The sequence below is a fragment of the Caballeronia glebae genome (assembly GCF_001545035.1).
Classification (GTDB): domain Bacteria; phylum Pseudomonadota; class Gammaproteobacteria; order Burkholderiales; family Burkholderiaceae; genus Caballeronia; species Caballeronia glebae.
The window spans coordinates 55,285-103,870 of the sequence record NZ_FCOJ02000023.1; the positions used below are offsets into that span (position 1 = coordinate 55,285).

A 48,586-nucleotide genomic window follows, 5' to 3' on the forward strand; every position below is an offset into this window, starting at 1 on the left:
TGTGATCGCGCCGAGCGGCTAAGCCCGTCACGAGGCCCGCGCGACTCGACAAAGCGGGCGGTTTGCCCTTAAGCTGCCGCACGAACAAATTGCATCGAACTGGAAGGAAACAGAGTTGCAGGAAGGGCACGCGAACGCGAACATTTTTTTCGTCGGACTCATGGGTGCGGGTAAAACCACCGTGGGCCGTGCGGTTGCGCGCCGTCTGCAGCGCTCCTTCATCGACTCGGATCATGAGATCGAGGTGCGCACGGGCGCCCGCATCCCGGTGATATGGGAGCTGGAGGGCGAAACGGGTTTCCGCCAGCGCGAGGCGAACGTCATCGACGAGCTGTCGCAGCGAAACGGGATCGTGCTCGCGACGGGCGGCGGCGCGGTGCTGCGGCCCGAGAATCGCGAACATCTGAAGAATCGCGGCATCGTCATCTATCTGCGCGCCAATCCGCACGATCTCTGGCAGCGCACGCGACGCGACAAGAATCGCCCGCTGCTGCAGACTGAAGATCCGCGCGGCAAGCTCGAAACACTCTTCAAGGCGCGCGATCCGCTGTACCACGAATGCGCGCATTTCGTCGTGGAAACGGGGCGTCCGACCGTGAACGCGCTCGTCAATATGGTCCTGATGCAACTGGAGGTCGCCGGCGTCGTCAAACCGGCTTAAGTCAAATGTCCGCCATGATTACCGTCAACGTAGAACTGGGCGAGCGCGCCTATCCCATTCATATCGGTGCGGGGCTGATCGGCCGCACGGAACTTTTCGCGCCGCATATCAAGGGCGCGTCCGTGGCGATCGTCACGAACTCGACCGTCGATCCGCTCTACGGCGACGCGTTGCGCGCGGCGCTCGCACCGCTCGGCAAGAACGTGACGACCGTCGTTCTGCCGGACGGCGAGGCGCACAAGAACTGGGAAACGCTCAACAAGATCTTCGACGCGCTTCTCACCGGGCGCGCCGACCGCAAGACCACGCTGATCGCGCTCGGCGGCGGTGTCGTCGGCGACATGACGGGTTTCGCCGCCGCGTGCTACATGCGCGGCGTGCCGTTCATTCAGGTGCCGACCACGCTGCTTTCGCAAGTGGATTCGTCGGTGGGCGGCAAGACGGGCATCAATCATCCGCTCGGCAAGAACATGATCGGCGCGTTCTATCAACCGCAAGCGGTCATCGCGGACATCGGCGCGTTGCGCACGCTGCCGGAGCGCGAACTGGCGGCGGGCATCGCGGAAGTCATCAAGACGGCCGCCATCAAGGACGCTGAATTCTTCGACTGGATCGAAAGCAACATCGACGCGCTGAATCGCCGCGACGACGCGGCGCTCGCGCATGCGGTGAAGCGTTCGTGCGAGATCAAGGCGTCGGTGGTCGCGTCGGACGAGCGCGAAGGCGGCCAGCGCGCGATTCTCAATTTCGGCCACACTTTCGGCCATGCGATCGAAGCCGGTCTCGGCTACGGCGAATGGCTGCACGGCGAAGCGGTCGGTTGCGGCATGGTGATGGCGGCGGATCTTTCCGTGCGCCTCGGCAAGCTCGACGAAGCCGCGCGCCAGCGTCTCGTGCGCGTGATCGAGGCGGCAAAGCTGCCGGTCACGGCGCCTAAGCTCGGCGACGACCGCTACGTCGATCTGATGAAGGTCGACAAGAAGGCCGAAGCCGGTGAAATCAAATTCATTCTGCTGACCCGCTTCGGCGCGACCGAGATCACGAGCGCGCCCGATCAGACCGTGCGCGCGACGCTCGCAGCGAGCATCTGATCCGCGCGAGCGGCGGCTAGAATCACGACGAAGCGGAGCAGCCGTGAGCGACAAAGAACATCAACTTCCGCCGGGCGGGTCGTCGACGCTCGCGCTCGAAGCGCATCTTGCGCCGTATGCCGCGCACGCGTTGCAATCGCGCGGACGGCGCTTCACCGAAGCGCCGCCTGCGGCGCGCACCGAGTTTCAGCGCGATCGCGACCGCATCGTGCATTCGACCGCGTTTCGCCGGCTCGAATACAAGACGCAGGTCTTCGTCAATCACGAAGGCGACCTGTTTCGCACGCGGCTCACGCATAGTCTCGAAGTCGCGCAGATCGCGCGTTCCGTCGCGCGTAATCTGCGGCTCAACGAGGATCTCGTCGAGGCCATCTCGCTCGCGCACGATCTCGGCCATACGCCGTTCGGCCACGCCGGACAGGACGCGCTGCACGACTGCATGCGCGATCACGGCGGCTTCGAACACAATCTGCAAAGCCTCGCGGTGGTCGATCAACTCGAAGAGCACTACGGCGCGTTCAACGGCCTGAATCTGTGCTTCGAGACGCGCGAAGGCATTCTCAAGCATTGCTCGCGCGAAAATGCGCGCAAGCTCGGCGATCTCGGCGAGCGGTTTCTCACGGGCAAGCAGCCTTCGCTCGAAGCGCAGATCGCCAACGTCGCCGATGAAATCGCTTACAACAATCACGATGTCGACGACGGCCTGCGCTCCGGTCTCATCTCGCTCGAACAGCTTTCCGAAGTGAGCGTTTGGCACACACATTTCGATGCGGCGCGCGCGGAGTTTCCGGACATCGAAGGGCGCAGGCTCATTCACGAAACCGTGCGCCGCATCATCAACACGTTGATCGTCGATCTGATCGAGGCAACGAGCCGCAATCTCGAACGCGTGGCGCCGCAATCGCTCGACGATGTGCGCAACGCGCCGGCGCTCGTCGCGCATAGCGACGAAGTCGCGGCACAGGCGGCGCAGCTCAAGCGCTTCCTGTTCAAGAACCTCTACCGGCACTATCGCGTGATGCGCATGGCCAACAAGGCGAAGCGCGTCGTGACGGGCCTTTTCGAAGCCTTCACCGACGATCCGCGTCTCTTGCCGCCCGCTTACCAGGCGCGCGGGCCGGTGACGGAGGAGTCGGCGAACGACGCGCCTTCGCCGAGCCACGACAGTTCGCAGGCGCGGCTCATCGCGCATTACATCGCCGGGATGACGGACCGCTATGCATTGAAGGAGTATCAACGACTGTTTGTCATCGACAACAACTAATATCGCGCGTTTCCAAGCGCGAAATCCTCAGACGGAGACTCATCGATGAGCTGTAAGCCCTTGTTCCGCACGATCTCGACCGCGGCCGTTCTGGCCTTCGGCGTCAGCACCGCCGCGCAAGCCGCGACGGAAATCCAGTTCTGGCACGCGATGGAAGCCGCGCTCGGCGAGCGCGTGAACGATATCGCCAACGATTTCAACAAGTCGCAGAGCGATTACAAGATCGTCCCCGTGTTCAAGGGCACGTATGATCAGGCGCTCGCGGCGGGCATCGCGGCGTACCGCAGCGGCAATGCGCCCGCGATCCTGCAGGTCTACGAAGTCGGCACCGCGACGATGATGCAGGCGAAAAAGGCCGTCATCCCGGTCTCCGACGTATTCAAGCAGGCCGGCGTGCCGCTCGACGAAAAGGCGTTCGTGCCGACCATCGCCGGTTATTACAGCGACGCCAAGACCGGTCATCTGATCTCGATGCCGTTCAACAGTTCGACGCCCGTTCTCTACTACAACAAGGACGCGTTCAAGAAAGCGGGCATCGATCCGAATCAGCCGCCGAAGACCTGGGCCGATGTCGAAGCCGACGCGAAGAAGCTGAAGGCCGCAGGTTACTCGTGCGGTTACTCGTCGGGCTGGCAGAGCTGGATTCAGCTTGAGAACTACAGCGCGTGGCACGCCGCGCCGTTCGCGACGAAGAACAACGGTTTCGACGGTCTCGACGCCAAGCTCGAATTCAATAAGCCGCTGCAGGTCGCGCACATCCAGTTCCTGCAGGGCATGGCGAAGGAAGGCACGTTCACCTATGTCGGCCGCAAGGATGAACCGGTGTCGAAGTTCTATAGCGGCGATTGCGGGATCATCACGAATTCGTCCGGCTCGCGCGCGACCATCGCGAAATTCGCGAAGTTCGATTACGGCGTCGGCATGATGCCCTACGACGCGAGCGTGAAGGGCGCGCCGCAGAACGCGATCATCGGCGGCGCGAGTCTGTGGGTGTTGGCGGGCAAGGACCCGGCCGTCTACAAGGGCGTCGCGAAGTTCCTCGCTTATCTGTCGACGCCGGAAGTCGCGGCCAAGTGGCATCAGGACACAGGCTATCTGCCGGTCACGCAAGCCGCGTATGAGCTCACGCAAAAGCAGGGCTTCTACGCCAAGAATCCCGGCGCGGACATCGCGATCAAGCAGATGCTGAACAAGCCGCCGCTGCCCTACACGAAGGGTTTGCGCCTCGGCAACATGCCGCAGATCCGCACGATCGTCGATGAAGAGCTGGAGCAGGTCTGGGCCGACAAGAAGACGCCGCAACAGGCGCTCGACGCGTCGGTGCAGCGCGGCGACGAACTGCTGCGCCGCTTCGAGAAAACCGGCAATTAAAGGCCCCGCGCCCGCGCGCTTTGGTTCCACGCGCGGGCGCCGTCCAGGATATTCAGAATGGAAAAACGGTCTCGTTTCGATACGAGCGTCTTGCCGTATCTGCTCGTAGCGCCTCAACTCGCGATCACCGCGCTGTTCTTTCTCTGGCCCGCGGGCGAAGCGCTCTGGCAGGCCACGCAAAGTCAGGACGCGTTCGGCACGTCGAGCGAGTTCGTCGGGCTGGCGAACTTCAAACAGCTGTTCGCCGATCCGCTCTATCTCTCGTCGTTCAACACGACGATGATCTTCTGCGCGCTCGTCACCGTGTCGGGACTCGTGATCTCGCTATTGCTCGCCGCATGCGCCGATCGCGTGACGCGTGGCGCGAAGGCGTATCAGACGCTGCTCATCTGGCCATACGCGGTCGCGCCCGCGATCGCCGCCGTGCTGTGGTCGTTCCTCTTCAACCCGAGCATCGGACTCGTGACGTATGCGCTCGGCAAACAGGGCATCGTCTGGAATCACGCGCTCAACGGCACTCAGGCGATGTTCCTCGTCGTGCTCGCGTCGGTGTGGAAGCAGGTGAGCTACAACTTCCTGTTCTTCTATGCGGGCCTTCAGGCGATTCCGAAATCGCTGATCGAAGCGGCCGCCATCGACGGCGCCGGACCCGTGCGCCGGTTCTTCGGCATCGCGTTGCCGCTCCTGTCGCCGACGTCCTTCTTCCTTCTCGTCGTGAATCTCGTCTACGCGTTCTTCGACACCTTTCCCGTCATCGATGCCGCGACCGGCGGCGGTCCCGCGCAATCGACCAAGACGCTCATCTACAAGATCTTCGCGGAAGGCTTCCAGGGACTCGACATCGGTAGCTCGGGCGCGCAGTCGGTCGTGCTGATGTTCATCGTCGTCGTGTTGACCGTGATCCAGTTCCGCTTCGTCGAACGCAGGGTGCAATACTCATGATCGAAAACCGTCGCGGCTTCGATATCTTCTGTCACGCGATCCTTTTGCTGGGCGTCGCGCTGGTCGTGTTTCCGGTCTACGTCGCGTTCTGCGCGGCTACGATGAACTCGAAGGAAGTGTTCAGCGTGCCGCTCTCGCTCGTGCCGAGCACGCATCTCTTCGAGAACATCGCGTATATCTGGACGCACGGCAGCGGCAACGCGGCGGCGCCCTTCGGCCGCATGTTGCTCAACAGCCTCGTGATGGCGCTGGTGATTTCGATCGGCAAGATCGCCGTGTCGATCGTCTCCGCGTACGCAATCGTATTCTTCCGTTTTCCGTTGAAGAACCTTGCGTTCTGGCTCATCTTCATCACGCTGATGCTGCCCGTCGAGGTGCGTATCTTTCCGACGGTGCAAGTCGTTTCGTCGATGCATCTGTCGAACACGTATGCGGGATTGACGCTGCCGCTGATCGCATCCGCGACGGCGACGTTCCTTTTCCGCCAGTTCTTCATGACGCTGCCCGACGAACTGATGGAGGCGGCGCGCATCGACGGCGCGGGCGCGCTGCGTTTCTTCTGGGATGTCGTGTTGCCGCTTTCGAAGACGAACATCGCGGCGCTTTTCGTCATCACGTTCATCTACGGCTGGAATCAATACCTCTGGCCAATTCTGATCACCAACGAAGTGTCGCTGCAGACGGCGGTGGTTGGCATCAAGAGCATGATCGCGTCGGGCGACACCGCGACCGAATGGCATTACGTGATGGCGGCGACGCTGCTCGCGATGCTGCCGCCGCTCGCGGTCGTCCTGACGATGCAGCGCTGGTTCGTGCGCGGACTCGTGGACTCAGAAAAATAACGGAGAAGACTTCATCGATGGCCGCATTGAATCTCAAAAGCGTCAAGAAAACATACGACGGCTCGAACTATGTGCTGCACGGCATCGACGTGGCGATCGAGGACGGCGAGTTCGTCGTGATGGTCGGGCCGTCGGGCTGCGGGAAGTCGACGCTGTTGCGCATGGTCGCGGGACTCGAAAGCGTGTCCGAAGGCGCGATCGAAATCGGCGGCAAGGTCGTGAACAGGCTGGAACCGAAGGATCGCGACATCGCGATGGTTTTTCAGAACTACGCACTTTATCCGCACATGAGCGTCGCGCAGAATATGGCGTATGCGCTGAAGATTGGCGGCGCGGACAAGAAGACCATCGAGTCGCGTGTCGCAAATGCCGCGCGCATCCTCGAACTCGAACATCTGCTTGCACGCAAGCCGCGCGAATTGTCCGGCGGGCAGCGGCAGCGCGTTGCAATGGGCCGTGCGATTGTGCGTGAGCCGGCCGTGTTTTTGTTCGATGAACCGTTGTCGAATCTGGACGCCAAGCTTCGCGTGCAGATGCGCCTCGAAATTCAGCGCCTGCACGCGCGTCTCGCGACCACGAGCCTGTACGTCACGCACGATCAGATCGAAGCGATGACACTGGCGCAGCGCGTCATCGTCATGAACAAAGGCCATGCTGAACAGATCGGCGCGCCGACGGACGTGTACGAACGCCCGGCCACGGTATTCGTGGCGAGCTTCATCGGCTCGCCGGCAATGAATCTGCTCGAAGGCCGTCTGTCCGAAGACGGTTCTACTTTCGAGATCGCGGGCAATGGTCCGACGCTGCCGGTCGCGGGCGCGAGCGGTATCACGAGCGCGATGCACGGGCGTGAGTGGATCGTCGGCATTCGTCCGGAGCACCTGACGCCCGGCAACGAGAACGCGCCGAGCGCGGCGCTTGAAGTGGATTCGGCCGAACTGCTCGGCGCGGACAATCTCGCGCACGGCAAGTGGGGCAAGCACGATGTCGCAGCGCGCTTGCCGCATGAGCATCGTCCGCAGCGTGGCGAGCGGTTGAGCGTATCGTTGCCCGTGCGCCATCTGCATTTCTTCGATCCGGCGACGGGACTGCGCGCGAACTAATGGAGGCGATGCGATGAGAACCTGGCCTTATCCCGCGATCGTCGCGCATCGCGGCGGCGGCAAACTCGCGCCGGAAAACACGCTCGAAGCCATCGACGTGGGCGCGCGTTTCGGCCACAAGATGATCGAGTTCGACGCGAAACTCTCCGCCGACGACATCGTCTTCCTGCTGCACGACGACGCGGTGGACCGAACGTCGAACGGACGCGGCGCGGCAAAAGCCATGACCTACGCGCAATTGCGCGCGCTCGATGCGGGCACGTGGTTCAGCGCCGAGTTCGCGAACGCGCGTATGCCCACGCTCGTGCAAGTGTACGAACGATGCATGAAGCATGGACTCGCGGCGAACATCGAGATCAAGCCGAGTCAGGGCCGCGATGTCGAAACCGGCGTGCTGGTCGCGCGTGAGGCGGCGCACTTGTGGGCGGATGCTGAAGTCGCGCCGCTGTTGTCATCGTTTTCATATGCGGCGCTGGAAGCCGCGCGCGATGTCGCGCCGAATCTTCCGCGAGGCATGCTTTACGAGCGCGTGCCCGCGAACTGGCGCGCACAGACTTCGGCGTTGTCGTGCGTGTCGCTTCACGCGAACCATCGCACGCTCGATGAAGCGCTCGTGGCGCAAATCAAGGATGCCGGCTTGCGCATTCTCGCCTATACGGTGAACGACCCGGCGCGCGCGCAGTTGCTCGCGCAATGGGGCGTCGATGCGATCTGTACGGATCGCATCGACATTATCGGCGCGGATTTTCGGGAGGCGTCGTCGGGTTGAGACGTCAGCGCACGCGGGCGAGCAGCACGCCTGCGACAAGCGCAAGCCCGCCGACCAGCGCAATGGTTTGCCAGGGCTTTTCGTGAAGGTAGGCGTCGGCGCCTTCGAACGCGACGCCCGCGCGCTCGCGTAGTGCCGCGTGGGTATCATTCAGACGTGCGCGGGCGCTGTCGAGGCGCTCGCCGATCTGCGCGCGTAGCGCAGCCGCATCGGCCGAGGTGCCTTCGGCCAGCGTATTTTCAAGTTCGCCGAGAAGCGTGCGGAGTTCGACGCCGATATCCTCGGCTGCTTCACGGCCGTGCCGCGCCATGCGTCGTGCGCGGCGGCTCGTCGTGGTCCATGAATCTCCGATGGCGTCTCGCGTGTTAGGCAATGCGTTCATAGATCGCTCCGTCGATGGATAGTCGTGGATAACCCGCTAATGGCGGCGGGGAAACACATGATGCAGCAAATTCAATGCCGGTGCGTCGACATTGCGCAATGCGTCGGTAAGCGCGACCGCGCAGCCGCTTTCGCGCACGCAGACGCGTAAGAACTGCAAGCGACGCTCTTTCGCGGAGGTCACATTTACAAGGATCATGCAAAAAATAACGCCGGCATATGCGAATCATGCCGGCGTTATCTTGCTTTTTGCGATGACGTTTATATCGTCGCTACATGCCAATGAGCGGTATCGCTTCAGAATCGATAGCCAACTCGCAAATACGTAACGATCGGGTTGAGCGTGATTTTCGCCTGCGATTGGACATTGAGCGTGCCAACGGGCGTTTGAGCCTGCGTGTTCAACTTCGCGGTGGCCTTCAACGGAATGAACGACACGGAAAATCCGGCGAACCAGTGTTCCGTGAAGTTGTAAGTCGCGCCGACATTAAACACGGGCGCCCACGAACTATCTGTGTCGACGCTGGTCGGACCATGCAGGACCGAGCCTTCGAACTGCTCATTGGTGATCTTCGCGTCGGTGAACCAGGTGCGGGTCACGCCAAGGCCGACGAACGGACGGAACTTCGCCGTAGGAGCATTGAAGAAGTATTTGAACAGCAGCGTCGGGCTCCACTGCTTCGCGCTGCCGAGCTTTCCGTACTGTGAGAAGGTGCCGGTGCCTTCAAGGTCGAACGTGGGTGGAATGCCCATTTCGAGTTCGGCGGCGATATGGTCGGTGGCGAAGTAGCCCAGTGTGAAGCCGGCCGTGTCAGCGCTCGATATGCCAGCGCCTGTGCCGGGAACATCGATATTGACCGGAGATCCGCCTACACTTGTTTCTTTGAGCGGACCACTGCTGTCATTCGGGGCGAAGTGAAACCAGCCTGCTGTTGCATAGAAGGACCCAGCCGATTGTGCATGCGCCGCGGTGGACACACACGCTAAAGCCGCGATCCCCGTGATGACTTGTTTTATTTTCAATTTGTGCTCCTCCGAAAAAGCACGCTCATTATGAACACAACATTTCACATTAACCATAGCGGTGCCGTAGAGCATTCTCCCTAGGGCGAAGAGCGGCTTTGGGGCTTCGTTGCACGGCAATTGCATGTGTTTGTCCACGCTGCCGCAACGGCTCCGAAAGGTCCCCAAAAGGGGTAACACAAACGCGACCAACGGAAAATCCAGAATGGCACGGCTTGCACGACTCTACGTTCCCGAACAGCCGCAGCATGTCATCCTGCGAGGTCTCGACCAGCAACCCGCCTTCGTCGACGACCAGGACTACGAGCTCTTCATCGACTGCTTGAGGACTGCTTCACGTGATCATCACCTCTCCATTCACGCCTATGCGCTGATGCCGCAAGCGGTGCATCTGCTCGTCACGCCGCGCGACGAGGCCAGCTTGCCCAAAGCGATGCAGGCGGTCGGGCGTCGTTACGTGGCGCATTTCAATCGCCGTTACATGCGACGCGGCACGCTCTGGGAGGGCCGCTATCGCGCGACAGTCATCGAGGGCGATCGATACTTTCTGCTCGCTACGCGCGTCGTTGAAATGGCGCCCGTGCGCGCGCAACTCGTCGCGGCGCCGCAGGACTACAAGTGGTCCAGCTTCCGTCATCACACCGGGCTCGCGCTCGATGGGCTTATCACCGACCATCCGCTCTTCTGGTCGCTCGGCAACACGCCGTTCGAACGCCAGCACGCCTACAAGGAGTTGTGCGAACAGCCGCCCGACGAGCGCGAAGCCAACCGTCTCCTGCAAGCGACACTCAAAGGCTGGGTACTAGGCAGCGAAGCCTATCGAGAATGGGCATCGCATGCGGCCAACCGTCGGGTGTCGCCTCTGCCGCGCGGACGTCCGCGCAAGATCCGCGAAACTCCACAGACTCAATAACGGCCGTCAGGGGCGTTCCTGAAGCGCAAATGAAACGGCGTCTCGAATTTTCGAGGTTCGCCGTTTCTTTTTCGCCATTTTCGATGCGTCCCTAATATATTGGGGCAAATCTGCACCATATCGATAATTGGTGTCATATCATCAAGTTTTATTTGCCATCGCTTTGATTCGTCGCGTATATTTCGATTTCCGGCAAATGCCGCGGTGCAGCGTGCCGCGCACGACCGTGCTTCGTGACACATCAAGTTGAAAAAACGCGTCACAAGCGACAAGAAAATGGTTCAACGGCCGAGCGAGTCGGCCCCTCACAGTAGAGACGGTGTCCCCATGAACGATCATCAGCAACCGGCAGCCGGTTCGCTTCCCGCCGCGCAGGGCATGTACGACCCTGCGAACGAACACGACGCGTGCGGCGTCGGCTTCGTCGCCCATATCAAGGGGAAAAAGAGCCACGAGATCATTCAGCAGGGTCTCAAGATTCTCGAAAATCTCGATCACCGCGGCGCGGTCGGCGCCGATCCGCTGATGGGCGACGGCGCCGGCATCCTGATTCAGGTGCCGGACGGCTTCTATCGCGAAGAAATGGCCAAGCAGGGCGTGACGTTGCCGCCGGCCGGCGAGTACGGCGTCGGCATGATCTTTCTGCCGAAGGAACACGCATCGCGTCTCGCGTGCGAGCAGGAACTCGAGCGCACGGTGAAGGCCGAAGGGCAGGTCGTGCTTGGCTGGCGCGACGTTCCCGTCGACGGCAACATGCCCATTTCGCCGACCGTGAAGGCGAGCGAGCCGCTGATTCGCCAGATCTTCATCGGCCGCGGCAAGGACATCGTCGTGACGGACGCGCTGGAGCGCAAGCTGTACGTCATCCGCAAGACGGCGAGCCATCGCATTCAGGCGCTGAAGCTCAAGCACGGCAAGGAATACTTCGTGCCGTCGATGTCGTCGCGCACGGTCGTCTACAAGGGTCTGCTGCTGGCGGGTCAGGTCGGCGTGTATTACCGCGATCTGCAGGACGAACGCGTCGTGTCGGCGCTCGCGCTCGTGCATCAGCGCTTCTCGACGAACACGTTTCCGGCGTGGGAACTCGCGCACCCGTATCGCATGATCGCGCACAACGGTGAAATCAACACCGTGAAGGGCAACGTCAACTGGCTGAACGCGCGCACCGGCGCGATCGCGTCGTACGTGCTCGGCGACGATCTGCCGAAGCTCTGGCCGCTCATCTATCCGGGCCAGTCCGACACCGCTTCGTTCGACAATTGCCTCGAACTGCTCGTGATGGCCGGCTACCCGCTCGTCCACGCGATGATGATGATGATTCCCGAAGCGTGGGAACAGCACACGCTGATGGACGACAACCGCCGCGCGTTCTATGAATATCACGCCGCGATGATGGAGCCGTGGGACGGCCCCGCCGCGATCGCCTTCACGGACGGCCGCCAGATTGGCGCGACGCTCGACCGTAACGGTCTGCGTCCGGCGCGCTATCTCGTCACCGACGACGACCTCGTGATCCTCGCGTCGGAATCCGGCGTGCTGCCCATTCCCGAGTCGAAGATCGTCAAGAAGTGGCGTCTGCAGCCGGGCAAGATGTTCCTGATCGACATGGAGCAGGGCCGCATCATCGAGGACAAGGAGCTGAAGGACAACCTGTCCAACGCGAAGCCGTACAAGAGCTGGATCGACGCCGTGCGCATCAAGCTCGACGAGATCGAGCCGAAGGCGGAAGACGTCGAGACGCAACGCCGCGAGGCCGCCGCGCTGCTAGACCGTCAGCAGGCGTTCGGCTACACGCAGGAAGACCTCAAGTTCCTGATGGCGCCGATGGCGCAAGCGGGCGAAGAGGCCGTCGGCTCGATGGGCAACGACTCGCCGCTCGCGGTCATGTCCAACAAGAACAAGACGCTCTACAACTATTTCAAGCAGTTGTTCGCGCAAGTGACGAACCCGCCGATCGACCCGATCCGCGAAAACCTCGTCATGTCGCTCAACTCGTTCATCGGCCCGAAGCCGAATCTGCTCGACACGACCAACATCAACCCGACGATGCGCCTCGAAGTGTCGCAGCCCGTGCTCGACTTCAAGGACATCGCGAAGATTCGCGCGATCGACAAGTACACCGGCGGCAAATTCAGTTCGTATGAGCTGAACATCTGCTATCCGGCGGCGTGGGGCAAGGAAGGCATCGAGGCGCGCATTGCGTCGCTGTGCGCGGAAGCCGTGGATGCCGTGCGGTCCGGCTACAACATCCTGATCGTGTCCGATCGCAAGATGGACCGCGACAACGTGGCGATTCCGGCGCTGCTCGCCACCTCCGCGATTCACTCGCATCTCGTGCAGCATGGTCTGCGCACGAGCACGGGTCTTGTCGTGGAAACGGGCTCGGCGCGCGAGACGCATCACTTCGCGCTGCTCGCGGGCTACGGCGCGGAAGCCGTTCACCCGTACCTCGCGCTGGAGACGCTCGCCAACATGGCCGAAGGGCTGAAGGGCGATCTGTCGGCGGACAAGGTCATCTACAACTTCACGAAGGCGGTCGGCAAGGGGCTGTTGAAGGTCATGTCGAAGATGGGCATTTCGACGTACATGTCCTACACCGGCGCGCAGATTTTCGAAGGCGTCGGCCTGTCGTCGGAACTCGTCGAGAAGTACTTCAAGGGCACGGCGACGAAGGTCGGCGGCATCGGCATCTTCGAAGTGGCGGAAGAAGCCATTCACCTGCATCGCGATGCTTTCGGCGACAACCCGGTCCTCGCGAACATGCTCGACGCGGGCGGCGAGTACGCGTACCGCGTGCGTGGCGAAGAGCACATGTGGACGCCGGACGCGATCGCCAAGCTGCAGCACTCGGCGCGCAGCAACTCGTATCAGACGTACAAGGAATACGCGCACATCATCAACGACCAGACGAAGCGTCACATGACGTTCCGCGGTCTGTTCGAGTTCAAGGTGTCGCCGTCGAAGGCCATTCCGCTCGATGAAGTCGAGTCGGCGAAGGACATCGTGAAGCGCTTTGCCACGGGCGCGATGTCGCTCGGCTCGATCAGCACGGAAGCGCACGCCACGCTCGCCGTCGCGATGAACCGCATCGGCGGCAAGTCGAACACCGGCGAAGGCGGCGAGGACGAAACGCGTTATCGCAACGAACTGCGCGGCATTCCGATCAAGAACGGCGACACGCTGCAATCGATCATCGGCAAGGAAGTCGTCAGCGACATCCCGCTGAAGGACGGCGATTCGCTGCGCTCGAAGATCAAGCAGGTGGCGTCGGGTCGTTTCGGCGTGACGGCGGAGTATCTGGCGTCGGCGGATCAGATCCAGATCAAGATGGCGCAGGGCGCGAAGCCCGGCGAAGGCGGGCAGTTGCCGGGCCACAAGGTGTCCGATTACATCGGCAAGCTGCGTTACTCGGTGCCGGGCGTCGGCCTGATTTCGCCGCCGCCGCACCACGACATCTATTCGATCGAAGACCTCGCGCAACTCATTCACGATCTGAAGAACGTGAATTCGGCGTCGAGCATTTCCGTGAAGCTGGTGTCGGAAGTCGGCGTCGGCACGGTGGCCGCCGGCGTTGCGAAGGCGAAGGCGGATCACGTCGTGATCGCGGGTCATGACGGCGGCACGGGCGCCTCGCCGCTGTCGTCGCTCAAGCACGCGGGCACGCCGTGGGAACTCGGCCTCGCCGAAACGCAGCAAACTCTTGTGCTGAACCGTCTGCGCGGCCGTATCCGCGTGCAGGCCGACGGTCAGATGAAGACCGGCCGCGACGTCGTGATCGGCGCGCTGCTCGGCGCGGACGAATTCGGCTTTGCGACGGCGCCGCTCGTCGTCGAAGGCTGCATCATGATGCGCAAGTGCCATCTGAACACGTGCCCGGTCGGCGTCGCGACGCAAGATCCGGTGCTGCGCGCGAAGTTCACCGGCCAGCCGGAACACGTCGTCAACTTCTTCTTCTTCATCGCGGAAGAAGTGCGCGAAATCATGGCGCAGCTCGGCATCCGCAAATTCGACGACCTGATCGGCCGCGTCGATCTGCTCGACATGAAGAAGGGCATCGAGCACTGGAAGGCGAAGGGTCTCGACTTCTCGCGCATCTTCTATCAGGTGCCGGTGGGCGAAGACGTCGCGCGCAAGCACGTCGACGTGCAGGATCACGGTCTCGAAAAGGCGCTCGATCACGTGCTGATCGAGAAGTCGAAGGCGGCGATCGAGAAGGGCGAGCACGTGTCGTTCATCCAGCCGGTGCGCAACGTGAACCGCACGGTCGGCGCGATGCTCTCCGGCATGATCGCGAAGAAGTACGGCCACGACGGTCTGCCCGACGACTCGATTCACATCCAGTTGAAGGGCACGGCGGGCCAGAGCTTCGGCGCGTTCCTCGCGAAGGGCGTGACGCTGGATCTCGTCGGCGATGGCAACGACTACGTCGGCAAGGGCCTGTCGGGTGGACGAATCATCATTCGCCCGACCAACGACTTCCGCGGCAAGTCCGAGGAAAACATCATCTGCGGCAACACGGTGATGTACGGCGCGATCGAGGGCGAAGCGTATTTCCGCGGCGTCGCGGGCGAGCGCTTCTGCGTGCGTAATTCGGGCGCGACGGCGGTCGTCGAAGGCACGGGCGATCACGGCTGCGAATACATGACGGGCGGCACGGTGGTTGTGCTCGGCGAGACGGGCCGCAACTTCGCGGCGGGCATGTCAGGCGGCATCGCGTTCGTCTACGACCCGGAAGGCGCGTTCGCGGGCAAGTGCAACAAGTCGATGGTCGCGCTCGATCCGGTACTGCAACAGGCCGAACAGGAGCGCACGGTCGATCGCACGCTGTGGCACGCCGGCAAGACCGACGAAGCGCTGCTCAAGGGCCTCATCGAGCGTCACTTCCAGTTCACCGGTTCGCCGCGCGCGAAGTCGCTGCTCGAAAACTGGGATTCGGCTCGCCGTCAGTTCGTGAAGGTGTTCCCGACCGAGTACCGGCGCGCGCTTACCGAAATGGGCGCGAAGAAGGGCAAGGAAGCGGTCGCGGCCTAAAGCCCGGTCTCACAAGTTATAGAAGGCTCTCCGGTGCGAGTGCATCGGAGAGCGCGATCCTCACCAAATACAGAGAAAGAAATGGGCAAGGCAACCGGTTTTCTCGAATTCGAACGCCGTCACGAGGCGTACGAAGCACCGCTGACCCGCGTCAAGCATTACAAGGAATTTGTCGCCGCGCTGACCGATGAAGACGCGAAGGTCCAGGGCGCGCGCTGCATGGACTGCGGCATTCCGTTTTGCAACAACGGCTGCCCGGTCAACAACATCATTCCGGACTTCAACGATCTCGTGTTCCAGCAGGACTGGAAGAGCGCGATCAACGTGCTGCATTCGACCAACAACTTCCCGGAATTCACGGGCCGCATCTGCCCGGCGCCGTGCGAAGCGGCGTGCACGCTCGGCATCAACGACGATCCGGTGGGCATCAAGTCGATCGAGCACGCGATCATCGACAAGGCTTTTGCCGAAGGCTGGGTCGTGCCGCAACCGCCGAAGCACAAGACGGGCAAGAAGGTCGCTGTCGTCGGTTCGGGTCCTGCGGGCCTCGCGGCCGCGCAGCAACTCGGGCGCGCGGGACATGAAGTCGTCGTGTTCGAGAAGAACGATCGCATCGGCGGTCTGCTGCGTTACGGCATCCCCGACTTCAAGCTGGAGAAGTGGCTGATCGACCGCCGCATGCGCCAGATGGAAGCGGAAGGCGTGTCGTTCCGCACGAACGTGTTTATCGGCCGCGATGCGCTGCCGGAATACATCGCGAATACGGCGAAGGAAACCATCACGCCCGACGAGCTGAAGGAACAGTTCGACGCGGTCGTGATCGCGGGCGGTTCGGAAACGCCGCGCGATCTGCCGGTGCCGGGGCGCGAGCTCGAAGGCATCTACTACGCGATGGAATTCCTGCCGCAGCAGAACAAGGTCAACGCGGGCGACAAGCTCACGGATCAACTGCTCGCGAAGGGCAAGCATGTCGTGGTGATCGGCGGCGGCGATACGGGTTCCGATTGCGTGGGCACGTCGAATCGGCATGGCGCGAAGGGCGTGGCGCAGTTCGAACTGCTCGCGCAACCGCCCGAAGAGGAGAACAAGCCGCTCGTGTGGCCGTACTGGCCGATCAAGCTGCGCACGTCGTCGTCGCACGAGGAAGGCTGCGATCGCGACTGGTCGGTCGCGACCAAGCGCTTCGAAGGCAAGAACGGCAAGGTCGAGAAGCTGATCGCGGTGCGCGTCGAGTGGAAGGGCGGCAAGATGCAGGAAGTGCCGAACTCGGAGTTCGAGCTGAAGGCGGATCTCGTGCTGCTCGCGATGGGGTTCACGCAGCCGGTATCGCCGGTGCTGGACGCGTTCGGCGTCGAGAAGGATGCGCGCGGCAATGTGCGGGCCGCGACCGAAGGCGACAAGGCGTATTACACGTCGGTGGACAAGGTGTTCACGGCGGGCGACATGCGGCGCGGTCAGTCGCTGGTCGTTTGGGCGATTCGTGAAGGGCGTCAGTGCGCGCGGTCGGTGGACGCGTATCTGATGGGTTCGAGCGAGTTGCCGCGGTAATTGCTTTCGGTTTGGCTAAACGGAAAGGTCACGCGTTTGCGTGACCTTTTTTTGCTTCTGGGCGGCGCGCATTCGATGACGGATTTTCTTTGTGAGCGCCCGATGGATACTCGCCGATTAGTGCGCGAGTACTCTACTCAAATCGGCGTGGTCATAGGGCTTCTTCGCAATTGCCTTGAACTTCCATATGCCGTTAGGTTCCAGATTAAGACCAGTGTCCACGGCATTTCCAACGAGCGCGTTTTGGTCATCGTAAAGATTGAACGTAACAGAGACGGTGTCGAGCCGCTCGTTTGTCGTGTTGGTTGCCGTTCCGACGATGTAATTGGTATCGGGCGTTGGCCCAGTGATAGTTTTTAGATTGCTGACCTGAACAGCCTGATTTTGCTGCGCCAGTGCGGCAGTGGAAAGGACCATGCAGGCAATCAGAGTGCATATCGATTTCATATAAATTCTCCATTGGTACGGCCAGAATTGTTTTCCCCGAAACTGCGGGTTGGCGAGAAAGGCCGCCAAAGCGGCGTATATACGGTTGCGTCAGTGATTCTCGTTTGTCTCAGCAAGCCGGCACCGTACCGCCATCAAGGCGAAACCTCGCAGGTTCGAGCCTTCCCACTGTTCCGGATTTCCTGCGCGTGGATCGTCGGCCGCCAGGCCTATTCCCCATACACTATCAACGGGGCTTGCCTCAACCAGAACGCGATCTCCAGTGCTTAAAAGAAAATCACGCAACGGCGGATTTTGCTCGAATTTTTTCACGTTCCCTTCTACGACGAATTCGAAGCTAGTCGCTTGCCAGCGCTGATTATCGAAGCCACGTATTCCACGACCCATGCGTTTCGCGTCTTGCGGTGTGGCGGCTTTAAATACGGCCTCATATGCCTCGGAGTCTCCGAACAGAGCCGCCTTGCTAGCCATCATGAAGTGTTCGGCCGTTGGATACATATGACCGTCAATTTTAAGGCTCGCGGGATATAGCGGTTATTCTCATTGACCATATCTCTAAGTGGTTGCATCGACTCAGGATCGGCGCGCAGCTTGTCCGCGCATCGCCCGCACGAGCGATGCTCTCGCGCCAAGGTCGCAGGCCGATATGGGATTGGTCCGAAAAGTAGATGTTGATGCTTGTTGAGTCGCATTAAATGTGGTTGACATTCAGCAATCTCCGCCGGCTGTGCAAAAAAAACCGCACCGGCGATTGCTCGCGGTGCGGTTTTTTGAAACGAACGCGAAGAGAAAAAGACCTCAAGCCTCCGCCATCGCTCTCTCGATCTCGATCTTGTAATCATGGAACATCGCGACCGACTCGCGATGCGCCACACTGAGAATCGCCGCCTTCGGCAGCCGCTCGACCAGCGTGTTGTAGATATGCAGCTCGTTCTCCGCATCGAGCGCGCTGGTGGCTTCGTCGAGGAACACGAAGTCCGGCTTATGCAGCAGCACGCGCGCCGCGGCGAGCCGCTGTTGCTCGCCCGGCGACAGACTCCGCGCCCAATGCGCGCTTTCCTCCAGCCGATCCGCATAAGCTTCGAGATTGCACTGACGCAGCACTTCGCGCGACTCTTCGTCGCTGAACGTGCCGCCGGCCGACGGATACGAAAGCGCGGCGCGCAACGTCCCGATCGGCAGGTAGCTCATCTGCGGGATAAACATCATCTTTGCGTCGACGGGCGCGTCGATGGTGCCGTCGCCGAACGGCCACAGACCCGCGAGCGCGCGCATCAGCGTGCTCTTGCCCGATCCCGAAGGACCTACGACCAGCCAGCGCGACCCCGGCTCGATCGACACGTTCGCCACACGCGAAAGCGGCGTGCCGTTGGGCAGCGCGAGCATAAGTTCGTTCGTCGTGAGCGACGGCGTGCTCGTGTAATGCAGGTTGATGCCGCCGTGCTCCGTCGCCGGCGACGTTTCCTCGCGGATATGCGTCGAGCGCATCACGCGCTTGAATTCGCGCAGACGATTGACGGTGGCGCGCCATTCGACCAGCGTCGAATAACTGTTGATGAACCAGGAAAACGAATCGCTGACCGTGCCGAACGCCGATGAAATCTGCATCAGCACGCCGAACGAAAACGCGCCCGCGAAGTAGCGCGGCGCGGCGACCATGATCGGGAAAATGATCGCGATCTGTCCGTAGAAGGAGAGCACGAAGGTCATGCGCTTCGTGTACTTCATGATCAGCCACCAGTTGTCGCGAATGCGCTGGAAGATGGTCTTCGCGTTCGCCGTTTCGGTGGAGATGCCGTCGTAGAACGCGATTTGCTCGGCGTTCTCGCGCACGCGGATCAGGCCGAAACGGAAATCCGCCTCGACCTTCTGCTGCTGATAGTTGATCGACACGAGCGGATGCCCGACCTTCTGGATGATCAGCGAGCCGAGGATCGCGTAGAGCGCGGCGGCCCACACCATGTAGCCCGGAATCGTGATCGGCGTGCCGCCGAGCGAGAAGGTCAGCGCGCCCGCGATGGTCCAGAGAATCGTGATGAAGGTGACGAGCGTGACGAGCGTCGAAAGCAGGTCGAGGGACAGCGAAAGCGTGGTGGTGGCGAAGGACTGGAGGTCGTCGGAAATACGCTGGTCGGGGTTGTCGGCGAGGCGGTCGCGCTCGATCCGGTAGAACGCCTTGTCGCCGAGCCATTGCTCCAGAAACCGGTTGGTGAGCCATTGCCGCCAGCGAAACGAGAGCATTTGCCGCAGATACCGCCCGTACACCGCGAGCAGGATGTACGCGAACGCGAGGCCCGTGAAGATCAGCAACAGGTGCGGAAAGTCTTTGACGTTCTTGTTTTGCAGCGCGTTGTAGAAGTCGGCGTTCCAGCTATTGAGCCGCACGTTGATCCACACGACCGTCATGTTGATGGCGATGATCGCGACGAGCAGGCCCCACGCGATGCCGCGCTCCTCCGAGACCCAGAACGGCTTGATGAGGCTCCACGCCGAGACTTCGTCGGCCTTTTGCTGTGTGCTTTCGGTACGAGTGTTGGTCATGAGGTTCCTGCTGATGCGCCTCGTGGCGCCCGATTATTACGTTCGCGGCCGGGCCGGGCGCGGCGGTTTCCGGCTCCGCAAATTGTTCCGGGGTTCGCTTAACGCCCGCTTAATTTCGCGCGGTCGTGCGGCGAACCATGTTCGCGGCATTGTGCCAGAGTGCCGCCGCGCACGATAAAAGGCGGGCAATCCCGGTTTGCAGCGGCTTCGCCTTTCATGTTTTAATGATCCTCGACGAAACAGGGGTGCTTCGCGTGCATCGGCGGCCGGAACGGTCGGCAGCGCGGCGAGGCTGAGAGAGACCCTTTGCACCCGATCCGGGTAATACCGGCGAGGGAAGTTTCCGGAGCACGCGCGAGCCTCGCGCCATCCTCCAGTCTCTTCCAGTCCTTTCTTTCCGCCCGGCGCGCGTCATTGCCTGCCGAGCCGGTCTCTCCGCTGATTTCGTCCTCGTGATGTGGCGCCGCGCCAGCACGATCGAGATCGCGTATTTCGTCTCCTTCGTGCAGCGCAGCGTCACGCGTTTGGAGATTTCGAATTGATGAACAGAATCGATCAGGGCGCCGTGCGCGGGCCGGATTTCGCTGTCGTCGGCGGCGGGCTCGTCGGACGGCTCGTTGCATGGCAGCTTGCGGGCGCGAGGCATGATGTCGCGCTTTACGAACGCGGCGACGCCGCGGGCACGCAGTCGGCCGCGTGGGTCGCCGCCGCCATGCTCGCGCCGCTCGCGGAGGCGGCGAGCGCCGAGCCGCTCGTCGTCGGGCTCGGAGCGGCTTCGCTCGAACGCTGGCCGAGCCTCATCGCGCAATTGCCCGAGCCGGTCTTCTTTCAGCGCAACGGCACGCTCGTCGTCTGGCACGGCGCGGATCGCGCCGAAGCGCCGCTCTTCGAGCGACGTCTGAAGGCCAATTCACCCGCCGATCTGCTCGATGGCGGCTTCGTCAAGCTCGCGGGCGCGCAGGTCGCGCAAGTGGAGCCCGCGCTCGGGACACGCTTCGCGCAGGGCTGGCTGCTGCCGAACGAAGGTCAACTGGATAACCGTCAGGCGCTTTGCGCGCTCGCCGCCGGACTCGCCGCGCGCGGCGTGCGCACGCACTGGAACACCGCCGTCGACGCAATGCCCGAGGCGCGCTGGATCATCGATTGCCGCGGCTTGGGCGGCAAGCCCGCGTGGCCCGCGCTGCGCGGTATTCGCGGCGAGGTCGCGCGCGTGCATGCGCCGGGCATCGGGCTCACGCGGCCCGTGCGGCTTTTGCATCCGCGTTATCCGCTCTACATCGCGCCGAAGGAGAACGATGTGTACGTGATCGGCGCGACGGAAGTGGAGGGCGAGGACATGTCGCCGGTGAGCGTGCGCTCGGCGCTCGAACTGCTGAGCGCCGCGTTCGCCGTGCATCCGGGCTTCGGCGAGGCGCGCATCCTCGAACTGAACGCGCATTGCCGGCCGACCTTGCCGGATCATCGGCCGGCAATCGTCTGGGACGGGGCGCGGACCTTGCGCGTGAACGGCCTATACCGGCACGGCTTCATGATCGCGCCGGAAGTCGCGGACGCCGCATGCCGTCTGGCCGGCGCGCTCGCTTCCGGCGACATCGCCGATGCCGGCGCGTTCTCCGATTTTCGCGGCGCCGCGCGCTGGCCCGAACTACTGCACGGCGAGTTCTCGGCCGCGCCCGCGCTATCGCATTGAGCAAGAGACTAAAGCCATGAACGTCCACATCAATCAACGCGTCTTCGATTTTCCCGACGCCACCACCGTCACCGACGCGCTCGCCGCGTTCGGCGCAAAGCCGCCGTTCGCGGTCGCGCTGAACGGCCAGTTCGTCGCGCGCGGCGAGCACGCCACGAAAACGCTCGCCGCCGGCGACAGGCTCGACGTCGTGTCGCCCGTCGCGGGCGGCTGAACTACGAACCGAAGGATCGAACCATGACCATTTCCACCGCCGACGTCCTCACGCTCTACGGCGAGACGTTTCCGAGCCGCGTGCTGCTCGGCACGTCGCGCTATCCGTCGCTGCAATCGCTTTCCGACTCCATCGACGCCGCACGGCCGGGCATGGTCACTGTCGCGCTGCGCCGCCAGTCGGAGACCGGCGAGGCCGGTTTCTTCGATGTATTGAAGCGCCACGGCGTCGCGCTCTTGCCGAACACGGCGGGCTGCCAGAGCGTCGATGAAGTGCTGACGACCGCGCACATGGCGCGCGAAGTGTTCGAGACGCCGTGGATCAAGCTCGAACTGATCGGCGACGACTACACGCTGCAGCCCGACCCGATCGGCCTCGTCGAAGCCGCGTCGAAGCTGATTCGCGAAGGCTTCAAAGTGCTGCCGTACTGCACGGAGGATCTGGTCATCGGCCGGCGTCTGCTTGATGTCGGCTGCGAGGCGCTGATGCCGTGGGGCGCGCCGATCGGCACCGGTAAGGGCGTGACCAATCCGTATGGGCTGCGTACTTTGCGCGAGCGTCTGCCGGACGTCCCGCTGATCGTCGATGCCGGTCTCGGCGTGCCGTCGCATGCGTGTCAGGTGATGGAATGGGGCTTCGACGGCGTGCTGCTCAACACGGCCGTGTCGCAGGCGACGTTCCCGCCGCAAATGGCGCGCGCGTTCGCGCTCGGCGTCGAAGCGGGGCGCACCGCGTTTCTCGCTGGCCCGATGGCTGAGCGCGACAGCGCGCAAGCGAGCACGCCGGTCGTCGGCATGCCGTTCTGGCATCAGGACGGAGGCGCGGCATGAGCTTGCTGAATCGCGAAGTGTTCTGGCCGCCGGCCGACGAGTTGACCGAAGTCGCCGAGAGGATTCGCGCGCGCCTCGGCGAATGGCCGGCGGCGGAATCGCGCTGGCGCATCTGCCTGACCGCGCCGGAATTGCCGCAAGCGGACGATCTGATCGTCTTCACCGAGCACGAGCAGCACGACGCGGACATCGAGCGGCTCGCAAAGAGCGGTGCGGCCGTGCTCGAAGCACGCGACGGCCGCGTCACACTGCGTCGCGGCGACGCGCGGTTCGCGCTGGAAGGCGAATGGTCGGACGATTGGCTGTCCGCGCTCGCCGCCTTTCTCGACTGCAACTTCGAGCCGCACGACGCGCTCACGCTCGCGCTCGCGTGGCGCGCGGGCGATGAGAACAAGGACGACGCGTGGCCCGCCGATTTCGCGAACTTCCCGCGCGTCGCCGATCTGCCCGCGGCGCCCGACGGCGGCTTCCCGGCGTGCCCGGATCGACTCGGCCTGTATCCGGTGCTGCCGAGTGCCGACTGGGTCGAACGCGTTCTGGATCTGGGCGTGAGCACCACGCAACTGCGTCGCAAAACAACCGAAAACGCCGACTTGCAGCGCGAAATCGCACGCTCGGTCGAAGCGGGGCGCCGGCGCGACGCGCAGGTTTTCATCAACGATCACTGGCGCGAGGCGGTCGCGGCGGGTGCGTACGGCGTGCACCTGGGACAGGAAGATGTGCAGACGGCCGACCTGAATGCGATCGCCAAGGCCGGCGTTCGACTCGGTCTATCGACGCACGGCTACTACGAGATGTTGCGCGCGCTGCATTTCAGGCCGAGCTACCTTGCGCTGGGCGCCGTTTTCCCGACCACGACGAAGGTCATGCCGACGAAGCCGCAAGGCCTGGCGCGCCTGTCGCGCTACGTGCAACTGCTGTCCGGCCGCGTGCCGCTTGTCGCGATCGGCGGAATCGACGCGAAGGTGATGCCCGACGTGCTCGCCACGGGCGTGCGCAGTGCGGCGGTCGTGCGCGCAGTCACCGAAGCGCCGGACACGGCTGCTGCGGTTTCGTCACTGCAAAAAATGTTCGCAAAGTCATGACGAAAATTCCGAAAAGTAAGGGGGCGCACACCTAGGCAAAGCACCGATTGCACGCAGGCCCTATAATTCGGCCTCCTGCGTCAACGGATTTTTTTACCCAGTGCTTGCCTCCTCCGAGACTCTACTAGAGCTAAGCGACGTCGATTTTGGCTATGGCGACCGGCTCGTTCTGTCGAACCTGCACATGCGTTTCACGCGTGGGCAGGTGGTCGCGATCATGGGCGGTTCGGGCTGCGGAAAAACCACGACCTTGCGTCTGATCGGCGGCCTCGTGAAGGCGAGTCGCGGCACGATCATGTTCAACGGACAGGACATCTGCGCGCAGACCCGCGACGGCCTGTACGCGCTGCGTCGCAAGATGGGCATGCTGTTCCAGTTCGGCGCGCTGTTCACGGACCAGACCGTGTTCGACAACGTGGCGTTCCTGCTGCGCGAGCACACGGATCTTCCGGAAGCGCTCATCCGCGATCTCGTGCTCATGAAGCTGAACGCGGTCGGCCTGCGCGGGGCGCGCGATCTCGCGCCATCGGAAATTTCCGGCGGCATGGCGCGGCGCGTGGCGCTCGCCCGCGCAATCGCGCTCGATCCCCAACTGATGCTGTACGACGAGCCCTTCGCTGGCCTCGATCCCATCTCGCTCGGTATCACGGCGAAACTCATCCGCACGATCAACGACGCGCTCGGCGCAACCTCCATTCTCGTCTCGCACGACGTGCCGGAATCTTTCGCGATCGCGGACTACGTGTATTTCATCGCGAACGGCGGCATTCACGCCGAGGGCACGCCGGCGGAACTGCGCGCATCGGAGGATGCGACCGTGCGCCAGTTCATCAACGGCTTGCCCGACGGCCCCTTCAAGTTCCAATACGCGAGCACGCCGCTCGCTGCGGATTTCGGTATCGGAGGGCAGACATGATCAGCGCGCTCGGACGCTGGGTGCTCGACGGTATCGGCACAGCAGGCTACGCGACGCGCATGTTCCTGCGCCTCGTAGCCGAATTTCTCCCGCTGCTGCGCCGCCCGCGCCTCGTTACGAAGCAGATTTACTTCGTCGGCAATTATTCGCTCGTCATCATCACGGTGTCGGGCTTGTTCGTCGGTTTCGTGCTCGGCTTGCAGGGCTATTACACGCTGAGCCGCTATGGTTCGGAACAGGCGCTCGGGCTTTTGGTGGCGCTGTCGCTCGTGCGCGAGCTCGGGCCGGTCGTCACGGCGCTGCTGTTCGCGGGGCGCGCGGGCACGTCGCTCACGGCTGAAATCGGCTTGATGAAAGCGGGCGAGCAACTCGCGGCACTGGAAATGATGGCGGTCGACCCGCTCAAGATGGTCATCGCGCCGCGCATGTGGGCGGGCATCATCGCCATGCCGGTGCTGGCGGCCATTTTCAGCGCGGTCGGCATCTTCGGCGGCTATGTCGTCGGCGTGATGATGATCGGCGTCGATCCAGGCGCGTTCTGGTCGCAGATGCAGGGCGGAGTGGATGTGTGGCGCGATGTCGGCAACGGCGTCATCAAGAGCGTCGTGTTCGGCTTCGCGGTGACGTTCATCGCGTTGTTCCAGGGCTACGAGGCGCGGCCCACGCCCGAAGGCGTGGCGCGCGCGACGACGAAAACCGTCGTGTACGCGTCGCTCGCCGTGCTCGGGCTCGATTTCCTGCTCACCGCACTGATGTTCAGCTAATGAACCAAGCGCAGGCGCCGGGCAAGGCGCGGGCGTTGTGAAGGGCACAGACCCTCACGCGCCATCTGCGAAAAGATTCTCTTTGGGAAGACGATGAAAAAGACTGCTCTCGACTTTTGGGTCGGCCTCTTCGTGGTGCTCGGTTTCGTGGCGCTGCTCTTTCTCGCGCTGAAGGCGGGCAACATGAGCACCCTGTCGTTCCAGCAAACCTACGCGGTGAAACTCAAGTTCGACAACATCGGCGGGCTGAAGGCGCGCGCGCCCGTGAAGAGCGCGGGCGTGACGGTCGGGCGCGTCGGTAACATCGGCTTCGACTCGAATACGTACCAAGCCGTCGTCACGATCGATATCGACAAGCAGTACCAGTTTCCGAAGGATTCATCCGCGAAGATCCTGACGTCGGGCTTGCTCGGCGAACAGTACATCGGCCTGGAGCCGGGCGGCGACGATCAGATGCTCAAGAACGGCGACACCATCACGATGACGCAATCGGCCGTGGTGCTGGAAAACCTGATCGGCCAGTTCCTCTACAACAAGGCGGCGGATTCCGGCGCCTCGAAATCATCGGCGGCGCCGGCAGTGCCCGCGCCAGCCGTTCCGGGCGCTGCGAGCGCGATGGGCGCGTCGGCTACGGTCGGCGCCTCCGGCTCGGCCCACTAAGGAGAAGAAGATGCAGTTGATGGGGATTCGGCGCGCAATCGTCGTGGCGGGAGTTGTTGCGCTCACCGGTTGCGCCACGGTGACGACGCCGACTAAAGGGGACCCGCTCGAGAGTTTCAACCGGACCATGTTCACGATCAACGATACCGTCGATCAGTACGCATTTAAGCCGGTGGCGAAGGGTTACGTGTGGGCCGTGCCGGAGCCGGTGCGCAACAGCGTGACCAACTTCTTCTCGAATATCGGCGACGTGTACATCGCCGCGAACAATCTGCTGCAATTGAAGATTGCGGACGGCGTGTCGGACATCATGCGCGTCGCGATCAACACGGTGTTCGGCGTCGGCGGCCTGTTCGACGTCGCGACCATTGCGAAGTTGCCGAAACACGCTGGCGATTTCGGTCTGACGCTCGGCCACTATGGCGTGCCGTCCGGCCCGTATGTCGTGCTGCCGCTGCTCGGGCCGAGCACGGTGCGGGATTCGGCGGGCCTCGTCGCCGACTATTTCGGCAATCCGCTCACCTATGTGAGCCCGGATTCCGCGAGCTGGGCGCTCTATGGCGTGAACCTCGTCAATATGCGCGCCAATCTGCTGGGCGCGACCGATGTGCTCGCCGACGCCGCACTCGACAAGTACTCGTTCGTCCGCAACGCATATTTGCAACGTCGTCAGTACCTGATCTCAGGCGGCGACGGCAACATGCCGAATTACGGCGAAGCGCCGCTGCCGAACTACGGCGACGAGGGCGTGGAAGGCGCGTCGGCAACGCCTGCCGTGCCGGCATCCACGGCAGAAGGCGCGGCGGCGGCATCAGGCACGGCGGCTGCGCCCGCTCCAGCCAGCGGCGCCCACAAGACAGTGCCGGGCAATCAGTATGTTCCGCCACGCGCGCCGCCTGGTTTCCCTTCATTCCGCTTGCATTGAGCGCGCTCTCACCAACGCGCGGTAACATATCTGACGACATTTCTTACGCTTTGGACGCGGCGCCGCCTGAACTCGATTCGAGCGGCGCGCTCAAACCGAAGTCTTCTTTTGCAGGGTCCGTGATGAAAAAACTTTTGCTTCTTCCCATCTTTGCGATGTTCATGGCGTTTTGTGGCGCGGCGTCGGCGCAGGCCGTGGATACGAGCGCGCCTGACGTGATGATCAAGACGATCACGCAACAGGTTCTCGACGAAATCAAGTCGGACCCGAAGATTCAATCGGGCGACATCAACAAAATTACCGAACTCGTCAACCAGAAGATCCTGCCGTACACGGATTTCACACGCACGACGCGCCTCGTGATGGGCCGCAACTGGAGTTCGGCGACGCCCGAGCAGCAGAAGCAGATCGTCGAGCAGTTCAAGATACTCCTGATCCGCACGTACTCCGGCGCGCTCGCGCAGGTGCGTAATCAGACGATCCAGTACAAGCCGTTTCGCGCGAATCCGGACGACACCGACGTCGTGGTCCGTTCCGTCGTGATGAACAACGGCTCGCCGGTCGAGCTCGACTATCGCCTGTACAAGACGGCGCAAGGCTGGCGCGTGTACGACATCAACGTGCTCGGCGCATGGCTGATCCAGGCGTATCAGCAGCAGTTCAGCGAGCAGATCTCGCAGAACGGCGTGGGCGGCCTGCTGCAATTCCTGACCCAGCGTAACCAGCAACTCGCGAGCGGCAAGGCATCGTGAGCACGCCAGCCACGGGCGGCCGTTTCCAGACCGCCGCGACGCTGACCCACGAGAGCGCGAAGGCCGCGCTCGACGCGGGTCTGTCGCGCATCGCAGCCGGTGCGACCGAAGTCGATTGCGCGCCGCTCACGCAGTTCGATTCATCCGCGCTCGCCGTGCTGCTCGCATGGCAGCGCGCCGCTGCCGCGCGCGGCGCCGCGCTGGGCGTCGTCAATCTTCCTTCCGGGCTCCTCAGTCTCGCGCGAGCCTACGGCGTCGATACGCTCCTCTCGTTCCGACATTGATCCTGTTCTGACTCCGCGCAGAAGGCGGCGGCACGCTACGCTGTGCTGCCGTAATCAGGATCGCTCTGAAGTCGGCTCCTCCCGCTTTGCCCTATAATCAAACGTTTTTTTCGGGCCTGCACCCGGCCCTTTTTTGTCCGGGTCCGGGTCCGTCGAGCCAAAATCCGCACAATCGAGGCGCGGCCGCACGAGGCACGCGCACTGTCCATGTCAGCCATAGAAATCCGAAACGTCAGGAAGCGCTACAAGGATCTCCAGGCGCTCAAAGGCGTGAGCCTCACGGTGGAAGAGGGCGAGTTCTTCGGCTTGCTCGGCCCCAACGGCGCGGGCAAAACCACGTTGATCAGCATTCTCGCCGGCCTGGCGCGCGCCGATAGCGGCACGATTTCCGTGCGCGGCCACGATGTCGTCAGCGACTTCCGGGCCGCGCGGCGTGCGCTCGGCGTCGTGCCGCAGGAATTGGTGTTCGATCCGTTCTTCACCGTGCGCGAGTCGTTGCGAATCCAGTCGGGCTATTTCGGCTTGCGCAACAACGACGACTGGATCGACGAGATCATGGCCAATCTCGATCTCACCGAGAAAGCCGACGTCAACACGCGCGCGCTGTCCGGCGGGATGAAGCGCCGCGTGCTCGTTGCGCAGGCGCTCGTACACCGGCCGCCCGTGATCGTGCTGGATGAGCCCACCGCCGGCGTCGATGTCGAATTGCGTCAGACGCTCTGGAAGTTCATCTCGCGCCTGAATCGCGAAGGCCACACGATCGTGCTGACGACGCACTATCTCGAAGAAGCCGAATCGCTGTGCGACCGGCTCGCGATGCTTCGTCGCGGCGAAGTCGTCGCGCTCGAACGCACGAGCGCGCTGCTGCAGCGCTTCTCGGGCATGCAGCTGTTTCTGCGCCTGTCGAACGGCCCGCTGCCGGCGGACTTGCGCGCGCTCGAAGTCGATCCGCACGCGGTGTCGGGCGCGCAGCATCTGCTGCGCCTCGCGAGCTACGACGAGATCGAGCCGATTCTCGCGAAATGCCGCGCGGCCGGCTGCACGTTCGACGAAATCGAAGTGCGCAAGGCCGATCTGGAAGACGTGTTCCTGCAGGTGATGCACGAGCCGGAAGTGGTCGAGGGACTTTCATGAGCGGTTTCCAGACGTTGTTCTACAAGGAGCTGCTGCGCTTCTGGAAGGTTTCGTTTCAGACCGTGCTCGCGCCGGTCGTGACGGCGCTTCTGTATCTGACCATCTTCGGCCATGCGCTGTCGGGGCACGTGCAGGTGTATCCGGGCGTCGGCTATACGAGCTTCCTCGTGCCCGGCCTCGTGATGATGAGCGTGCTGCAGAACGCGTTCGCGAACAGTTCGTCGTCGCTGATCCAGTCGAAGATCACCGGCAATCTCGTGTTCGTGCTGCTGCCGCCGATAGCGCATTGGGAAATGTTCTTCGCATACGTGCTGGCATCCGTCGTGCGCGGTTTGTGCGTCGGCTTCGGCGTGTTCATCGTGACGATATGGTTCATCCCGATGTCTTTCGCCGCGCCGTTCTACATCATTGCGTTCGCGATCCTCGGTTCGGGCATTCTCGGCACGCTGGGTCTGATCGCGGGCATCTGGGCCGACAAGTTCGATCAACTCGCCGCGTTTCAGAACTTCCTGATCATGCCGCTCACGTTTCTTTCAGGCGTGTTCTACTCGACACATACGCTGCCGCCCGTGTGGCGCGCGGTGTCGCATCTGAACCCGTTCTTCTACATGATCGACGGCTTTCGCTACGGCTTCTTCGGCTTGTCCGACGTCAACCCGCTGATGAGTCTTTGCATCGTCGGCGGATTCCTGGCGGTGCTGGCGTCGATCGCCGCGCGACTGCTCGCGAGCGGCTACAAGCTGCGTCACTAATTCTCAAGGAGACTTCCACCATGTTGCCGACTCCGGAGCAGGTGAAGGATTACATCGCCAAAGGCCTTGCTTGCCAGCATCTGGAAGTGGAAGGCGACGGCCAGCATTTTTTCGCGACCATCGTGAGCGACGCGTTCGTCGGCAAGCGGTTGATCGCGCGTCATCAACTGGTTTATGCGGCGCTCGGCGAGCGCATGCGCGAGGAGATTCATGCGCTCAGCATGAAAACCCTCACCCCCGACGAGTGGAAATCGGCCTGAGTCCACCCGGCGAAGCCAATCAGGTCAAACGACTCAATCCAAGCAACACCGGCATCACCGGCAGATAAAGGCAGTACATAGTGCGATTCATTCAAGATAACCGCGGCGCCGAAAACGGCATCGCAGGCAGCTCGGTCGAAGGACAAGCAATGGATAAACTGGTCATCACGGGGGGCGCGAAGCTCTCTGGCGAAATCACCGTTTCGGGTGCAAAGAACGCGGCTCTGCCCATTCTTTGCGCAAGTCTTCTCACCGCCGACGACGTCCATCTGTCGAACGTGCCGAATCTTCAGGACGTGCGCACGATGGTCAAGCTGCTGCGCCAGATGGGCGTGCAGTCCGAAGTGTCTGGCGACGGGCGCGTGAGCCTCAACGCATCGAAGGTCGACAACCTGATCGCGCCGTACGAAATGGTCAAGACGATGCGCGCGTCGATTCTCGTGCTCGGGCCGCTCGTCGCGCGTTTCGGCGAGGCGAAGGTGTCGCTGCCCGGCGGCTGCGCGATCGGCGCGCGTCCGGTCGATCAGCACATCAAGGGCCTGCAGGCGATGGGCGCCGAGATCAACATCGAGCACGGCTTCATCGAGGCGCGAGCGAAGCGTCTGAAGGGCGCGCGCATCATCACGGACATGGTCACTGTCACGGGCACCGAAAATCTGCTGATGGCGGCGGTGCTGGCCGAAGGCGAGACGGTCATCGAGAATGCGGCGCGCGAGCCGGAAGTCTCCGATCTCGCGCATCTGCTCGTGAAGATGGGCGCGAAGATCGAGGGCATCGGCACGGATCGGCTCGTGATTCAGGGCGTCGACAAACTGCACGGCGCAAAGCATGACGTCGTGCCGGATCGCATCGAAGCGGGCACGTTCCTGTGCGCGGTCGCGGCCGCGGGTGGCGATGTCACGCTGCGTCGCGTGAGCTCGCATCTGCTGGACGCCGTGACGGCGAAGCTGCGCGAAGCGGGCGTGACGATCGAGGAAGGCGACGACTGGATGCGCGTGCGCATGGACAAGCGCGCCGAAGCGGTGAACATCCGCACGTCGGAATATCCCGCGTTCCCGACCGACATGCAGGCGCAGTTCATGGCGCTCAACACGATCGCGAAGGGCACCTCGCAAGTCGTCGAGACGATCTTCGAGAACCGCTTCATGCACGTGCAGGAACTGAATCGTCTCGGCGCGAGCATCACCATCGACGGCAAGACAGCGCTCGTCGCGGGCGTCGAGAAACTCTCCGGCGCGAAGGTCATGGCGACCGATCTGCGCGCGTCGGCGAGCCTCGTGATCGCGGCGATGTGTGCCGACGGCGAAACGCTGATCGACCGCATCTACCATCTGGATCGCGGCTACGACCGCATGGAAGCGAAGCTGACGGCGGTCGGCGCGAACGTGCGCCGTATCAAGGGCAGCGGGGTCGAGCAATGAGTTCGCTGCCGCAGACGTCGTCGTCGGTGGGGCCTGGCGCGCCCCTCACGCTCGCGCTGTCGAAAGGGCGTATCTTCGAAGAGACGCTGCCGTTGCTCGCCGCCGCCGGCGTGCAGGTGGCCGAAGACCCTGAGAGCTCGCGCAAGCTGATCCTCCCGACCACGAACCCGAACCTGCGCGTGATCATCGTGCGCGCGACCGACGTGCCGACCTACGTCGAGTACGGCGCGGCCGATTTCGGCGTCGCGGGCAAGGACGTGCTGATCGAGCACGGCGGTGGCGGTTTGTATCAGCCGATCGACCTGGACATAGCGTGTTGCCGGATGTCGGTGGCGGTGAAGAACGGTTTCGATTATGCGAACGCGGTGCGCCAGGGCGCGCGCCTGAAGGTCGCGACCAAGTACACGGAAACCGCGCGTCAGCATTTCGCGGCGAAGGGCGTACACGTCGATCTGATCAAGCTGTACGGTTCGATGGAGCTTGCGCCGCTCGTCGGCCTCGCGGATGCGATCGTCGATCTGGTCAGCTCGGGCGGCACGTTGCGGGCGAACGATCTCGTCGAGGTCGAAGAGATCATGCAGATTTCATCGCGCCTCGTCGTGAATCAGGCTGCGCTCAAGTTGAAGCGCGCCGCGCTCAAGCCGTTCCTCGACGCCTTCGAGCGCGCCACGGCCGCAACAGGAAAATAGGCGGGCTGCACGACGCGGCGCGCCAACAGCAAAACGGAAAACCAGCATGTCTATCAAGATTCGCAAACTCGATTCCAGCGCCGATGGTTTTCAAAAGGCGCTGCGTGCGGTCCTCGCGTTCGAAGCGAGCGAGGATGAGGCGATCGAGCGCTCGGTCGCGCAGATTCTCGCGGACGTGAAGGCGCGCGGCGACGAAGCCGTGCTCGAATACACCAACAAGTTCGATCGTCTGAAAGCGGACAGCGTCGCGGCGCTCGAACTGCCGCTGTCGGAAATGGAAGCCGCGCTCGAAGGGCTCGAACCGAAGCGTCGCGCGGCGCTCGAAGCGGCGGCGGCGCGCGTGCGCGGCTATCACGAGAAGCAGCGTATCGAATGCGGCACGCATAGCTGGCATTACACCGAAGCCGACGGCACCGTGCTCGGCCAGAAGGTCACGCCGCTCGATCGCGCGGGCATCTACGTGCCGGGCGGCAAGGCGGCGTATCCGTCGTCGGTGCTGATGAACGCGATTCCCGCGCGCGTCGCGGGCGTGAAGGAAATCGTGATGGTCGTGCCGACGCCCGATGGCGTGAAGAATCCGCTCGTGCTCGCGGCGGCGCTGCTCGGCGGCGTGGATCGCGTGTTCACGATCGGCGGCGCGCAGGCGGTCGGCGCGCTCGCGTACGGCACGCAAAGCGTTCCTGCCGTCGACAAGATCTGCGGCCCGGGCAACGCGTATGTCGCATCGGCGAAGCGTCGCGTGTTCGGCACCGTCGGCATCGACATGATCGCGGGGCCGTCCGAAATTCTCGTGATCTGCGACGCCACCACCGATCCGCGCTGGGTCGCGATGGACCTCTTCTCGCAAGCCGAGCACGACGAACTCGCGCAATCCATTCTGCTGTGCCCGGACGACGATTTCATCCAGCGCGTGGAAGATGCGATCGTCGAGCTGCTTCCGTCGATGCCGCGACGCGACGTCATCCAGCGTTCGCTCGAAGACCGCGGCGCGCTCATCAAGGTGAAGGACATGGAACAAGCGTGCGCGATCGCGAACGACATCGCGCCGGAGCATCTGGAAATCTCGGCGCTCGATCCGCACCAATGGGCCGCGCAGATTCACAACGCGGGCGCGATGTTCCTCGGCCGCTACACGAGCGAAAGCCTCGGCGATTACTGCGCGGGTCCGAATCACGTGCTGCCTACTTCGCGCACCGCGCGGTTTTCGTCGCCGCTCGGCGTCTACGATTTCATGAAGCGTTCGAGCGTGATCGAAGTCAGCGCGGACGGCGCGCAGACGCTCGGCGAAATCGCCGCTGAACTGGCATACGGCGAAGGCTTGCAGGCGCATGCGAAGAGCGCCGAATACCGAATGAAAAAAGTCGGCTGAATAGCGCGCCGACCCGAAAGAACGAGGCGGCCTGAGAGCCGCCGCCTGACCGGCGAGAGAGACGCCGGGAAAACATGACCACACTACAAGACATCATCCGCCCCGACGTCCTCGCGATGACGAGCTACCCCGTGCCCGATTCCACGGGCCTGATCAAGCTCGACGCGATGGAGAATCCCTACACCTTGCCCGCTGACCTCGCCGAACGTCTCGGCGCGCATCTCGCGGGCGTCGCGCTGAACCGCTATCCCGCGCCGCGTCCGGCGGAACTGCTCGCGAAGATCAAGCGCGCGATGAACGTGCCCGACGCCTGCGAGGTGCTGCTCGGCAACGGCTCGGACGAGCTGATCAGCATGATGTCGGTCGCGTGCTCGAAGCCGGGCGCGAAGGTCGTGGCGCCCGTGCCGGGCTTCGTGATGTACGAAATGTCGGCGAAGTTCGCGCATCTGGCGTTCATCGGCGTGCCTTTGAAGGCCGACTTCACGCTCGACGCCGATGCGCTCGTCGCCGCCATCGAGGAGCACGCGCCCGCGCTCGTCTACCTCGCGTATCCGAATAACCCGACCGGCACGCTCTACGACGACGCCGACATCGAACGCGTGATCGCCGCGTCGAAGAAAAGTCTCGTGGTGATCGACGAGGCGTATCAGCCGTTCGCCGAAAAAAGCTGGATGTCTCGCGCGGCGGAGTTCGACAACGTCGTGGTGATGCGCACCGTCTCGAAGCTCGGGCTCGCGGGCATCCGTCTCGGCTACATGGCGGGCCGGCCTTCGTGGATCATGCAGTTCGACAAAGTGCGCCCGCCGTACAACATCAACGTGCTGACGCAGGCGACCGCCGATTTCCTGCTGGATCACCTCGACGTGCTCGACGCCCAGGCCGCCGAACTGCGCGCGCAACGCACGAAACTCGCGCGCGAAGTGGCGGCGCTGCCCGGCATGACGGTTTTTCCGAGCGCGGGAAATTTCCTGCTCGTGCGCGTTCCCGATGCCGCCGTTGCTTTCGAAACCCTTCTGACTTCGCGGGTTTTGATAAAAAACGTGGGTAAAATGCATCCGTTGCTTGCTAATTGCGTGCGCTTGACCGTCGGAACAGCCGAGGAAAACGCGCACATGGTCGCGGCGCTGAAAAAGCTCGCACCGAACTGAAACCCACAACGATCAAGTATCAAGGAATCACCATGCGCATTGCGGAAGTCGTTCGCAACACCAGCGAAACGCAGATCCGTGTGAAGCTCGATCTGGACGGCACCGGCAAGCAGAAGCTCGCCACCGGCGTCCCGTTCCTCGATCACATGCTCGACCAGATCGCCCGTCACGGGCTCATCGATCTCGACGTCGAAGCGCATGGCGACCTCCATATCGACGACCACCATACCGTCGAAGACACGGGCATCACGCTCGGGCAGGCAGTGGCGAAGGCCATCGGCGACCGGAAGGGCATTCGCCGTTACGGCCATTCCTACGTGCCGCTCGATGAAGCGCTGTCGCGCGTCGTCATCGATTTTTCGGGGCGTCCGGGGCTCGAATTTCACGTGCCGTTCACGCGCGCGCGCATCGGCACGTTCGACGTCGATCTCACCATCGAGTTTTTCCGCGGATTCGTGAATCACGCGGGCGTGACGCTGCACATCGACAACCTGCGCGGCATCAACGCGCATCATCAGGTCGAAACCGTATTCAAGGCGTTCGGCCGCGCGCTACGCATGGCCGTCGAAGTGGACGAACGCGCGGCGGGGCAGATTCCGTCGACCAAGGGCAGTCTCTGATCGACACGCGGCGCTTCGGCGCGCGCGTCGAATTCACGATGGATCTGTTCAAATCGTTTATCTCATTGCTCGCGCTGATCAATCCGATCGGCGCGATACCGTTTTTTCTCAGCCTGACCGCGCAGCAATCCGACATCGAAAGACGCAACACCATTCGCGTCGCGTCGGTTTCGGTGTTCTGCGTGATCGCGGTGACGGCGCTGCTTGGGCAGCAGATCATCGCGTTCTTCGGGATTTCGGTCGGGTCGTTCGAAGTGGGCGGCGGCATCATCATGCTGCTCATGGCGATCAACATGTTGAACGCGCAGGTCGGCAATGCGCGCTCCACGCCGGAAGAACGCATGGAAGCCGAGGAGCGCAACAGCATCGCGGTCGTGCCGCTCGCGATTCCGCTGCTCACCGGGCCAGGCTCGATCAGCACGGTGATCGTTTATGCTGCCAATGCGCAGCACTGGTACGACCGCTTCGGGCTCGTCCTGCTGGGCGCGATCATCGCGGGGCTGTGCTTCGGCGCGCTGAATCTCGCCGAGCCGATCGCGCGCGTGGTCGGGCGCACCGGAATCAATATCGGCACGCGTCTCATGGGTTTGATGTTGTCCGCACTGGCGGTGGAGTTCATCGTCAACGGGTTGAAGGCCTTGATGCCATCTTTGAAATGACTACTTCGATTGCGATTGTTGATTACGGAATGGGCAACCTGCGCTCGGTGTACCAGGCGCTGAAAAAGGCCGCACCCGAGGCGAACGTGGCGATCGTCGATCAGCCGCAAGGCATTCACGCGGCGGATCGCGTCGTGCTGCCGGGTCAGGGCGCGATGCGCGACTGCATGGGGCATCTGGCCGAATCCGGCTTGCAGGAAGCGGTGATGCAGGCGGCGCGCGAAAAGCCGATGCTCGGCGTATGCGTCGGCGAGCAAATGCTCTTCGACTGGAGCGAGGAAGGCGACACGAAGGGTCTCGGCCTTTTGCCCGGCAAAGTCGTGCGCTTCCAGCTCGACGGTCTTCTGCAGGACGACGGCTCGCGCTTCAAGGTGCCGCAAATGGGCTGGAACCGCGTTCGTCAGACGCAGGCGCATCCGCTCTGGGACGGCGTCGCGGACGGCGCGTTCTTCTACTTCGTGCACAGCTATTACGTGGTGCCGGAGAATCCGGCTCATACGTCCGGCGAAACTGTGTACGGCAGCGCATTCACGTCGGCGGTTGCGCGCGACAATATCTTCGCGACTCAATTCCACCCGGAAAAGAGCGCGGACGCCGGATTGCGTCTCTATCGCAATTTCGTGCACTGGAACCCGTGAAATGGCGCGCCCGCTAGCGTTTTCGCCTATTACCGCGGGCGCATGACCGTTGCAAGACTTGTACTACACTAGCGGGACGGCCGGCGATACAGGCACGAAAGACCTCACGTGCGCCGTTTTGATCAACTCCACCCAGAAAATACGCGATACCTATGCTGCTCATTCCGGCCATCGATCTTAAGGACGGTCAGTGCGTGCGCCTTAAGCAGGGCGATATGGACCAGGCGACCATTTTTTCAGAGAATCCGGCGGCCATGGCCCGACACTGGGTCGACCGCGGCGCACGACGGCTGCATCTGGTCGATCTAAACGGCGCCTTTGCCGGCAAGCCACGAAACGGCGACGCGATCCGCGCGATCCTCGACGAAGTCGGCAGCGAGATTCCCGTGCAGTTGGGCGGCGGCATCCGCGATCTCGAAACCATCGAACGCTATCTCGACGACGGCCTGTCGTACATCATCATCGGCACGGCCGCGGTGAAGAATCCGGGCTTCCTGCGCGACGCGTGCAGCGCGTTCGGGGGACACATCATCGTCGGACTGGATGCGAAGGACGGCAAGGTCGCGACCGACGGCTGGAGCAAGCTCACGGGCCACGAAGTCGTCGATCTCGGCCGCAAGTTCGAGGACTACGGCTGCGAATCGATCATCTACACCGACATCGGCCGCGACGGCATGCTCCAGGGCGTCAACATCGGCGCGACCGTGCGCCTCGCGCAGGCAGTGAAGATTCCGGTGATCGCGAGCGGCGGGCTGTCGAGCATCGCGGACATCGAATCGCTCTGCGAGGTCGAGGGCGAAGGCATTGAAGGCGTGATCTGCGGCCGCGCGATCTACTCCGGCGATCTCGATTTCAGCGCCGCCCAGACCCGCGCCGACGCGCTGCGCGAGGCCGACGGCGCCTGAAACGCCCGAGCGTGAGCACATTTGAGCAGCTCTCCGGGCGGCCGCGACGCCGCCCTTACTCCGTAAGTGGCAAGAACATGGCTCTCGCAAAACGCATCATTCCCTGTCTCGACGTGACCGCCGGCCGCGTCGTGAAGGGCGTCAATTTCCTCGAACTGCGCGACGCGGGCGACCCTGTCGAAATCGCGCGCCGTTACGACGATCAGGGCGCCGACGAACTCACGTTTCTCGACATCACCGCGACGTCCGATCAACGCGATCTGATTCTGCCGATCATCGAGGCGGTGGCGTCGCAGGTGTTCATTCCGCTGACCGTCGGCGGCGGCGTGCGCGCGGTCGAAGACGTGCGGCGTCTGCTCAACGCGGGCGCGGACAAAATCAGCATGAACTCCTCGGCGGTCGCGAATCCGCAGCTCGTGCGCGACGCGTCGGACAAACACGGCTCGCAATGCATCGTCGTCGCCATCGACGCGAAGCGTGTGTCGGCCGAAGGCGAGACGCCGCGCTGGGAAGTCTTCACGCATGGCGGCCGTAAGGCGACGGGCATCGACGCGATCGAATGGGCGCGCAAGATGGCCGAGTACGGCGCGGGCGAAATTCTGCTCACGAGCATGGATCGCGACGGCACGAAGGCGGGCTTCGATCTCGCACTGACGCGCGCGGTGTCGGACGCCGTGCCGGTGCCGGTGATCGCGTCGGGCGGTGTCGGCTCGTTGCAGCATCTGGCCGATGGCGTGGTCGTTGGTCACGCGGACGCGGTGCTTGCCGCGAGCATCTTCCACTATGGCGAGCACACGGTCGGCGAGGCGAAGCGTTTCATGGCCGACCACGGCATTTCGGTGAGGACGTAAGCCGTGAGCGATCAAACGACCTGGCTCGACAAGGTGAAGTGGGACGCGAACGGCCTTGTGCCCGTGATCGCGCAGGAAGCGTCGACCAACGACGTGCTCATGTTCGCGTGGATGAATCGCGAGGCGCTCGCGAAGACCATCGAACTGAAGCGCGCGGTGTACTTCTCGCGCTCGCGGCAGCGGCTGTGGTTCAAGGGCGAGGAGTCCGGGCACGTGCAGCACGTTCACGACGTGCGCCTCGATTGCGATGAAGACGTCGTGCTGCTCAAGGTCGAGCAGGTATCGGGTATCGCGTGTCATACCGGCCGCCACTCCTGTTTTTTTCAGAAATTCGAGGGCACGGCGGAGAACGGCGAGTGGGTCGCCGTCGAGCCGGTCCTGAAAGACCCCGAAAGCATCTACAAATGACGCAAGCCAATACGCTGGACACGCTGCTGCGCCTCGGCGCGATCATCGACAGTCGCAAGGGCGGCGATCCGGAACAATCTTACGTTTCCCGACTCTTTCACAAGGGCGACGATGCGATCCTGAAGAAGATCGGCGAGGAAGCGACGGAAGTCGTGCTCGCCGCGAAGGACGCGCGTCACGGCGGCGCACCGAAAGCGCTCGTCGGAGAAGTCGCCGATCTGTGGTTTCATTGTCTCGTGATGCTGTCGCATTTCGACCTGAGCCCCGCCGACGTGGTCGCGGAACTGGAGCGTCGCGAAGGATTGTCGGGAATCGAGGAAAAAGCGCTGCGCAAGTCGCGTGAGCGCGAACAGAACGGCGGCTGACGAGCGTCTGGCATTCGCGAAGGAGGGCCAAGCATGAACCGGCAATACGAACCTTATCCGCCGCCTGTCGTTCAGGACGCGAACGATCCCGAGCGTCTGCGCAATATGCGCACGTTCACGCACGTTCTGTACGGGCTGTATGCGGTCTATTGGCTGACCGGCGGGCTCACCGGACTGGTCGCCATCATCCTCAACTACATCAAGCGCGGCGATGCTTCGGGCACGCCGTATGAAGATCACTTCACCTGGCAGATCCGCACGTTCTGGTGGGCGGTGCTGGGCCACGTGATCGGTTTCGCGACGATCTGGATCGGCGTCGGCTTCCTGATTCTCGCCGCGGTCAGCATCTGGACGCTTTATCGCATCATCAAAGGCTGGCTGTATCTCTACGAGAACAAGACGATCGAGCCGCGCGCGTGGTTCTGATCCGGTTTGATCAATCAGGCCCGGCAACGGGAGACACGGTATAAATGAGTCAAGACAACTGCATTTTCTGCAAGATCGCTTCCGGGCAACTGCCGAGCACGAAGGTCTATGAGGACGATGAGTTCGTCGCCTTCAACGACATCAATCCCGCCGCACCGGTGCATGTGCTGGTGATTCCGCGCAAGCATATTGAAACACTTTCGCACTGCACAGAAAGTGACAGTCCGCTACTTGGTAGAATGGTGAGTCTCGTCGGACGTTTGGCGAAAGATCTGGGTGTCTCATACACGGGAGGCGATACCGGCTTTCGCACGGTAATTAATACCGGGCCGGGCGGCGGGCAGGAGGTGTATCACATCCACGCGCATTTGTTAGCCGGCGAGCGCCCGTGGCGCCGAATGGGGTAACGCCGCTATTTTTGTCGGCATTCTCCTTTCCAATGAAATATTGGGCGAGCAAAATCGATAGTTGAGCTGAGGCGAAGGGCCTCGGCTGAGGCCGCAAGGCCGATCTTCCGCCTCGGCACCCAAATCGGGGCGGAATTACGGAGAGTTTTCATTCATGGGTTCGTTAAGCATTTGGCATTGGTTGATCGTTCTGCTGATCGTGGCACTCGTCTTCGGCACGAAGAAGCTGCGCAATATCGGTGGCGATCTGGGCGGCGCGGTGAAGGGTTTCAAGGAAGGCATGCGCGAAGGCGAAACGCCGGCAAATTCGACCGATCAGCGCGAACTGCCGCGTAACGGCGCCGTGGACGTCGAGGCGAAAGACAAGTCGCGCTCGGGCGACTTTCGCTAATCCGTCCGCCGACGGTAACTCTCCACTTTCCGTTCAATGCTCGATCTTGGTCTGACCAAAATGGCGGTCATCGGCGTCGTTGCGCTGGTGGTCCTCGGGCCGGAGCGTCTGCCCGGCGTGGCTCGCACGGCGGGGGCGCTCTTCGGGCGCGCGCAGCGCTACATCAACGACGTCAAATCGGAAGTCGCGCGTGAGATGGAGCTCGATGAGCTCAAGAAAATGCGCACCGAGTTCGAAACCGCGGCGTCGAATGTCGAATCGTCGATTCACGACACGCTGAAGCGCCACGAATCCGAGCTGAACGACGCCTGGAAAGACGGGACGTCGGTCACGCCGAGCATTGCGGGCGGCGCGGCTGAATCGGCGGACAGCGCCGCGTCGGACAAGCCCTGGGCCGCCACGTCATCATCGACGTCGACCAGGCGCAAGAACTGGCGCGTGAAGCAGGCGGCGATTCCCAATTGGTACAAGCGCACGACCTCGCGTCGCACGCGGGTTCAATCGGGCGCGGCGCGCGTCGCTCGTCATACGCCCGCCACTCTGCGCCGGCAGACGAAGTTCTTCTGAGCGAGCCGCGATTCCTTCATCGATGATTTCTACCGAGGGCCGGCGTGAGCGACCCGCAACACACTAAAGAAGAGCCCGTCGAAGAGACGTTCATTTCGCATCTGGTCGAATTGCGCGACCGCATTATCCGCGCGGGCGCTTCGGTCATCGTCGTGTTCATCTCGCTCGTGTATTGGGCGCCGGACATCTTCAAGCTGCTGGCCCGTCCGCTGATGCAGAACCTGCCGCGCGACGGCAAGATGATCGTCACCGACGTCACCGGCTCGTTCTTCGTGCCGATGAAGGTGACGATGCTCGTCGCCTTCGTGATCGCGCTGCCGATCGTGCTGTATCAAGTGTGGGCATTCGTCGCGCCCGGCTTGTATCAGCACGAGAAGAAGCTCGTCGGGCCGCTCGTTTTCAGCAGCTACACGCTTTTTCTGTGCGGCATGGCATTCGCCTACTTCGTCGTATTCCCGACCATTTTCCGCGTGATGGCGCATTACAATGCGCCGCTGGGCGCGGAAATGACGACGGATATCGACAACTACCTGAGCTTTGTGCTCACGATGTTCCTCGCGTTCGGCGTGACGTTCGAGGTGCCGATAGTCGTCGTGCTGCTTGCGCGCATGGGCGTCGTGTCGATCCAGAAGCTCAAGCAGATTCGGCCTTACGTGATCGTCGGCGCGTTCGTCATTTCGGCGGTGGTCACGCCGCCGGACGTTTTCTCGCAACTGATTCTCGCGATTCCGCTCGTCATTCTTTATGAGGCGGGCATCATTGCGGCGCGGCTCGTGATCGGCAAGCAACCGATCAAAAACGAGGAGCCGGCGGCGGAGTAGGTGCGGCGTATTGTCGCGTCGTCACACGGTTCGACGGATACGAAAAAGGCAGCTTTCGAGTGATCGAAGCTGCCTTTTTTGCTTTCACGGATACCGCGTTTTATTCGTCGCCCTGGTCGCCTTGATCGCCCTGATCTTCGTCCGGCATCTGCGGCGCGCGCGGCGGCGCGGGACGTTTGCCGATCATCACGTTGACGTCCAGTTCCTTGTTCTTGCGCATCAGATGAACCTTCACCGACGTGCCCGGCTTGATCTGCGCGACGACGTTGAGCAGGCGCGTCGTGTCGGTGATGGTGTCGTCGTTGATCGACACGAGGATATCGCCCGGCTTGATGCCCGCCTTGTCCGCCGGGCCGCCTTGCAGCACGCCCGCGACGATCGCGCCGGACTTCTGATCCAGCCCGAACGATTCGGCGATCTCGGGCGTCACGTCCTGCGGCTCGACACCGATCCAGCCGCGCGTCACGGCGCCGGTCGTGATGATGCTTTCCAGCACGCTGCGCGCGGTCGACACGGGAATCGCGAAGCCGATGCCGAGCGAGCCGCCGCTGCGCGAGTAGATCGCGGTGTTGATGCCGAGCAGGTTGCCGTTCACGTCCACCAGCGCACCGCCCGAATTGCCGGGGTTGATGGCGGCGTCGGTCTGAATGAAGTTCTCGAACGTGTTGATGCCGAGGTGATTGCGCCCGAGCGCGCTGACGATGCCCATCGTGACCGTCTGACCGACGCCGAACGGATTGCCGATCGCGAGCACGACGTCGCCGACGCGCGTCTGATCCATGCGGCCGAGCGTGATGGTCGGCAGATTGGTCATGTTGATCTTCAGCACGGCGAGATCGGTTTCCGGATCGACGCCGATCACTTTCGCGCTCGACGTGCGACCATCGGCGAGAGCGACTTCGATTTGATCCGCGCCGTCGACGACATGCTGGTTCGTTAGAATGTAACCTTCCGAGCTGACGATGACACCGGAGCCGAGATTCGACGCCGGCGGCTCGTCGCTCTTGCGTTTGTTCTTGTCGCCGAAGAAGTAGCGGAACAGCGGGTCTTTCGCGCGCGGGTCGGGCGGCAGGTTGCCGTCCTTGCTGGAGAACACGTTCACCACGGCCGGCATCGCCTTTTGCGCGCCATCCGAGTAGGACGATTGAACGGGGCGCGAGCCGATGCTCGGCGCCACTTCCCGCAACGCGACGATCGGCTCGGCAAGCTGCTTGCCGAATTGACCCTGACGTTGAAGCCACTGCGGTTTCAAGGTCGCGATGATGAACATCAGGGCCAAAAGCACGGTGACCGCTTGGGCAAAAAATAGCCAGAAGCGTCTAAGCATTTGAAGGAATAGAGGATTTCATGGATCGGATCGAACTCGAATTGTATCTGAACAATCTGCTGGAAATCGGCCGCTTCAAGGACTATTGCCCGAACGGTCTGCAGGTTGAAGGCGCGCGCCGCGTGCGCAAGATCGCCACCGGCGTGACGGCCTCACAGGCATTTCTGGACGCCGCGCTGGAGTGGGGCGCGGACACCGTGCTCGTGCATCACGGATACTTCTGGCGCAACGAAGCGCCGCAGATCACCGGGCGCAAGTACCGGCGGTTGCGCACGCTGATCGCCAACGACATCAATCTCTTCGCCTATCATCTGCCGCTCGATTCGCATCCGGAATTCGGCAACAACGCGCAGATCGGCGCGCGGCTCGGGCTGATCGCCGACGCGCGTTTCGGCGATCAGGATCTCGGCTGGATCGCCACGCTCGGCATGCCCTTGCCGCTCGAACACTTCAGCGCGATGGTCGAGAACGCGCTCGGCAGAAAGCCGCTCGTGTTCGGCGACACGGACAAGGAATTGCGGCGCGTGGCGTGGTGCACGGGCGGCGCGCAAGGCTATTTCGAAGACGCCATCGCGGCGGGCGCGGACGTGTATCTGAGCGGCGAAGTCTCGGAGCAGACCATGCATATCGCGGCGGAATCGGGCGTGGCGTACCTCGCGGCCGGCCATCACGCGACCGAGCGTTACGGCGTGCAGGCCATCGGCGCGCATCTGTCCGAGCAATTCGATATCGAACATATTTTTATCGATATCGATAATCCGGTTTAATACGCCATTAAGCGGGTTCGCCCATTATTGGCGCTTGCAGTTGGCTTAAATGAACGCTTCACGAGGTTGCGCGAAAAACGTGGGGAAAACCCTGAAGCATCAATCACTTCGAGTGGTTTTTGCTAGTCGGCCCTTGTAAATGCTAACTCCATTCGCGCACACTAGCGGCGGTATAACTGATGTGACGGTATAAATCCAACTCAGAAGTGGGGCGTGTGATGCGAGACAAGGAAGAAAAACGCGTCGACGGCGGCCGCCGTACCTGGCTGATTGCGACGACCGCGGTAGGTGGTGTCGGAGCGGTGGCAACCGTAGTTCCTTTCGTAGGTTCGTTTGCACCATCGGAAAAGGCCAAGGCGGCGGGCGCGCCCGTCGAGGTCGATATCGGCGGACTCAAGCCGGGCGAGATGATGACCGTCGCCTGGCGCGGCAAGCCGGTGTGGATCGTGAACCGCACCGACGAAATGCTGGCCGACGTCAAGAAGGCCGACAACGAAGTGGCCGACCCGAAGTCCAAGATGGAATTCTCGATGCCGTTGCCGGAGTACTGCAACAACGAGTTCCGCTCGCGCGCCGATCACAAGAACATTCTGGTGGCGGTTGCCGTGTGCACGCATCTGGGCTGCACGCCGACGCCACGTTTCACCGAGGGTCCCCAACCCAATCTCCCCGATAACTGGCCGGGCGGCTTCCTTTGCCCGTGTCACGGCTCGACCTACGACATGGCCGGCCGCGTCTTCAAGAACAAGCCCGCGCCGCAGAACCTGGACATTCCACCGTTCATGTTCACTTCCGCGACGCAACTCGTGATCGGCAAGGACGAAAAGGGAGAGGCGTAAATGGCGACCGCAGACAAGGAAGTGGAGACAACGGGCTTGACCGGTTGGATCGACCGCCGGTTTCCGCTGACCTCGACCTGGAAGAAACACGTATCCGAGTACTACGCGCCGAAGAACTTCAACTTCTGGTACTTCTTCGGCTCGCTGGCTTTGCTGGTGCTCGTCAACCAGATCGTCACCGGCATCTTTCTCACGATGAACTACAAACCCGATGCGACGCTCGCGTTCGCATCGGTCGAGTACATCATGCGCGAGGTGCCGTGGGGCTGGCTCATTCGCTACATGCATTCGACGGGCGCGTCGATGTTCTTCGTCGTCGTCTATCTGCACATGTTCCGCGGCCTGCTTTACGGGTCGTATCGCAAGCCGCGCGAGCTCGTGTGGGTCTTCGGCTGCGCGATTTTTCTGTGCCTCATGGCCGAAGCGTTCTTCGGCTATCTGTTGCCGTGGGGACAGATGTCGTTCTGGGGCGCGCAGGTCATCGTGAACCTGTTCTCGGCGATTCCGTTCATCGGCCCGGATCTGTCTTTGTGGATTCGCGGCGATTACGTCGTGTCGGATGTCACGTTGAATCGCTTTTTCGCGTTCCACGTCATCGCGATTCCGCTCGTTCTGATCGGACTCGTGGTCGCGCACCTCGTCGCACTGCACGAAGTCGGCTCGAACAATCCTGATGGCGTCGAAATCAAGGCGAAGAAAGACGCGAACGGCATTCCGCTCGACGGCATTCCGTTCCATCCGTACTACTCGGTGCACGACTTCATGGGCGTGTGCGTCTTCCTGCTGATCTTCGCGGCGATCATCTTCTTCGCGCCGGAAATGGGCGGCTATTTCCTCGAAGCCAACAACTTCGTGCCGGCGAATCCGTTGCAGACGCCGTCGGAAATCGCGCCGGTGTGGTATTTCACCGCGTTCTACGCCATGCTTCGCGCCACCACCGATCCCTTCAAGATCGTGCTGATGATCGTGATCGCGTTGCTGGGTCTGCTCGCGCTCGTGAAGGCGCGCGGCAAGTGGAAGCTCGGTCTGCCGGTACTCGCGGTTCTGGTGCTGATTTTCATGGCGCTGACGGAATCGAAATTCTGGGGCGTGGTCGTGATGGGCACGGCGGTCGTTTCGCTGTTTTTCCTACCGTGGCTGGATCGGAGTCCGGTGAAGTCGATTCGCTACAGGCCACTTTTCCACAAGGTCTTCTATGCGATTTTCGTGTTCGCGTTCCTGATGCTCGGCTTTCTGGGCACGCGACCGCCATCGCCGGCCGCGACGCTGATCGCGCAGATCTGCGCGCTGATCTATTTTGCATTCTTCCTCGGCATGCCTTTCTGGACGCCACGCGGCAAATTCAAGACGCCGCCTGAGCGAGTGCACTACAAACCTCACTGAGCGCACGTCCGGAGACGAATACGATGAAAAAATGGCTCTCTACAATGGCGATGATCGGTGCGGCGCTGTTTGCATTCGGCGCGGCGCCGGCGTTCGCGCAGGAAGAAGCAGTGCTCGATCGCGCGCCTGACAGCTCGGACAATCTCGCGTCCTTGCAGCACGGCGCCCAGGTTTTTGTAAACTATTGCCTGAACTGCCACAGCGCGACGTTGATGCGGTACAACCGGCTGACCGATCTCGGCATCAGCGAGAAGCAGATTCAGGAGAATTTGCTTTTCTCGACGGATAAGGTCGGCAACACGATGTCCATCGCGATGCGCCCCGAAGACGCGAAGGCGTGGTTCGGCGCGTCGCCGCCGGATTTGTCGGTCGAGGCGCGGGCGCGGGGCAAGGACTGGCTTTATACGTACTTGCGGAGTTTCTATCGCGATCCGGCGCGACCGACCGGCTGGAACAATCGCGTGTACGAAAACGTCGGCATGCCGCATGTGCTTTGGACGCTGCAGGGCATCCGGGACGCGAAATTCGAGACCGATACGGACGAACATACCGGCGAAAAGGTACGAAGATTCGTCGGTTACACGCAGGTTACACCTGGTGCCATGTCGTCCGTGGATTATGATTCAACTGTGGCCGATCTCGTTTCGTACATGTCGTGGATGGCGGAACCCGCGCAGCAGACGCGCAAGCGGCTCGGCGTCTGGGTTTTGCTGTTCCTGGCGTTCTTGAGTTTCCTCGCGTGGCGCCTGAACGCGGCATACTGGAAAGATATCAAATAACGCGCCTTCGAAGGCGTGGGTCGGCGCGACGGCATTTTCCGCGAGGAAACGCCGCGGCCGGCCCTTCGAGTTTACTGAAGGAACTTTAAAAACATGATGGTTCTGTATTCCGGCACTACTTGCCCGTTCTCCCAGCGCTGCCGGCTGGTGTTGTTCGAAAAGGGCATGGATTTCGAGATTCGCGACGTTGACCTGTTCAACAAGCCGGAAGACATCGCGGTGATGAACCCTTACGGACAGGTGCCGATTCTCGTCGAGCGCGACCTGATCCTGTACGAGTCGAATATCATCAACGAATATATCGACGAGCGTTTCCCGCACCCGCAGCTCATGCCGGCCGATCCGGTCCAGCGTGCTCGCGCGCGCCTGTTCCTGCTGAACTTCGAGAAGGAGCTGTTCGTTCACGTCGGCACGCTCGAAAACGAGAAGGGCAAGGCGGCCGAGAAGAATCACGAAAAGGCGCGCGGCGCGATCCGCGATCGCCTCACGCAACTCGCGCCGATCTTCCTGAAGAACAAGTACATGCTGGGCGAGGAGTTCTCGATGCTCGACGTCGCGATCGCGCCGCTGCTGTGGCGTCTGGATCACTACGGCATCGAACTGTCGAAGAACGCAGCACCGTTGATGAAGTACGCCGAGCGGATCTTCAGCCGACCGGCCTATATTGAAGCGCTGACGCCTTCCGAAAAGGTGATGCGTCGATAGTTTGAGTGCGTTGGGACGCGGCGGCGCGGTTTCGCGCGGCCGCCTTCCGACAGAGGAAAGTTGATGCAAGAGATTTCCACCAAGCCGTATCTGTTGCGTGCGCTGTATGAGTGGTGCACGGACAATGGTTTTACCCCTCACATCGCCGTGCGGGTCGATGCGGCCACGCGCGTGCCGCGCCAGTTCGTCCGCAACGACGAGATCGTGTTGAACATCAGTTTCGAGGCAACGAGCCAGCTGCAGATGGGCAACGAGTGGATCGAGTTCAGCGCGCGGTTCTCAGGCAAGTCGCACAAGATCGAAGTGCAGATTGCGAACGTGCTTGCCATCTATGCGCGTGAAAACGGGCAAGGGATGGCCTTCCCGGTCGAACAGTCGCATTCCGGCTCGGATTTGGCGAGCGCGCCCGCCGGAGCGCGATCGGTCGAACGTGAGACGCGGCAAATCGAGGAGCCTGCTGGCGAGCGAGTTGAGCCCGCGTCGAAAGACGAAGCCCAAGCTGCCGCGGATGACGAGGCTTCGAAATCGCCGGCGAGGTCTCACCTCAAAGTCGTTAAATGAAGTAGAATTCCGTCCTTCGCCGGCTTAGCTCATCTGGTAGAGCAGTTGATTTGTAATCATCAGGTGGCGGGTTCGAGTCCTGCAGCCGGCACCAAGACTTATGTCGACGGGTCGTGCGATCTCCGCACGACCCGTTTGCTTTAAGTCGGTGGGACGAGTAGGTAGGTCAATAAGAAGCGTTTCAAAACTTGTTGACACGAACCGAAATGTTCTTCATAATCTCGTTTCTCTGCTGCTGATGCAGCGACGCAAGACGGAAGTTGATGTGGTTCTTGCGATGTGCTCTTTAAAAACTAACAGCCGATAAGTGTGGGCGCTTGATGACGGGTGCGGTTTCAGTCTTTCGG

At 62.2% G+C, this 48,586-nt stretch carries 51 protein-coding genes, 1 tRNA gene, 2 pseudogenes and 1 riboswitch (1 of these 55 cut by a window edge); of the genes and pseudogenes, 48 read left to right on the plus strand and 6 right to left on the minus strand.

Features of this window, described 5'->3' with window-relative positions; all coding sequences use genetic code 11:
- From AWB82_RS17435 to ugpQ, 9 genes and pseudogenes are all read left to right on the plus strand, one after another.
- Nucleotides 1–22, plus strand: the 3' portion of a protein-coding gene (locus AWB82_RS17435; RefSeq protein WP_086969324.1) for a type IV pilus secretin PilQ. Its footprint begins 1,460 nt before the window's first position; the window shows 22 of its 1,482 coding nt (coding positions 1,461–1,482); its start codon lies beyond the left edge, outside the window; it ends in the stop codon at nucleotides 20–22.
- A 138-nt stretch (nucleotides 23–160) separates the two neighbouring features.
- Nucleotides 161–661 carry a shikimate kinase gene (locus tag AWB82_RS17440; RefSeq protein WP_407643009.1) on the plus strand — a complete coding sequence of 167 codons (501 nt, stop codon included), beginning with the start codon at nucleotides 161–163 and terminating at the stop codon, nucleotides 659–661.
- A gap of 14 nt (nucleotides 662–675) precedes the next feature.
- Nucleotides 676–1,752, plus strand: coding sequence for a 3-dehydroquinate synthase (gene aroB / locus AWB82_RS17445; protein ID WP_086969424.1), 1,077 nt, complete (start codon nucleotides 676–678; stop codon nucleotides 1,750–1,752).
- A gap of 85 nt (nucleotides 1,753–1,837) precedes the next feature.
- Nucleotides 1,838–3,016 (plus strand): annotated as a pseudogene (locus AWB82_RS17450) (deoxyguanosinetriphosphate triphosphohydrolase); the annotation flags it as partial.
- Nucleotides 3,017–3,061: 45 nt separating this feature from the next.
- A complete protein-coding gene (gene ugpB / locus AWB82_RS17455; protein WP_086969330.1) occupies nucleotides 3,062–4,387 on the plus strand; it encodes a sn-glycerol-3-phosphate ABC transporter substrate-binding protein UgpB in 1,326 nt (441 codons plus the stop codon).
- Between the two features lie 57 nt (nucleotides 4,388–4,444).
- Complete coding sequence (ugpA, locus tag AWB82_RS17460) at nucleotides 4,445–5,329, plus strand: sn-glycerol-3-phosphate ABC transporter permease UgpA (RefSeq protein ID WP_086969332.1); 885 nt, start codon at nucleotides 4,445–4,447, stop codon at nucleotides 5,327–5,329.
- Nucleotides 5,326–6,171 (plus strand): sn-glycerol-3-phosphate ABC transporter permease UgpE, encoded by an 846-nt coding sequence (gene ugpE, locus AWB82_RS17465; protein WP_086969334.1) that lies wholly within the window; start codon nucleotides 5,326–5,328, stop codon nucleotides 6,169–6,171. Before ugpA ends, ugpE begins: the two co-directional genes overlap by 4 nt.
- 17 nt (nucleotides 6,172–6,188) lie before the next feature.
- Complete coding sequence (locus AWB82_RS17470) at nucleotides 6,189–7,274, plus strand: sn-glycerol-3-phosphate import ATP-binding protein UgpC (RefSeq protein WP_086969336.1); 1,086 nt, start codon at nucleotides 6,189–6,191, stop codon at nucleotides 7,272–7,274.
- 13 nt (nucleotides 7,275–7,287) lie between these two features.
- A complete protein-coding gene (gene ugpQ / locus AWB82_RS17475; RefSeq protein ID WP_086969338.1) occupies nucleotides 7,288–8,043 on the plus strand; it encodes a glycerophosphodiester phosphodiesterase in 756 nt (251 codons plus the stop codon).
- Between the two features lie 4 nt (nucleotides 8,044–8,047).
- Here ugpQ and AWB82_RS17480 read toward each other — a convergent pair whose 3' ends face one another.
- Both AWB82_RS17480 and AWB82_RS17485 read right to left on the minus strand, forming a co-directional pair.
- Nucleotides 8,048–8,425: a DUF883 family protein gene (locus AWB82_RS17480; RefSeq protein WP_086969340.1), complete on the minus strand. Its 378-nt coding sequence runs from the start codon at nucleotides 8,423–8,425 to the stop codon at nucleotides 8,048–8,050.
- Nucleotides 8,426–8,721: 296 nt separating this feature from the next.
- Nucleotides 8,722–9,447, minus strand: coding sequence for an OmpW/AlkL family protein (locus tag AWB82_RS17485; protein WP_086969343.1), 726 nt, complete (start codon nucleotides 9,445–9,447; stop codon nucleotides 8,722–8,724).
- Between the two features lie 205 nt (nucleotides 9,448–9,652).
- Between AWB82_RS17485 and AWB82_RS17490 the strand changes: the two genes are divergently transcribed.
- The 3 genes from AWB82_RS17490 to AWB82_RS17500 all read left to right on the plus strand — a co-directional run bounded on the left by AWB82_RS17490 (nucleotide 9,653) and on the right by AWB82_RS17500 (nucleotide 16,939).
- Nucleotides 9,653–10,360: a transposase gene (locus AWB82_RS17490; RefSeq protein ID WP_086969345.1), complete on the plus strand. Its 708-nt coding sequence runs from the start codon at nucleotides 9,653–9,655 to the stop codon at nucleotides 10,358–10,360.
- A gap of 327 nt (nucleotides 10,361–10,687) precedes the next feature.
- Nucleotides 10,688–15,391: a glutamate synthase-related protein gene (locus AWB82_RS17495; RefSeq protein ID WP_086969346.1), complete on the plus strand. Its 4,704-nt coding sequence runs from the start codon at nucleotides 10,688–10,690 to the stop codon at nucleotides 15,389–15,391.
- 81 nt (nucleotides 15,392–15,472) lie between these two features.
- A complete protein-coding gene (locus AWB82_RS17500; protein WP_086969348.1) occupies nucleotides 15,473–16,939 on the plus strand; it encodes a glutamate synthase subunit beta in 1,467 nt (488 codons plus the stop codon).
- A gap of 117 nt (nucleotides 16,940–17,056) precedes the next feature.
- Here the strand turns inward: AWB82_RS17500 and AWB82_RS17505 are convergent, their stop codons facing one another.
- From AWB82_RS17505 to AWB82_RS17515, 3 genes and pseudogenes are all read right to left on the minus strand, one after another.
- The gene (locus AWB82_RS17505; RefSeq protein ID WP_086969350.1) at nucleotides 17,057–17,386 is read right to left on the minus strand and encodes an FxLYD domain-containing protein; all 330 of its coding nucleotides are present in this window, start codon (nucleotides 17,384–17,386) and stop codon (nucleotides 17,057–17,059) included.
- Nucleotides 17,387–17,476: 90 nt separating this feature from the next.
- A pseudogene (locus AWB82_RS17510) lies at nucleotides 17,477–17,902 on the minus strand (NADAR family protein); the annotation flags it as partial.
- 282 nt (nucleotides 17,903–18,184) lie between these two features.
- On the minus strand, nucleotides 18,185–19,927 hold the full coding sequence (locus AWB82_RS17515; RefSeq protein WP_086969354.1) for an ABC transporter ATP-binding protein/permease: 1,743 nt from the start codon (nucleotides 19,925–19,927) through the stop codon (nucleotides 18,185–18,187).
- 231 nt (nucleotides 19,928–20,158) lie between these two features.
- Nucleotides 20,159–20,283: riboswitch (TPP riboswitch) on the plus strand.
- A gap of 185 nt (nucleotides 20,284–20,468) precedes the next feature.
- Between AWB82_RS17515 and AWB82_RS17520 the strand changes: the two genes are divergently transcribed.
- From AWB82_RS17520 to tatC, 29 genes are all read left to right on the plus strand, one after another.
- Nucleotides 20,469–21,617: an FAD-dependent oxidoreductase gene (locus AWB82_RS17520; RefSeq protein ID WP_086969356.1), complete on the plus strand. Its 1,149-nt coding sequence runs from the start codon at nucleotides 20,469–20,471 to the stop codon at nucleotides 21,615–21,617.
- A gap of 16 nt (nucleotides 21,618–21,633) precedes the next feature.
- On the plus strand, nucleotides 21,634–21,831 hold the full coding sequence (gene thiS, locus AWB82_RS17525; RefSeq protein WP_086969358.1) for a sulfur carrier protein ThiS: 198 nt from the start codon (nucleotides 21,634–21,636) through the stop codon (nucleotides 21,829–21,831).
- A 23-nt stretch (nucleotides 21,832–21,854) separates the two neighbouring features.
- Nucleotides 21,855–22,661 carry a thiazole synthase gene (locus tag AWB82_RS17530; protein ID WP_086969360.1) on the plus strand — a complete coding sequence of 269 codons (807 nt, stop codon included), beginning with the start codon at nucleotides 21,855–21,857 and terminating at the stop codon, nucleotides 22,659–22,661.
- Nucleotides 22,658–23,746, plus strand: coding sequence for a thiamine phosphate synthase (gene thiE, locus AWB82_RS17535; protein WP_086969362.1), 1,089 nt, complete (start codon nucleotides 22,658–22,660; stop codon nucleotides 23,744–23,746). Before AWB82_RS17530 ends, thiE begins: the two co-directional genes overlap by 4 nt.
- A 100-nt stretch (nucleotides 23,747–23,846) precedes the next feature.
- On the plus strand, nucleotides 23,847–24,662 hold the full coding sequence (locus AWB82_RS17540; RefSeq protein WP_086969364.1) for an ABC transporter ATP-binding protein: 816 nt from the start codon (nucleotides 23,847–23,849) through the stop codon (nucleotides 24,660–24,662).
- On the plus strand, nucleotides 24,659–25,426 hold the full coding sequence (mlaE, locus tag AWB82_RS17545) for a lipid asymmetry maintenance ABC transporter permease subunit MlaE (protein WP_086969366.1): 768 nt from the start codon (nucleotides 24,659–24,661) through the stop codon (nucleotides 25,424–25,426). The genes AWB82_RS17540 and mlaE overlap by 4 nt, the downstream gene beginning before the upstream one ends.
- A 93-nt stretch (nucleotides 25,427–25,519) precedes the next feature.
- Complete coding sequence (gene mlaD, locus AWB82_RS17550; protein WP_086969368.1) at nucleotides 25,520–26,086, plus strand: outer membrane lipid asymmetry maintenance protein MlaD; 567 nt, start codon at nucleotides 25,520–25,522, stop codon at nucleotides 26,084–26,086.
- Nucleotides 26,087–26,096: 10 nt separating this feature from the next.
- Nucleotides 26,097–27,011: an MlaA family lipoprotein gene (locus AWB82_RS17555; protein ID WP_086969370.1), complete on the plus strand. Its 915-nt coding sequence runs from the start codon at nucleotides 26,097–26,099 to the stop codon at nucleotides 27,009–27,011.
- A gap of 122 nt (nucleotides 27,012–27,133) precedes the next feature.
- Nucleotides 27,134–27,763, plus strand: coding sequence for an MlaC/ttg2D family ABC transporter substrate-binding protein (locus AWB82_RS17560; protein WP_086969425.1), 630 nt, complete (start codon nucleotides 27,134–27,136; stop codon nucleotides 27,761–27,763).
- Nucleotides 27,760–28,047 (plus strand): STAS domain-containing protein, encoded by a 288-nt coding sequence (locus AWB82_RS17565; RefSeq protein ID WP_086969372.1) that lies wholly within the window; start codon nucleotides 27,760–27,762, stop codon nucleotides 28,045–28,047. The genes AWB82_RS17560 and AWB82_RS17565 overlap by 4 nt, the downstream gene beginning before the upstream one ends.
- Nucleotides 28,048–28,254: 207 nt before the next feature.
- Nucleotides 28,255–29,181 (plus strand): ABC transporter ATP-binding protein, encoded by a 927-nt coding sequence (locus AWB82_RS17570; RefSeq protein ID WP_086969374.1) that lies wholly within the window; start codon nucleotides 28,255–28,257, stop codon nucleotides 29,179–29,181.
- Nucleotides 29,178–29,933: an ABC transporter permease gene (locus AWB82_RS17575; protein WP_086969376.1), complete on the plus strand. Its 756-nt coding sequence runs from the start codon at nucleotides 29,178–29,180 to the stop codon at nucleotides 29,931–29,933. The genes AWB82_RS17570 and AWB82_RS17575 overlap by 4 nt, the downstream gene beginning before the upstream one ends.
- 20 nt (nucleotides 29,934–29,953) lie before the next feature.
- Nucleotides 29,954–30,193 (plus strand): BolA family protein, encoded by a 240-nt coding sequence (locus tag AWB82_RS17580; protein WP_086969378.1) that lies wholly within the window; start codon nucleotides 29,954–29,956, stop codon nucleotides 30,191–30,193.
- 149 nt (nucleotides 30,194–30,342) lie between these two features.
- A complete protein-coding gene (gene murA, locus AWB82_RS17585; protein WP_086969427.1) occupies nucleotides 30,343–31,614 on the plus strand; it encodes a UDP-N-acetylglucosamine 1-carboxyvinyltransferase in 1,272 nt (423 codons plus the stop codon).
- Nucleotides 31,611–32,303, plus strand: coding sequence for an ATP phosphoribosyltransferase (hisG, locus tag AWB82_RS17590; protein ID WP_086969380.1), 693 nt, complete (start codon nucleotides 31,611–31,613; stop codon nucleotides 32,301–32,303). Before murA ends, hisG begins: the two co-directional genes overlap by 4 nt.
- A 46-nt stretch (nucleotides 32,304–32,349) precedes the next feature.
- Nucleotides 32,350–33,672 carry a histidinol dehydrogenase gene (hisD, locus tag AWB82_RS17595; RefSeq protein WP_086969382.1) on the plus strand — a complete coding sequence of 441 codons (1,323 nt, stop codon included), beginning with the start codon at nucleotides 32,350–32,352 and terminating at the stop codon, nucleotides 33,670–33,672.
- A 74-nt stretch (nucleotides 33,673–33,746) separates the two neighbouring features.
- Nucleotides 33,747–34,820 (plus strand): histidinol-phosphate transaminase, encoded by a 1,074-nt coding sequence (gene hisC / locus AWB82_RS17600; protein ID WP_086969384.1) that lies wholly within the window; start codon nucleotides 33,747–33,749, stop codon nucleotides 34,818–34,820.
- 32 nt (nucleotides 34,821–34,852) lie between these two features.
- Nucleotides 34,853–35,440 (plus strand): imidazoleglycerol-phosphate dehydratase HisB, encoded by a 588-nt coding sequence (gene hisB, locus AWB82_RS17605; RefSeq protein ID WP_086969386.1) that lies wholly within the window; start codon nucleotides 34,853–34,855, stop codon nucleotides 35,438–35,440.
- A 38-nt stretch (nucleotides 35,441–35,478) separates the two neighbouring features.
- Nucleotides 35,479–36,099 (plus strand): MarC family protein, encoded by a 621-nt coding sequence (locus AWB82_RS17610; RefSeq protein WP_086969387.1) that lies wholly within the window; start codon nucleotides 35,479–35,481, stop codon nucleotides 36,097–36,099.
- Complete coding sequence (gene hisH / locus AWB82_RS17615) at nucleotides 36,096–36,737, plus strand: imidazole glycerol phosphate synthase subunit HisH (protein WP_086969389.1); 642 nt, start codon at nucleotides 36,096–36,098, stop codon at nucleotides 36,735–36,737. Before AWB82_RS17610 ends, hisH begins: the two co-directional genes overlap by 4 nt.
- A 152-nt stretch (nucleotides 36,738–36,889) precedes the next feature.
- The gene (gene hisA, locus AWB82_RS17620) at nucleotides 36,890–37,642 is read left to right on the plus strand and encodes a 1-(5-phosphoribosyl)-5-[(5-phosphoribosylamino)methylideneamino]imidazole-4-carboxamide isomerase (RefSeq protein WP_086969391.1); all 753 of its coding nucleotides are present in this window, start codon (nucleotides 36,890–36,892) and stop codon (nucleotides 37,640–37,642) included.
- A 77-nt stretch (nucleotides 37,643–37,719) separates the two neighbouring features.
- Nucleotides 37,720–38,493: an imidazole glycerol phosphate synthase subunit HisF gene (hisF, locus tag AWB82_RS17625; RefSeq protein ID WP_086969393.1), complete on the plus strand. Its 774-nt coding sequence runs from the start codon at nucleotides 37,720–37,722 to the stop codon at nucleotides 38,491–38,493.
- 3 nt (nucleotides 38,494–38,496) lie between these two features.
- Entirely contained in the window at nucleotides 38,497–38,901 is a 405-nt protein-coding gene (gene hisI / locus AWB82_RS17630) for a phosphoribosyl-AMP cyclohydrolase (RefSeq protein WP_086969394.1), read from the plus strand.
- Nucleotides 38,898–39,266 (plus strand): phosphoribosyl-ATP diphosphatase, encoded by a 369-nt coding sequence (locus AWB82_RS17635; protein ID WP_086969396.1) that lies wholly within the window; start codon nucleotides 38,898–38,900, stop codon nucleotides 39,264–39,266. Before hisI ends, AWB82_RS17635 begins: the two co-directional genes overlap by 4 nt.
- A 33-nt stretch (nucleotides 39,267–39,299) precedes the next feature.
- Complete coding sequence (locus tag AWB82_RS17640; protein ID WP_086969398.1) at nucleotides 39,300–39,692, plus strand: DUF4870 family protein; 393 nt, start codon at nucleotides 39,300–39,302, stop codon at nucleotides 39,690–39,692.
- A 44-nt stretch (nucleotides 39,693–39,736) separates the two neighbouring features.
- A complete protein-coding gene (locus AWB82_RS17645; protein ID WP_008344145.1) occupies nucleotides 39,737–40,099 on the plus strand; it encodes a histidine triad nucleotide-binding protein in 363 nt (120 codons plus the stop codon).
- Between the two features lie 154 nt (nucleotides 40,100–40,253).
- Entirely contained in the window at nucleotides 40,254–40,490 is a 237-nt protein-coding gene (gene tatA, locus AWB82_RS17650; protein WP_086969400.1) for a Sec-independent protein translocase subunit TatA, read from the plus strand.
- Between the two features lie 36 nt (nucleotides 40,491–40,526).
- Entirely contained in the window at nucleotides 40,527–41,057 is a 531-nt protein-coding gene (gene tatB / locus AWB82_RS17655; protein WP_086969402.1) for a Sec-independent protein translocase protein TatB, read from the plus strand.
- A gap of 44 nt (nucleotides 41,058–41,101) precedes the next feature.
- Nucleotides 41,102–41,878 (plus strand): twin-arginine translocase subunit TatC, encoded by a 777-nt coding sequence (gene tatC, locus AWB82_RS17660; protein WP_086969404.1) that lies wholly within the window; start codon nucleotides 41,102–41,104, stop codon nucleotides 41,876–41,878.
- A 100-nt stretch (nucleotides 41,879–41,978) separates the two neighbouring features.
- Here tatC and AWB82_RS17665 read toward each other — a convergent pair whose 3' ends face one another.
- Nucleotides 41,979–43,205 (minus strand): S1C family serine protease, encoded by a 1,227-nt coding sequence (locus tag AWB82_RS17665; protein WP_086969406.1) that lies wholly within the window; start codon nucleotides 43,203–43,205, stop codon nucleotides 41,979–41,981.
- A 20-nt stretch (nucleotides 43,206–43,225) separates the two neighbouring features.
- Between AWB82_RS17665 and AWB82_RS17670 the strand changes: the two genes are divergently transcribed.
- The 7 genes from AWB82_RS17670 (at nucleotide 43,226) to AWB82_RS17700 (ending at nucleotide 48,333) form a co-directional block, all read left to right on the plus strand.
- A complete protein-coding gene (locus AWB82_RS17670; RefSeq protein ID WP_086969408.1) occupies nucleotides 43,226–43,972 on the plus strand; it encodes a Nif3-like dinuclear metal center hexameric protein in 747 nt (248 codons plus the stop codon).
- Nucleotides 43,973–44,190: 218 nt separating this feature from the next.
- Nucleotides 44,191–44,811: a ubiquinol-cytochrome c reductase iron-sulfur subunit gene (gene petA, locus AWB82_RS17675; RefSeq protein WP_086969410.1), complete on the plus strand. Its 621-nt coding sequence runs from the start codon at nucleotides 44,191–44,193 to the stop codon at nucleotides 44,809–44,811.
- Nucleotides 44,812–46,194 carry a cytochrome b gene (locus tag AWB82_RS17680; protein WP_086969412.1) on the plus strand — a complete coding sequence of 461 codons (1,383 nt, stop codon included), beginning with the start codon at nucleotides 44,812–44,814 and terminating at the stop codon, nucleotides 46,192–46,194. It begins immediately after the preceding gene.
- A gap of 23 nt (nucleotides 46,195–46,217) precedes the next feature.
- Complete coding sequence (locus tag AWB82_RS17685) at nucleotides 46,218–46,973, plus strand: cytochrome c1 (protein WP_086969414.1); 756 nt, start codon at nucleotides 46,218–46,220, stop codon at nucleotides 46,971–46,973.
- 93 nt (nucleotides 46,974–47,066) lie between these two features.
- Nucleotides 47,067–47,678, plus strand: a complete 612-nt coding sequence (locus AWB82_RS17690) for a glutathione S-transferase N-terminal domain-containing protein (RefSeq protein ID WP_014192402.1) — start codon at nucleotides 47,067–47,069, stop codon at nucleotides 47,676–47,678.
- Between the two features lie 63 nt (nucleotides 47,679–47,741).
- Nucleotides 47,742–48,239, plus strand: coding sequence for a ClpXP protease specificity-enhancing factor (locus AWB82_RS17695; RefSeq protein ID WP_086969416.1), 498 nt, complete (start codon nucleotides 47,742–47,744; stop codon nucleotides 48,237–48,239).
- An 18-nt stretch (nucleotides 48,240–48,257) separates the two neighbouring features.
- A tRNA-Thr gene (locus AWB82_RS17700) sits at nucleotides 48,258–48,333 on the plus strand.
- Nucleotides 48,334–48,586: the final 253 nt, after the last annotated feature.

What these genes read in the sequence shown, in the direction of transcription:
- AWB82_RS17470 (WP_086969336.1), top strand. Translation starts at nt 6,189, where the DNA reads ATGGCCGCATTGAATCTCAAAAGCGTCAAGAAAACATACGACGGCTCG.
- AWB82_RS17640 (WP_086969398.1), top strand. Translation starts at nt 39,300, where the DNA reads ATGAACCGGCAATACGAACCTTATCCGCCGCCTGTCGTTCAGGACGCG.
- AWB82_RS17690 (WP_014192402.1), top strand. Translation starts at nt 47,067, where the DNA reads ATGATGGTTCTGTATTCCGGCACTACTTGCCCGTTCTCCCAGCGCTGC.
- mlaD (WP_086969368.1), top strand. Translation starts at nt 25,520, where the DNA reads ATGAAAAAGACTGCTCTCGACTTTTGGGTCGGCCTCTTCGTGGTGCTC.
- thiE (WP_086969362.1), top strand. Translation starts at nt 22,658, where the DNA reads ATGAGCTTGCTGAATCGCGAAGTGTTCTGGCCGCCGGCCGACGAGTTG.
- AWB82_RS17555 (WP_086969370.1), top strand. Translation starts at nt 26,097, where the DNA reads ATGCAGTTGATGGGGATTCGGCGCGCAATCGTCGTGGCGGGAGTTGTT.
- aroB (WP_086969424.1), top strand. Translation starts at nt 676, where the DNA reads ATGATTACCGTCAACGTAGAACTGGGCGAGCGCGCCTATCCCATTCAT.
- petA (WP_086969410.1), top strand. Translation starts at nt 44,191, where the DNA reads ATGCGAGACAAGGAAGAAAAACGCGTCGACGGCGGCCGCCGTACCTGG.
- AWB82_RS17695 (WP_086969416.1), top strand. Translation starts at nt 47,742, where the DNA reads ATGCAAGAGATTTCCACCAAGCCGTATCTGTTGCGTGCGCTGTATGAG.
- AWB82_RS17440 (WP_407643009.1), top strand. Translation starts at nt 161, where the DNA reads ATGGGTGCGGGTAAAACCACCGTGGGCCGTGCGGTTGCGCGCCGTCTG.
- AWB82_RS17495 (WP_086969346.1), top strand. Translation starts at nt 10,688, where the DNA reads ATGAACGATCATCAGCAACCGGCAGCCGGTTCGCTTCCCGCCGCGCAG.
- tatB (WP_086969402.1), top strand. Translation starts at nt 40,527, where the DNA reads ATGCTCGATCTTGGTCTGACCAAAATGGCGGTCATCGGCGTCGTTGCG.
- AWB82_RS17490 (WP_086969345.1), top strand. Translation starts at nt 9,653, where the DNA reads ATGGCACGGCTTGCACGACTCTACGTTCCCGAACAGCCGCAGCATGTC.
- hisG (WP_086969380.1), top strand. Translation starts at nt 31,611, where the DNA reads ATGAGTTCGCTGCCGCAGACGTCGTCGTCGGTGGGGCCTGGCGCGCCC.
- hisC (WP_086969384.1), top strand. Translation starts at nt 33,747, where the DNA reads ATGACCACACTACAAGACATCATCCGCCCCGACGTCCTCGCGATGACG.
- AWB82_RS17575 (WP_086969376.1), top strand. Translation starts at nt 29,178, where the DNA reads ATGAGCGGTTTCCAGACGTTGTTCTACAAGGAGCTGCTGCGCTTCTGG.
- AWB82_RS17610 (WP_086969387.1), top strand. Translation starts at nt 35,479, where the DNA reads ATGGATCTGTTCAAATCGTTTATCTCATTGCTCGCGCTGATCAATCCG.
- AWB82_RS17520 (WP_086969356.1), top strand. Translation starts at nt 20,469, where the DNA reads ATGAACAGAATCGATCAGGGCGCCGTGCGCGGGCCGGATTTCGCTGTC.
- thiS (WP_086969358.1), top strand. Translation starts at nt 21,634, where the DNA reads ATGAACGTCCACATCAATCAACGCGTCTTCGATTTTCCCGACGCCACC.
- AWB82_RS17665 (WP_086969406.1), bottom strand. Translation starts at nt 43,205, where the DNA reads ATGCTTAGACGCTTCTGGCTATTTTTTGCCCAAGCGGTCACCGTGCTT.
- AWB82_RS17500 (WP_086969348.1), top strand. Translation starts at nt 15,473, where the DNA reads ATGGGCAAGGCAACCGGTTTTCTCGAATTCGAACGCCGTCACGAGGCG.
- AWB82_RS17505 (WP_086969350.1), bottom strand. Translation starts at nt 17,386, where the DNA reads ATGAAATCGATATGCACTCTGATTGCCTGCATGGTCCTTTCCACTGCC.
- AWB82_RS17480 (WP_086969340.1), bottom strand. Translation starts at nt 8,425, where the DNA reads ATGAACGCATTGCCTAACACGCGAGACGCCATCGGAGATTCATGGACC.
- murA (WP_086969427.1), top strand. Translation starts at nt 30,343, where the DNA reads ATGGATAAACTGGTCATCACGGGGGGCGCGAAGCTCTCTGGCGAAATC.
- ugpB (WP_086969330.1), top strand. Translation starts at nt 3,062, where the DNA reads ATGAGCTGTAAGCCCTTGTTCCGCACGATCTCGACCGCGGCCGTTCTG.
- AWB82_RS17580 (WP_086969378.1), top strand. Translation starts at nt 29,954, where the DNA reads ATGTTGCCGACTCCGGAGCAGGTGAAGGATTACATCGCCAAAGGCCTT.
- hisH (WP_086969389.1), top strand. Translation starts at nt 36,096, where the DNA reads ATGACTACTTCGATTGCGATTGTTGATTACGGAATGGGCAACCTGCGC.
- AWB82_RS17635 (WP_086969396.1), top strand. Translation starts at nt 38,898, where the DNA reads ATGACGCAAGCCAATACGCTGGACACGCTGCTGCGCCTCGGCGCGATC.
- tatA (WP_086969400.1), top strand. Translation starts at nt 40,254, where the DNA reads ATGGGTTCGTTAAGCATTTGGCATTGGTTGATCGTTCTGCTGATCGTG.
- AWB82_RS17645 (WP_008344145.1), top strand. Translation starts at nt 39,737, where the DNA reads ATGAGTCAAGACAACTGCATTTTCTGCAAGATCGCTTCCGGGCAACTG.
- AWB82_RS17560 (WP_086969425.1), top strand. Translation starts at nt 27,134, where the DNA reads ATGAAAAAACTTTTGCTTCTTCCCATCTTTGCGATGTTCATGGCGTTT.
- ugpA (WP_086969332.1), top strand. Translation starts at nt 4,445, where the DNA reads ATGGAAAAACGGTCTCGTTTCGATACGAGCGTCTTGCCGTATCTGCTC.
- hisF (WP_086969393.1), top strand. Translation starts at nt 37,720, where the DNA reads ATGGCTCTCGCAAAACGCATCATTCCCTGTCTCGACGTGACCGCCGGC.
- mlaE (WP_086969366.1), top strand. Translation starts at nt 24,659, where the DNA reads ATGATCAGCGCGCTCGGACGCTGGGTGCTCGACGGTATCGGCACAGCA.
- ugpQ (WP_086969338.1), top strand. Translation starts at nt 7,288, where the DNA reads ATGAGAACCTGGCCTTATCCCGCGATCGTCGCGCATCGCGGCGGCGGC.
- hisA (WP_086969391.1), top strand. Translation starts at nt 36,890, where the DNA reads ATGCTGCTCATTCCGGCCATCGATCTTAAGGACGGTCAGTGCGTGCGC.
- hisD (WP_086969382.1), top strand. Translation starts at nt 32,350, where the DNA reads ATGTCTATCAAGATTCGCAAACTCGATTCCAGCGCCGATGGTTTTCAA.
- AWB82_RS17530 (WP_086969360.1), top strand. Translation starts at nt 21,855, where the DNA reads ATGACCATTTCCACCGCCGACGTCCTCACGCTCTACGGCGAGACGTTT.
- AWB82_RS17570 (WP_086969374.1), top strand. Translation starts at nt 28,255, where the DNA reads ATGTCAGCCATAGAAATCCGAAACGTCAGGAAGCGCTACAAGGATCTC.
- AWB82_RS17685 (WP_086969414.1), top strand. Translation starts at nt 46,218, where the DNA reads ATGAAAAAATGGCTCTCTACAATGGCGATGATCGGTGCGGCGCTGTTT.
- ugpE (WP_086969334.1), top strand. Translation starts at nt 5,326, where the DNA reads ATGATCGAAAACCGTCGCGGCTTCGATATCTTCTGTCACGCGATCCTT.
- AWB82_RS17670 (WP_086969408.1), top strand. Translation starts at nt 43,226, where the DNA reads ATGGATCGGATCGAACTCGAATTGTATCTGAACAATCTGCTGGAAATC.
- hisB (WP_086969386.1), top strand. Translation starts at nt 34,853, where the DNA reads ATGCGCATTGCGGAAGTCGTTCGCAACACCAGCGAAACGCAGATCCGT.
- AWB82_RS17515 (WP_086969354.1), bottom strand. Translation starts at nt 19,927, where the DNA reads ATGACCAACACTCGTACCGAAAGCACACAGCAAAAGGCCGACGAAGTC.
- AWB82_RS17680 (WP_086969412.1), top strand. Translation starts at nt 44,812, where the DNA reads ATGGCGACCGCAGACAAGGAAGTGGAGACAACGGGCTTGACCGGTTGG.